The 56146-nt window shown below is 72.8% G+C and carries 50 protein-coding genes and 1 pseudogene; 11 read left to right on the plus strand and 40 right to left on the minus strand.

The annotated features are described in order from the left end of the window. Nucleotides 1–158: 158 nt before the first annotated feature. The 10 genes from mltG (AB0J67_RS12935) to AB0J67_RS12980 all read right to left on the minus strand — a co-directional run bounded on the left by mltG (AB0J67_RS12935) (nucleotide 159) and on the right by AB0J67_RS12980 (nucleotide 12448). Entirely contained in the window at nucleotides 159–1361 is a 1203-nt protein-coding gene (gene mltG, locus AB0J67_RS12935) for an endolytic transglycosylase MltG (protein ID WP_363480644.1), read from the minus strand. A gap of 35 nt (nucleotides 1362–1396) precedes the next feature. Then, nucleotides 1397–2203, minus strand: a complete 807-nt coding sequence (locus AB0J67_RS12940) for a shikimate dehydrogenase (protein ID WP_363480647.1) — start codon at nucleotides 2201–2203, stop codon at nucleotides 1397–1399. Next, nucleotides 2203–3453, minus strand: a complete 1251-nt coding sequence (mltG, locus tag AB0J67_RS12945) for an endolytic transglycosylase MltG (protein WP_363480650.1) — start codon at nucleotides 3451–3453, stop codon at nucleotides 2203–2205. Before mltG (AB0J67_RS12945) ends, AB0J67_RS12940 begins: the two co-directional genes overlap by 1 nt. Nucleotides 3454–3588: 135 nt before the next feature. Continuing rightward, the gene (gene mltG / locus AB0J67_RS12950; protein ID WP_363480653.1) at nucleotides 3589–4809 is read right to left on the minus strand and encodes an endolytic transglycosylase MltG; all 1221 of its coding nucleotides are present in this window, start codon (nucleotides 4807–4809) and stop codon (nucleotides 3589–3591) included. Further along, nucleotides 4806–5264 (minus strand): Holliday junction resolvase RuvX, encoded by a 459-nt coding sequence (ruvX, locus tag AB0J67_RS12955; protein ID WP_363480656.1) that lies wholly within the window; start codon nucleotides 5262–5264, stop codon nucleotides 4806–4808. The genes mltG (AB0J67_RS12950) and ruvX overlap by 4 nt, the downstream gene beginning before the upstream one ends. Before the next feature lie 106 nt (nucleotides 5265–5370). Continuing rightward, nucleotides 5371–8049, minus strand: a complete 2679-nt coding sequence (gene alaS / locus AB0J67_RS12960; protein WP_363480659.1) for an alanine--tRNA ligase — start codon at nucleotides 8047–8049, stop codon at nucleotides 5371–5373. Beyond that, nucleotides 8046–8363, minus strand: a complete 318-nt coding sequence (locus AB0J67_RS12965) for a hypothetical protein (protein WP_363480661.1) — start codon at nucleotides 8361–8363, stop codon at nucleotides 8046–8048. The genes alaS and AB0J67_RS12965 overlap by 4 nt, the downstream gene beginning before the upstream one ends. Before the next feature lie 4 nt (nucleotides 8364–8367). Further along, entirely contained in the window at nucleotides 8368–8820 is a 453-nt protein-coding gene (locus AB0J67_RS12970; RefSeq protein WP_363480664.1) for a DUF948 domain-containing protein, read from the minus strand. Between the two features lie 81 nt (nucleotides 8821–8901). Next, nucleotides 8902–11064, minus strand: a complete 2163-nt coding sequence (locus AB0J67_RS12975; protein ID WP_363480666.1) for a hypothetical protein — start codon at nucleotides 11062–11064, stop codon at nucleotides 8902–8904. Further along, the gene (locus AB0J67_RS12980; RefSeq protein WP_363480669.1) at nucleotides 11051–12448 is read right to left on the minus strand and encodes a replication-associated recombination protein A; all 1398 of its coding nucleotides are present in this window, start codon (nucleotides 12446–12448) and stop codon (nucleotides 11051–11053) included. Before AB0J67_RS12980 ends, AB0J67_RS12975 begins: the two co-directional genes overlap by 14 nt. A 74-nt stretch (nucleotides 12449–12522) precedes the next feature. On the opposite strand from AB0J67_RS12980, the gene AB0J67_RS12985 reads away from it, so the two are divergent. Further along, nucleotides 12523–13254, plus strand: a complete 732-nt coding sequence (locus tag AB0J67_RS12985; protein ID WP_363480672.1) for a GNAT family N-acetyltransferase — start codon at nucleotides 12523–12525, stop codon at nucleotides 13252–13254. A 63-nt stretch (nucleotides 13255–13317) separates the two neighbouring features. Here AB0J67_RS12985 and AB0J67_RS12990 read toward each other — a convergent pair whose 3' ends face one another. The 4 genes from AB0J67_RS12990 to AB0J67_RS13005 all read right to left on the minus strand — a co-directional run bounded on the left by AB0J67_RS12990 (nucleotide 13318) and on the right by AB0J67_RS13005 (nucleotide 17521). Then, on the minus strand, nucleotides 13318–14049 hold the full coding sequence (locus AB0J67_RS12990) for a M50 family metallopeptidase (protein ID WP_363480675.1): 732 nt from the start codon (nucleotides 14047–14049) through the stop codon (nucleotides 13318–13320). Nucleotides 14050–14144: 95 nt separating this feature from the next. Next, a complete protein-coding gene (locus tag AB0J67_RS12995; protein ID WP_363480678.1) occupies nucleotides 14145–14951 on the minus strand; it encodes a sugar nucleotide-binding protein in 807 nt (268 codons plus the stop codon). Further along, complete coding sequence (aspS, locus tag AB0J67_RS13000) at nucleotides 14951–16744, minus strand: aspartate--tRNA ligase (protein ID WP_363480681.1); 1794 nt, start codon at nucleotides 16742–16744, stop codon at nucleotides 14951–14953. The genes AB0J67_RS12995 and aspS overlap by 1 nt, the downstream gene beginning before the upstream one ends. Before the next feature lie 201 nt (nucleotides 16745–16945). Then, the gene (locus tag AB0J67_RS13005) at nucleotides 16946–17521 is read right to left on the minus strand and encodes a DNA mismatch repair protein MutL (RefSeq protein ID WP_363480684.1); all 576 of its coding nucleotides are present in this window, start codon (nucleotides 17519–17521) and stop codon (nucleotides 16946–16948) included. Between the two features lie 59 nt (nucleotides 17522–17580). Here AB0J67_RS13005 and AB0J67_RS13010 point away from each other — a divergent pair, with 59 nt between their 5' ends. Both AB0J67_RS13010 and AB0J67_RS13015 read left to right on the plus strand, forming a co-directional pair. Then, nucleotides 17581–18276, plus strand: coding sequence for a response regulator transcription factor (locus AB0J67_RS13010; RefSeq protein WP_363480687.1), 696 nt, complete (start codon nucleotides 17581–17583; stop codon nucleotides 18274–18276). After that, nucleotides 18273–19604, plus strand: coding sequence for a HAMP domain-containing sensor histidine kinase (locus AB0J67_RS13015; RefSeq protein ID WP_363480690.1), 1332 nt, complete (start codon nucleotides 18273–18275; stop codon nucleotides 19602–19604). The genes AB0J67_RS13010 and AB0J67_RS13015 overlap by 4 nt, the downstream gene beginning before the upstream one ends. Before the next feature lie 237 nt (nucleotides 19605–19841). Here the strand turns inward: AB0J67_RS13015 and AB0J67_RS13020 are convergent, their stop codons facing one another. The 3 genes from AB0J67_RS13020 to AB0J67_RS13030 are packed head-to-tail and all read right to left on the minus strand — an operon-like array spanning nucleotide 19842 to nucleotide 23519. Next, nucleotides 19842–21398 (minus strand): glycoside hydrolase family 3 N-terminal domain-containing protein, encoded by a 1557-nt coding sequence (locus AB0J67_RS13020; protein WP_363480691.1) that lies wholly within the window; start codon nucleotides 21396–21398, stop codon nucleotides 19842–19844. Between the two features lie 54 nt (nucleotides 21399–21452). Next, the gene (gene hisS / locus AB0J67_RS13025; protein ID WP_363480694.1) at nucleotides 21453–22787 is read right to left on the minus strand and encodes a histidine--tRNA ligase; all 1335 of its coding nucleotides are present in this window, start codon (nucleotides 22785–22787) and stop codon (nucleotides 21453–21455) included. Nucleotides 22788–22823: 36 nt separating this feature from the next. Further along, nucleotides 22824–23519, minus strand: a complete 696-nt coding sequence (locus AB0J67_RS13030; RefSeq protein WP_363480696.1) for an MBL fold metallo-hydrolase — start codon at nucleotides 23517–23519, stop codon at nucleotides 22824–22826. A 285-nt stretch (nucleotides 23520–23804) separates the two neighbouring features. Here AB0J67_RS13030 and AB0J67_RS13035 point away from each other — a divergent pair, with 285 nt between their 5' ends. The 3 genes from AB0J67_RS13035 (at nucleotide 23805) to AB0J67_RS13045 (ending at nucleotide 26635) form a co-directional block, all read left to right on the plus strand. After that, nucleotides 23805–24794, plus strand: a complete 990-nt coding sequence (locus AB0J67_RS13035; RefSeq protein WP_363480698.1) for a peptidylprolyl isomerase — start codon at nucleotides 23805–23807, stop codon at nucleotides 24792–24794. A gap of 26 nt (nucleotides 24795–24820) precedes the next feature. Beyond that, nucleotides 24821–25642 carry a peptidylprolyl isomerase gene (locus AB0J67_RS13040; protein ID WP_363480701.1) on the plus strand — a complete coding sequence of 274 codons (822 nt, stop codon included), beginning with the start codon at nucleotides 24821–24823 and terminating at the stop codon, nucleotides 25640–25642. Between the two features lie 165 nt (nucleotides 25643–25807). Then, complete coding sequence (locus AB0J67_RS13045) at nucleotides 25808–26635, plus strand: peptidylprolyl isomerase (RefSeq protein ID WP_363480704.1); 828 nt, start codon at nucleotides 25808–25810, stop codon at nucleotides 26633–26635. Nucleotides 26636–26695: 60 nt separating this feature from the next. On the opposite strand, the gene AB0J67_RS13050 is transcribed toward AB0J67_RS13045, so the two are convergent. The 8 genes from AB0J67_RS13050 to ruvC form a co-directional block, all read right to left on the minus strand. Then, nucleotides 26696–28969, minus strand: a complete 2274-nt coding sequence (locus AB0J67_RS13050) for a bifunctional (p)ppGpp synthetase/guanosine-3',5'-bis(diphosphate) 3'-pyrophosphohydrolase (RefSeq protein ID WP_363480780.1) — start codon at nucleotides 28967–28969, stop codon at nucleotides 26696–26698. A 441-nt stretch (nucleotides 28970–29410) separates the two neighbouring features. After that, nucleotides 29411–29971: an adenine phosphoribosyltransferase gene (locus AB0J67_RS13055; RefSeq protein WP_363480706.1), complete on the minus strand. Its 561-nt coding sequence runs from the start codon at nucleotides 29969–29971 to the stop codon at nucleotides 29411–29413. Between the two features lie 83 nt (nucleotides 29972–30054). Further along, on the minus strand, nucleotides 30055–31167 hold the full coding sequence (gene secF, locus AB0J67_RS13060; RefSeq protein WP_363480709.1) for a protein translocase subunit SecF: 1113 nt from the start codon (nucleotides 31165–31167) through the stop codon (nucleotides 30055–30057). After that, nucleotides 31167–33044: a protein translocase subunit SecD gene (gene secD, locus AB0J67_RS13065; protein WP_363480712.1), complete on the minus strand. Its 1878-nt coding sequence runs from the start codon at nucleotides 33042–33044 to the stop codon at nucleotides 31167–31169. The genes secF and secD overlap by 1 nt, the downstream gene beginning before the upstream one ends. Nucleotides 33045–33136: 92 nt before the next feature. Further along, nucleotides 33137–33463 (minus strand): preprotein translocase subunit YajC, encoded by a 327-nt coding sequence (yajC, locus tag AB0J67_RS13070; RefSeq protein WP_363480715.1) that lies wholly within the window; start codon nucleotides 33461–33463, stop codon nucleotides 33137–33139. A gap of 150 nt (nucleotides 33464–33613) precedes the next feature. Further along, a complete protein-coding gene (ruvB, locus tag AB0J67_RS13075; RefSeq protein ID WP_363480718.1) occupies nucleotides 33614–34678 on the minus strand; it encodes a Holliday junction branch migration DNA helicase RuvB in 1065 nt (354 codons plus the stop codon). After that, entirely contained in the window at nucleotides 34675–35271 is a 597-nt protein-coding gene (gene ruvA / locus AB0J67_RS13080) for a Holliday junction branch migration protein RuvA (protein ID WP_363480721.1), read from the minus strand. Before ruvA ends, ruvB begins: the two co-directional genes overlap by 4 nt. Continuing rightward, nucleotides 35271–35801: a crossover junction endodeoxyribonuclease RuvC gene (gene ruvC / locus AB0J67_RS13085; RefSeq protein ID WP_363480783.1), complete on the minus strand. Its 531-nt coding sequence runs from the start codon at nucleotides 35799–35801 to the stop codon at nucleotides 35271–35273. The genes ruvA and ruvC overlap by 1 nt, the downstream gene beginning before the upstream one ends. A gap of 194 nt (nucleotides 35802–35995) precedes the next feature. Here ruvC and AB0J67_RS13090 point away from each other — a divergent pair, with 194 nt between their 5' ends. The 3 genes from AB0J67_RS13090 to AB0J67_RS13100 all read left to right on the plus strand — a co-directional run bounded on the left by AB0J67_RS13090 (nucleotide 35996) and on the right by AB0J67_RS13100 (nucleotide 39621). Further along, nucleotides 35996–36769 (plus strand): 3-hydroxybutyrate dehydrogenase, encoded by a 774-nt coding sequence (locus tag AB0J67_RS13090; protein ID WP_363480724.1) that lies wholly within the window; start codon nucleotides 35996–35998, stop codon nucleotides 36767–36769. Between the two features lie 14 nt (nucleotides 36770–36783). Then, the gene (locus AB0J67_RS13095) at nucleotides 36784–38787 is read left to right on the plus strand and encodes a helix-turn-helix domain-containing protein (RefSeq protein ID WP_363480727.1); all 2004 of its coding nucleotides are present in this window, start codon (nucleotides 36784–36786) and stop codon (nucleotides 38785–38787) included. 81 nt (nucleotides 38788–38868) lie between these two features. Next, nucleotides 38869–39621: an alpha/beta fold hydrolase gene (locus AB0J67_RS13100; RefSeq protein ID WP_363480730.1), complete on the plus strand. Its 753-nt coding sequence runs from the start codon at nucleotides 38869–38871 to the stop codon at nucleotides 39619–39621. A 257-nt stretch (nucleotides 39622–39878) separates the two neighbouring features. Here the strand turns inward: AB0J67_RS13100 and AB0J67_RS13105 are convergent, their stop codons facing one another. The 7 genes from AB0J67_RS13105 to AB0J67_RS13135 form a co-directional block, all read right to left on the minus strand. Next, nucleotides 39879–40496 carry a TetR/AcrR family transcriptional regulator gene (locus AB0J67_RS13105; protein WP_363480733.1) on the minus strand — a complete coding sequence of 206 codons (618 nt, stop codon included), beginning with the start codon at nucleotides 40494–40496 and terminating at the stop codon, nucleotides 39879–39881. A 12-nt stretch (nucleotides 40497–40508) separates the two neighbouring features. Further along, nucleotides 40509–42164, minus strand: coding sequence for an MFS transporter (locus AB0J67_RS13110; RefSeq protein WP_363480736.1), 1656 nt, complete (start codon nucleotides 42162–42164; stop codon nucleotides 40509–40511). Between the two features lie 278 nt (nucleotides 42165–42442). Further along, nucleotides 42443–43504 (minus strand): branched-chain amino acid ABC transporter permease, encoded by a 1062-nt coding sequence (locus tag AB0J67_RS13115; RefSeq protein WP_363480738.1) that lies wholly within the window; start codon nucleotides 43502–43504, stop codon nucleotides 42443–42445. Nucleotides 43505–43565: 61 nt separating this feature from the next. Beyond that, complete coding sequence (locus AB0J67_RS13120) at nucleotides 43566–44447, minus strand: branched-chain amino acid ABC transporter permease (RefSeq protein WP_363480741.1); 882 nt, start codon at nucleotides 44445–44447, stop codon at nucleotides 43566–43568. Nucleotides 44448–44528: 81 nt separating this feature from the next. Beyond that, entirely contained in the window at nucleotides 44529–45785 is a 1257-nt protein-coding gene (locus tag AB0J67_RS13125) for an ABC transporter substrate-binding protein (protein ID WP_363480744.1), read from the minus strand. Between the two features lie 29 nt (nucleotides 45786–45814). Next, the gene (locus AB0J67_RS13130) at nucleotides 45815–46507 is read right to left on the minus strand and encodes an ABC transporter ATP-binding protein (protein ID WP_363480747.1); all 693 of its coding nucleotides are present in this window, start codon (nucleotides 46505–46507) and stop codon (nucleotides 45815–45817) included. Beyond that, nucleotides 46494–47264, minus strand: a complete 771-nt coding sequence (locus AB0J67_RS13135) for an ABC transporter ATP-binding protein (protein ID WP_363480750.1) — start codon at nucleotides 47262–47264, stop codon at nucleotides 46494–46496. The genes AB0J67_RS13130 and AB0J67_RS13135 overlap by 14 nt, the downstream gene beginning before the upstream one ends. Nucleotides 47265–47479: 215 nt before the next feature. Between AB0J67_RS13135 and AB0J67_RS13140 the strand changes: the two genes are divergently transcribed. Then, nucleotides 47480–48256 (plus strand): VOC family protein, encoded by a 777-nt coding sequence (locus tag AB0J67_RS13140; protein ID WP_363480753.1) that lies wholly within the window; start codon nucleotides 47480–47482, stop codon nucleotides 48254–48256. A 263-nt stretch (nucleotides 48257–48519) separates the two neighbouring features. On the opposite strand, the gene AB0J67_RS13145 is transcribed toward AB0J67_RS13140, so the two are convergent. The 4 genes from AB0J67_RS13145 to AB0J67_RS13160 form a co-directional block, all read right to left on the minus strand. Continuing rightward, on the minus strand, nucleotides 48520–48834 hold the full coding sequence (locus tag AB0J67_RS13145; RefSeq protein WP_363480756.1) for a 4a-hydroxytetrahydrobiopterin dehydratase: 315 nt from the start codon (nucleotides 48832–48834) through the stop codon (nucleotides 48520–48522). Between the two features lie 112 nt (nucleotides 48835–48946). Next, entirely contained in the window at nucleotides 48947–49702 is a 756-nt protein-coding gene (locus AB0J67_RS13150) for a YebC/PmpR family DNA-binding transcriptional regulator (protein ID WP_363480759.1), read from the minus strand. 42 nt (nucleotides 49703–49744) lie between these two features. Continuing rightward, nucleotides 49745–50353 carry a pyridoxal 5'-phosphate synthase glutaminase subunit PdxT gene (pdxT, locus tag AB0J67_RS13155; RefSeq protein ID WP_363480762.1) on the minus strand — a complete coding sequence of 203 codons (609 nt, stop codon included), beginning with the start codon at nucleotides 50351–50353 and terminating at the stop codon, nucleotides 49745–49747. 37 nt (nucleotides 50354–50390) lie between these two features. Beyond that, nucleotides 50391–51788 carry an aminotransferase class I/II-fold pyridoxal phosphate-dependent enzyme gene (locus tag AB0J67_RS13160; protein WP_363480765.1) on the minus strand — a complete coding sequence of 466 codons (1398 nt, stop codon included), beginning with the start codon at nucleotides 51786–51788 and terminating at the stop codon, nucleotides 50391–50393. A 60-nt stretch (nucleotides 51789–51848) separates the two neighbouring features. Here AB0J67_RS13160 and AB0J67_RS13165 point away from each other — a divergent pair, with 60 nt between their 5' ends. Continuing rightward, nucleotides 51849–52319 (plus strand): Lrp/AsnC family transcriptional regulator, encoded by a 471-nt coding sequence (locus AB0J67_RS13165; RefSeq protein WP_363480768.1) that lies wholly within the window; start codon nucleotides 51849–51851, stop codon nucleotides 52317–52319. Nucleotides 52320–52448: 129 nt separating this feature from the next. Here AB0J67_RS13165 and pdxS read toward each other — a convergent pair whose 3' ends face one another. From pdxS to AB0J67_RS13185, 4 genes and pseudogenes are all read right to left on the minus strand, one after another. After that, a complete protein-coding gene (pdxS, locus tag AB0J67_RS13170) occupies nucleotides 52449–53339 on the minus strand; it encodes a pyridoxal 5'-phosphate synthase lyase subunit PdxS (protein WP_363480771.1) in 891 nt (296 codons plus the stop codon). 213 nt (nucleotides 53340–53552) lie between these two features. Beyond that, on the minus strand, nucleotides 53553–54044 hold the full coding sequence (locus AB0J67_RS13175) for a hypothetical protein (RefSeq protein WP_363480774.1): 492 nt from the start codon (nucleotides 54042–54044) through the stop codon (nucleotides 53553–53555). 41 nt (nucleotides 54045–54085) lie between these two features. Next, entirely contained in the window at nucleotides 54086–55240 is a 1155-nt protein-coding gene (locus AB0J67_RS13180; RefSeq protein ID WP_363480777.1) for a glycosyltransferase family 4 protein, read from the minus strand. A 1-nt stretch (nucleotide 55241) separates the two neighbouring features. Beyond that, nucleotides 55242–56066: pseudogene (locus tag AB0J67_RS13185) on the minus strand (phosphatidylinositol mannoside acyltransferase); the annotation flags it as partial. Between the last annotated feature and the right edge of the window lie 80 nt (nucleotides 56067–56146).

Consider the following 56146-nt stretch of genomic DNA (forward strand, 5'->3'; position numbering starts at 1 on the left):
CTCGCCGCCCGCGATGGTCGGGCTGAGCGTGCCCGCGACCTTCTCCACCCGCACGGCGTCGCCGAGGCGGTCGGTGACGGCCTTGAGCCGGGCCACATCCAGATAGGCCAACGTCTATGTGAAGCCCAGGGCTGCGGGCCGCGTGACGCGGCGGTGGGTCAGCAGATGATCTTTCGCTCGCAGGCGATCTCCTTGTTGCGCTCGTGCTCGGCGTTCGTGACGGCGAAGGCCGAGTTGCCCTCCTTGTCGATCGCCACGAAGAAGTGCCACTTGCCCACGGCCGGCTTGGCGGCGGCGGCCAGCGCCGCCCGGCCCGGGTTGTTGATGGGCGTCGGCAGGAACGCGAGCTTGCGGTTGTACTTGTTCTTCGGGTTGTCCAGCTCGGCCTCGGTCATGTCACCGGACTTCTTGGTCGGCTTGCCCTGGGTCTCGAACCAGTAGTTGACCGTCACGTCCATCTCCAGGCAGTGGCAGATGCCCGACGGCGGCTCCTCGATGATCCGGTTGTACGCCACCCGGGCCACCTTGGGCAGGTCCTTGGCCGTGCCCGACTCCGCCTGCGCCAGCGACGCCACGATCAGCGCCTCGTACGGCGCGATGTCCAGCGAGCCGCGCACGTTCTCGCTGAACTTCATCTCCTTGGTGACCGCGAGGAACCGCTGCACCATCATCTTCAGCGCGGACTCCGCCGTGACGTCCTTCGGGAACTCGTAGGTGTCGGGGAACAGGAAGCCCTCGACGGACTTGGTGACCTTGCGGCCGTCACGGTCGAACCAGGTCGCGGGCACGCCCAGCTTCACCGGGTCGGCGCCGGCCGCCTTGAACTCCGCCTCGGGAATGCCGAGCTTCTGCGACAGCAGCTTGTAGATCTTGAAGGTGGACAGGCCCTCGGCGACGGTGATCCCGTTGACGATGCGGTTCTTCGGATCGAGCAGCATCGTGATCGCGTCGGCGGCACTGAGCTTCAGCCGCAGCTTGTAGCGGCCGGGCTGGATGTCGGAGGCGTCCGGGTTGGCCTCCCAGGCGTCGACGAACGCCTGCTCGCTGGCGATGACGTCGGCGGCCTTGAGCACCTTGGCCATCTTCCCGCCGCTGGCGCCCTCGGGGATCACGACCTCGACCTCGGCGCTGTCGGCGGCGCTGGTGTAGTCCTCCGCGCCGAACATGCCCTGCAGCCGGTCGTAGCCCAGGTAGAGACCGACCCCGACCCCGCCCAGCAACAGCATCGTGAGCAGCAGCGCCAGCGCCGTGCGGCCGCGGCGCTTCTTGCGCTTGCGCCGTCGGGGCGGCTGCTGCCCGGCCCGCCGGGGCCGGTACGGCTCGGGCTCGTTGCCGTACGCCAGAAAGAACTCTTCCGTCACCGGTCTGCCTCCCGCGCTCATCTGACCGGGACAGGCTAACCGCGACGGGCCTCCCGCAGTGCCCCGCGCATCGCCTCCACCGGTGCCGCAACCCCGGTGAACTGCTCGAACTGCCCGAGAGCCTGATTCAGCAGAAGATCCAATCCGGACACGATCCGGCAGCCGGCCCGCTGCGCCGAGGCGGCCAGCGGGGTCGGCCACGGGTCGTAGAGCGCGTCGAACAGCACCGTCTTGGGCCGCCACGACACCTGCAACGCGTCGGCGACGCCCTTGGGCACGGTCGAGATCACCACGTCGGCGGCGGCGCACTCCTCGGCCGCCGCCCAGCCCGCGCCGGTCAGCGGCACGCCGACCGCGGCGGCCACCGGGCGCAGCTCGTCGATCGCCTCGGGGCGGCGGGCGTACACGGTCAGCGACTCGGCGCCCAGCTGGGCGGCCGCCGCGACCGCGGCCCGCGCGGTGCCGCCCGCGCCGAGCACGGCGACCCGCGCCACCTCGGCGATGCCCGCCTCGCGCAGCGCCGCCACCATGCCGGGCACGTCGGTGTTGTCCGCCCGCCAGCTCCCGTCGGGCTGGTGGACCAGGGTGTTGGCCGCGCCGACGGCGGCCGCGACCGGGCTGACCGCCGTGGCGACGGTCAGCCCCACCTCTTTGAGTGGCATGGTCAGCGACAGCCCGGCCCACTCCGGGCCGAGGCCGGCCACCAGCGCGGGCAGGCCGTCCTCGGCGCACTCGATCGCGGTGTACGACCAGCCGGTCAGGCCCGCCGCCGCGTATCCGGCGTTGTGCAGGACCGGGGACAGCGAGTGGCTGACCGGCTTGCCGAGGACCGCCGCGCGCATCAGCAGGAGCTCTGCTTCAGCACGCCGTTCTGCACGGCCTTCTGGTTGTCCCGGCAGAACTGGCTGTGGGTGGCAGAGAAGGCCGAGTGGCCCTGCTTGTCGATCGCCACGAAGTACAGCCAGTCACCCTTGGGCGGGTCGGCCGCCGCCTCCAGCGCCTGCTTGCCGGGGTTGTTGATCGGGGTCGGCGGCAGGCCCTTGGCGTTGCGGTTGTACGGGTTCTTCGGGTCGGTCAGCTCGGCCTGGGTAAGCCCGCTGGACGGCTTGGGGTTCTTGCCCGCGATCTCCCGCGAGTAGTTGACGGTCACGTCGAACTGCAGGCAGCGGCACTCGCCGATCTCCTGGACGGCCTTGTCGCTGAACACCCGGTTGTAGGACACCCGCGCGACCTTGCCCAGGTCGTCGGCGTTGCCCGCCTCGGCCTGCGCCAGCGACGCCACGATCAGCGCCTGGTACGGCGAGATGTTCAGCGCGGCGGCCTTGTCGGCGTAGTTGATGCTTCCGGTGACGTCCAGGAAGCGCTCGACCATCATCTTCAGCGCGGACTCGGCGGTGACGTCCGGCGGGAACTCGTAGGTGTCCGGGAAGAGGAAGCCCTCGAGCGAGCGGCTCTCCTTCTTGCCGTCCTCGCGCTTGAACCACCAGTCCGGCACGCCGAGCTTCAGCGGGTCCTTCGCGGCGGCCTTGAACTCGGCCTCGGGGATGTCCAGCTTCTCGGCGAGCAGCTTGTAGATCTTGAAGGTCGACAGGCCCTCGGTGATCGTGATGCCGTTGGTGATCCGGTTGGCGGTGTCCAGCAGCATCCTCATCGCGTCGGCCGCGCTGATCTGCACGCGCAGCTTGTAGAAGCCGGGCTGGATCTTCTGCGCGGCGCTGGGGTTGGCATCCCACGCCTCGACGAACGCCTGCTCGCTCTTGATCACATCCTGGGCCTTGAGGGCCTTGGCCATGTCGAGGCCGGTCGAGCCCTCCTTGATCTCCACGGTGATCTCGGCGGAGCTCGCCGCGGTCTCGTAGTCCGGCGTGTTGAAGAAGCCGGAGATCTTGTCGTAGCCCAGGTAGGCCGCGCCGGCCAGACCGCCCAGCAGGAGCAGGGTGAGGAACAGCGCGAGGAAGGTGCGGCCGCGGCCGCGCTTCTTCTTCTTTTTCTTCTTCTTGCCGTTGCGGCCACGGTTGCCGTCCACCGCGTGCCGACGCCGCTGGCTGCGTTCGGGTTGCTCGTCGAACGGCAGGAAGAGCTCGTCAGTCATCGGTACCCTCTCGTGTACGGGCCGCCCATCGGCGGCTACGTTACACGTGAAGGGTTTTTCGCACCCCTTGGCGGACGGCAGGTTTTCACCCGCCGCGCGGTACGAATTGGGCATATCGCAGCAAGACCGGCGGGTTCAGCAGGAGCTCTGCTTGAGCACCTTGTTCTTCACGGCCGTCTCGTTGTCCTTGCAGAACTCCTCGAACGTCTTCGAGAACGCCGAGTGGCCCTCCTTGTCGATCGCGACGAAGTAGTACCAGTCACCCTTCGGCGGCGACATGGCCCCCTCCAGCGCGGCCTTGCCCGGGTTGTTGATCGGCGTCGGGATCATGCCCTCGGCGTTGCGGTTGTAGGGGTTCTTCGGATCGGTCAGCTCGTCGTGGGTCAGCCCGCTGGACGGCTTCGGGTCCTTGCCGGCCAGCTCCCGCGAGTAGTTGACGGTCACGTCGAACTGGAAGCACGCGCAGGTCAGGTCCGGGATGCGCTTGTAGACCCGGTTGTAGGCCACCCGCGCCACCTTGCCGAAGTCGTCGGCGTTGCCCGCCTCGGCCTGCGCCAGCGACGCCACGATGAGCGCCTCGTAGGGCGCGATGCCGCCCAGCTCCGCCGGCACCGTCTCGGCGAAGCTCATCCCGCCGGTGACCGTGAGGAAGCGGTTGACCATGGTACGCAGCACCGTGTCGGCGGTGGCGTTCGGCGCGAACTCGTAGGTGTCCGGGAACAGGAAGCCCTCGATGTGCGGCGTTACCTTCTTCTCGTCGCTGCGGTGGAACCACCAGTCGGGCACGCCCAGCGCGATCGGGTCCTTCGCCGCGGCCTTGAGGTCGGCCTCGGAGATGCCCGTCTTGGCCGACAGCAGCTTGTACACCCGGAACGAGCTGAGCCCCTCCGGGATGGTGATCCCGTTGACGATGCGGTTGCGCAGGTCGAGCAGCATCAGCACGGCGTCGTCGGCGCTCAGCTTGGTGCGCAGCTTGTAGTACCCCGGCTGGATGCGCAGCGCGTCCGGGTTGCGCTCCCCCGCCTCGACGAACGCCTTCTCGCTGGCGATGACCCCGGCCGCCTTCAGGGTCTTGGCGATGTCGGCCTGCGTGTCACCGCTCTTGATCTCCACCTGGACCGGCACGCCGTCGGCGGAGGTGGCCCAGTCGGGCGTGCCGAGCGCACCGGCCACCTTGGTGTAGGCGAGGTACGCCCCGAAGCCCAGCACTCCCAGCAGCACCAGGGCCAGGCACATCGCCAGCACCGAACGCAGCCAACCGAACCGCCTGCGCCGCCGCGCCGCCTCGCCCGGCGGCTCCCGCCGGGCGTCGCCGTCGCCGTGGTCGTCGAAAGCGCGGTCCAGTTCGTCGATCATCCTGCTCGCCTTCGCTGCCCGTCGAGCCAACCCTGCAGGATCTCCACCGCCGCCGCCTGGTCGACGACGGCGCGCTGGCGCTTGCCCTTGACCCCGCGGTCGGACAGCCGCCGGGTAGCCGCGACGGTGGACATCCTCTCGTCCGCGAGCACCACCGGCACCGGCGCGATCAGCGCGGCCAGCCTGTCGGCGTATGCCCTCGCGTGCTTGGCGGCCGGCCCCTCGACCCCGGCGAGGTTGAGCGGCAGGCCCACCACCACCTCCACCGTGCCATGGTCGGCCACCAGGCGCGCGATCTCCAACATATCAGCTGATATGTCAGATTCATCCGTTTTGGCCTGGCGAGCCACCGTGACCAGCGGCGTCGCCAGGATCCCGTCCGGATCGCATACCGACACTCCGATCCGCACCGTGCCCACGTCCACACCCAGCCGCACCCCACGCGTCCAGCTCATCCGCCGTCCCCTCTCCCGTCGTGTCCCCATGTGAAGGAAGGGCACCTTCTCAACGCCATGCGTCGAGAAGGTGCCCTTCCGTTCGTCGATGCCGTCCGGTGCCGCGCTAGCGCGACTGGACCGCGTGCTGCACCGCGCCGAGCAGCGCCTGCGCCTGGTCGGCGGGCACACCGCCACCCTGTGCCAGGTCGGCGTTGCCGCCGCCCCGCCCGGACAGCGCGCCCTTGACCAGGTCCTGCGCGGACAGACCGCGCGACTTGGCCGCCCCGTTGATCGCCACGATCAGCGACGCCTTGCCGTTGGCCCGCGAGGCCACCGCGACGACCGCCGGGCGGTCCGCCGGGAACCGGCCGCGCACCTCCTGCGCCAGCGTGCGCACGTCGTTGACCGCCGCACCCTCCGGCGCCTCGGTGCCCACGTACGCCACGCCGCCCAGGTCCAGCGCGCCCTCGGCCAGCGCCGCCGCCCCGCCGAGCACGAGCTGGGCGCGCATCTTCTCCAGCTCCCGCTCCGCGTCGCGCAGCTGCGCCACGGTCTGCTCGACCCGGTCGCCGACCTCCTCGCGCGGCACCCGGTACAGCTCCGCCAGGCGCGACACCAGCACGTGCTCCTTGGCCAGGTGCCGGAACGCGTCCATGCCGACCAGCGCGTCGACCCGGCGCACGCCGGAGCCGATGGACGCCTCCGAAAGGATCTTCACCAGGCCCAGCTGCCCCGAGCGGGCCGCGTGGGTGCCGCCGCACAGCTCCCGCGCGTAGTCGCCGACCTCGACGACCCGCACGAACTCGCCGTACTTCTCGCCGAACAGCGCCATCGCGCCCAGCCGCTTGGCCTCGGCCTGCGAGGTGACGAACGCGCGCACCTCCAGGTCGCCCATCAGCACCTCGTTGACCTGGTGCTCGACGTCGGCCAGCACGCTGGCCGGCACCGCGCCGGGGGTGTTGAAGTCGAACCGCAGCCGGCCCGGCGCGTTCAGCGAACCCGCCTGGGTCGCCGACTCGCCGAGGAAGTTGCGCATCGTCTGGTGCACCAGGTGGGTCGCGGTGTGCGCGCGGGAGATGGCCCGGCGGCGCTCCACGTCGATCTGGGCGTAGCCGGCCTCGCCGGAGCGGACCTCGCCCTCCAGCACCCGCGCCTTGTGCACGATCAGGCCCGGCAGCGGCTGCTGCACGTCGAGCACCTCGACCCGGCCGCCGCCGACCGTGATGACGCCCAGGTCGGGCAGCTGGCCGCCGCCCTCGGCGTAGAACGGCGTCGCGTCGAGGACCAGCTCGACCAGCTCGCCCTCGCCCGCCGCCTTGATCAGGCCCTCGCCGCCCACCAGCGCGCGCACCTTCGACTCGCGCGCGACCTCGGCGTAGCCGGTGAACTCCACCGCCCCGCCCGCGTCCAGCGCGCTGCGGTACGCCGACAGGTCGGCGTGCCCGGTCTTGCGCGCCTGCGCGTCGGCCTTCGCCTGCTTGCGCTGCTCGGCCATCAGCCGCTTGAAGCCCTCGGTGTCCACCGACAGGCCCTGCTCGGCGACGATCTCCAGGGTCAGGTCGATCGGGAAGCCGTAGGTGTCGTGCAGCTTGAACGCCTTGTCCCCGGCGAGCTGCGCGCTGCCCGACTGCTTGGTCTCGGCCACCGCCAGGTCGAGGATCGTGGTGCCCGCGCGCAGCGTCGCCCGGAACGCCTCCTCCTCGGCGTACGCGTACTGCGAGATCCGGCCGAAGTCGGTCGCGATCTCCGGGTACGACGGCGACATGCTGTCGCGCGCCACCGGCAGCAGCTCCGGCAGCGCCGGGCCCTCGAAGCCGAGCAGGCGGACCGCGCGGATCGCCCGGCGCATGATCCGGCGCAGCACGTAGCCGCGGCCCTCGTTGGACGGCGTCACGCCGTCGCCGATCAGCATCAGCGAGGTGCGCACGTGGTCGGCGATGACGCGCAGCCGCACGTCGTCGGGGTGCGACTCGCTCGCGGTGTGGGTGTGGCTGACGTTGTAGCGCTTGCCGGTCAGCTCGCACGCCTTGTCGATCAGCGGGCGGACCTCGTCGATCTCGTAGAGGTTGTCGACGCCCTGCATGATCGAGGCCATCCGCTCCAGGCCCATGCCGGTGTCGATGTTCTTCGCCGGCAGCTCGCCCAGGATCGGGTAGTTCTCCTTGTCCGAGCCGGGACCGCGCTCGAACTGCATGAAGACGTTGTTCCAGATCTCCATGTAGCGGTCCTCGTCGACCTCCGGACCGCCCTCGCGGCCGTACGCCGGGCCGCGGTCGACGTAGATCTCCGAGCACGGGCCGCACGGGCCCGGGATGCCCATCGACCAGAAGTTGTCCGCCTTGCCGCGGCGCACGATGCGCTCCGCGGGCAGGCCGACCGCCCGCCAGTACCCGATCGACTCGTCGTCGTCGAGGTACACCGTCGCCCAGATCTTGTCCGGGTCGATCGCGAACCCGCCCGCCTCCAGCGGCTTGGTGATCAGGTCCCAGGACAGGCGGATCGCCTGCTCCTTGAAGTAGTCACCGAACGAGAAGTTGCCGTTCATCTGGAAGAACGTGCCGTGCCGCGAGGTCTTGCCGACCTCGTCGATGTCCGGGGTGCGGATGCACTTCTGCACGCTGACCGCCCGCTGCCACGGCGGGGTCTGCTGGCCCAGGAAGTAGGGCACGAACTGCACCATGCCGGCGTTGACGAACAGCAGGTTCGGATCGTCGATGGCCGGCAGTGGAGCGCTCGGGACCACGGTGTGCCCGTTCGCCTCGAAGTGCGCCAGGAACCGTCGCTTGACTTCCGCGGTCCTCATCGCTGCTGCTCACCTTCCTGCTGCTGCTTGAACTGATAGAACCTGCCGCCCACCCCGTGGGCCCAGGGCAGCGCGACCGGCTCGAACGAGACGCCGTCCTCGAAGGCGGCGTGGAGCTCGTCCTCCCGCTCGGCCGTGAAGTCGCGCACGTCATCGACAAAACTACGCATGTTGCCCGCGGCGTGACCAATGGATTCCTGCGCGGAGCCGGCCAGCCCGGCCGGGGTGAGCTTGCGCGCCTGCTTGGTGATCACCCGGACCACCACCACGCCGACCCCGATGCCGACGCCCAGCCAGAGCAGTCTGCGGATCATGGTCTCAGCCCCGCCGGGTGCGCTTACGCGCCTTGAGCTCATCACGCACCGACTTTGCCTCATCGGCCTCCTTGCGGGCCGCCGTGGCGCGCCGGACGCCGTAGGTGAACGCCGCCGCCTTGACCAGCGGGCTGGCCGCGGTGGCGCTGACGACGCTCACCAGGTTCGACACGTTCGCCGTGGTGTGCGCGAGGTGCTGCGTCATCACGTCGACCTTCGCCAGCTGCACGTTCACCCCGTCCAGCGTCACCTGCGCCTGGCCCAGCGCCGTGTTGACGTTGTCGACGGTGGTGTTCACGTTGTCCAGGATCGGCCCCGTGTGCTGGCTTACCTGGCGCAGCGTGACCGTCGCGGCGTCCACCGTGTGCCGCAGCTTCAGGATCGGCACCGCCAGCACCAGCACCAGCATCGCGAACGCACCCGCCGCGATGAGAGCCGCGATCTCGCCTCCGGACATGCCACACCCTCCGCACGTCGTACTTTGTCCCAACGTGCAGACCCTACCGCCCGCCCCGCCGGCGCCCGCAGCAGCTATGCCTCAGCTCGCCGACGGTGTCGGGGCAGGACTCTCCGTCGTGGTCTCCCCGTCGCCGGTGCCGCCCGGCCCGGCCGGCTCGCCGGTGTGCTGCAACCGCTCGTCGGCGACCGTGTTGAGCACCTTGATCGTCACCGCGGAGCCGGTGCAGTTGCCCTCCGCCTGGCCCTGCTCCGCCGCCGGGGACGCCGACGGGTCCGCGGCCGCCTCGTCGGTCGGGCCGACCGTGGGCCGGTTGCGCAGCAGCGGGTTGCAGTCCGGCGTGGTGATCGGACGGACCCACAGGTCCAGGGTGAACTCGTCGCGCCGCCAGCAGGAGTACTCGCCGTCGCCGCCGCTGGTCAGCTCGCAGCTCGGCACGTCCCAGCGCACCCAGCCCGCGCTGGTCAGCGCGCTCTCGTACGCCTGCGCCGTCTCCTTGGGCTCCCGCTCGGACTCCATGGAGCGCTCGCGGTAGCGGCACTCCATCAGGCACCAGCGGCTGCCGGAGATGTTGTCGACGGTCTTGCCCGACACCACCGCCCACGACGGCACGTCGAGCGCGTCCAGCGTGGTCAGCACCGGGTCGCGGGTCGCCGCGCGCAGCACGAAGTAGAACGGCAGCGCGCCGACCACGAGCACGACCAGCGCGATCAGGGTCCACATGCGCAGCCGCTGCTGCTCGCGCAACTGCTTGCGCACCTCGGAGCGGGCGCCGCGGATGGCGTCCACGCCGGCGGCGATACCGGCCCGGCCGCTGCGGTCCCCCGGCGGCGGCAGGACCGCGTTCGGGTCCGGCGGGCGCACCGCGATCGGGTCGCGGGACGGATCGGGACGGCCCGGCGGGCGCTCGCCGCGGCGGCCGTCCGGGCCCATGCCCGGACCACCCGGTCCACCAAGACCACCCGGTCCACCCGGGCCGGCGGGCTTGTGCCCCGGGCCGGGGTGGGGGCCGGGCCCGAGCGGGCCGCCCATCGGCGCGCCGGGACCACCGGGGCCCTGGTTCGGGCCGGGCGGCACGGGACCGCCGTGCACGGGCGGGCCGGCCGGCGGGACGGGCACGCCGCCCCGGTTCGGCCGCTCCGGCGCGACCGGGGTGGCCGGGAAGGCCGCACGCTGCGGCTCGGGCCGCACGGGCGGGCGCACCGCCGGGGAGCCGGGCATCCCGGCCGGCGGGCGGACCACGGGCGACCCGGGCATCCCGGGCGGCGCGGCCGGACCACGGCCGCGCATGCCGTCCACCAGCGGCGCGTTGCCGCTACGGGGCACGTCGACCGGGCCGCGCGGGTTGTCGAGCTCCCGGCGGCGCACCACCGGCGGCTCGCCGCCGGGCTTGCGCAGCGGCGCGGGCTCCGGGCGCCCCCGGCCGACGGGCGGCTCCACCACCGGCATCGGCGGCGGCTCCGGACGGCCCCGGCGCGGGTCCTCGGGCTCGTCACGGGCGGCCCGGCGACCGGCGGGCGGCTCCTCCGCCCGGCGGCGGCCACCGCTCTCCTCCTCGCCGTGGCGGCGGGACGGCACCTCGTCGGCGCGGCGGCGGCCCGGGGGCTCCTCCGCCCGCCGGTGTCCACCGGTCGTCTCCTCGTCGGCGCGACGGCGCCCGGCCGGCTCCTCGGAAGCGCGGCGCAGGCCACCGGTCGGCTCCTCGGGGGCGCGGCGCAGGCCACCGGTCGGCTCCTCCGGAGCGCGGCGCAGCCCACCGGTCGGCTCCTCGGCGGCACGGCGGTGCCCGCCGGTCGGCTCGTCGTCGGCGCGGCGGCGGCCCGCGGGCTCCTCCGCCCGGCGGCGGCCCGCCGGGTCGTCCATCTCCCGGCGGCGCCCGGCCGGCTCCTCCTCGGCACGCCGACGGCCCGCAGCGGGCTCGTCGTCGGCGCGGCGGCGGCCCGGGGGCTCCTCGGCGCGGCGGCGGGCGGCGGTGTCGTCCTCGCCGCGGCGGCGCGCGGCGGGCTCGGCCTCGCGGCCGGCGCCGGGCCGGGCCGGGGCCGCGTCGTCGCTCAGCGCGCTCAGCTTGTTCCAGCGGCTGCTGCCGCCGTCGGTGAAGTCGCTGTCGTCGAACGGGTCCTTGGCCTGCTTCGCGCTGCGCAGATCGTCGAGCCAGCCGGTCTCCTCCTGGGAGACCTCCTCGGCCTCGCCGCCGCCACGGCCCTTCTTGCGGCCCCGACCGTCGGTGGCATCAGCTCGGCTCATGAGATGATCTCTCCTTGCTCCGGATGACGGTGCGCAGTTTCGGCAGCCGCTCGGCGATGTGCCGCTCGTTGCCGTGTCCCGTGGGACGGTAGTAGTCGACTTCCACGAGATCGTCCGGTGGGTACTGCTGAGCCACCACACCTCGGGAATCGTCGTGCGGGTAGCGGTACCCGGCGCCGTGGCCGAGGCCCCGCGCACCCGCGTAGTGGGCGTCGCGCAGGTGCTTGGGCACCGGCCCCGCCTTGCCGGCCCGGACGTCGGCGATCGCCGCCGACAGGGCCGTGGTGACCGCGTTCGACTTCGGCGCGGTGGCGCAGTGGATGACGGCCTGCGCCAGGTTCAGCTGCGCCTCCGGCAGGCCCACGTGCTGCACGGCGTACGACGCGTTCGTCGCGGCGGTCAGCGCGGTCGGGTCGGCCATGCCGACGTCCTCGCTGGCGAAGATGATCAGGCGGCGGGCGATGAAGCGGGCGTCCTCCCCCGCGGTCAGCATCCGGGCCAGGTAGTGCAGCGCCGCGTCCACGTCCGAGCCGCGCATGCTCTTGATGAACGCGCTGATCACGTCGTAGTGGGCGTCGCCCGCGCGGTCGTAGCGCAGCGCCGCCGTGTCCACCGCGCGCTCGGCGGTGGCCACGTCGATCTCGGGCACGCCGTCGCCGGTGTGGATCGCCAGCGCGGAGCCCGCCGCGGCCTCCAGCGCGGTCAGCGCCTTGCGCACGTCGCCGCCGGCGAGGCGTACCAGGTGGTCCTCGGCCTCGGCGCCCAGGGTGACCGCGCCGCCCAGGCCGCGCCGGTCGGTCAGCGCGCGGCGCACCAGCACCCGGACGGCGTCGTCGTCCAGCGGCTTGAGGGTCAGCAGCACGCAGCGCGACAGCAGCGGCGAGATGACCGAGAAGTACGGGTTCTCCGTGGTGGCCGCCAGCAGCGTCACCGTGCGGTCCTCCACCGCCGCCAGCAGCGAGTCCTGCTGCGTCTTGGTGAAGCGGTGCACCTCGTCGATGAACAGCACGGTCGGCGCGCCGCCCGCGCGACGGCGCCGGCGCGCGGTGTCGATGACCTCGCGCACCTCCTTCACCCCGGCGGTCAGCGCGGACATCGCCACGAAGTGCCGGTCGTCGGCGTCGGCGACGAGGTGGGCGACCGTGGTCTTGCCGCAGCCGGGTGGGCCCCACAGGATCACCGACATCGGGGCGCCGCCCGCGACCAGGCGGCGCAGCGGCGCGCCGGGCGCCAGCAGGTGGTCCTGACCGACCAGTTCGTCCAGGTCGGCGGGGCGCATGCGGACGGCGAGCGGGGCGTCCACCGACGGCGTCTCGAACCCGGGCGAGCTGATCGCGCGATCGGCCGGCGCGGGCTCCAGGGAGAAGAGGCCGTCGGTCTGCATCCCGCAGACGATACCCGGCGCCGCGTACGCACGCCTCAGCCGATCTTCATCCGCCCGGCCGGTAAGGTGACGCCATGCCGATCACCCCTGACCTCACCGGGCGCGAGGACCTGCTGGCGAAGGTGGGGCACCACCCGTACGCGCTCCTCACCGCGGGCGGCCACGTCCGGGCGTACGTCCAGGACGGCACGCTGGCCTGGACCTCGCGGTGGCCGTGGGGCACGGTCGCCGCGTCGCTGGGCGGGGCCGACGCGGCCGCCGCGCTGTTCGCCCGCCTCGCCGCCGAGGAGCAGCTCGACGGTGCGGCCTGGCTGCACCTGCCGCGCACCGGCCGGGACACCACCGCCGCGCTGCTGAACGCCGCCGTCCACGACGACTGGGACTACCTGTGGACCACCGCCGCACCCGCGGCGCGGCCCGGCGAGGACGCGGTGGTCGCGCTGGGTCCCGACGACGGCGACCAGATCGCCGCGGTGCTCGACGACGCGCTGCCGGGCAGCACGAGCCGCCCCGGCGACGTACGCATCCGGCAGTGGTACGGCGTCCGCGAGGCGGGCCGGGTGGTGGCCGTGGCGGGCGACCGCAGCGGCGACGGCGTCGGCTTCCTGGCCGGCATCGCCGTCGCCTCGTCCGCCCAGGGCCGGGGCTTCGGCGCGGCGCTCACCACGGCGGTGACCCGGCGGCTGGTGGCCGAGTTCGGCCTGAGCTCGCTGGGTGTGATGTCCGACAACACCGGCGCGATCCGCCTCTACCAGCGGCTCGGCTACACCGAGGCCATGGCCCGCACCTCGGTCCGCCTCCCCTGAGGCCGTCCCCGCCTCGTCCCGTGGCCGGGGCGCGCGCAAACGGGCGACCGGACGCGACCGCGGTCAGGCCGGGCCGGCCCAGGGCAGGGCGGACGCCGGGATCAGGTCGAGCAGGACGGCGCCCGCCAGCGCGGTGCCGATGGTCCAGAGCAGGAAGACGAAGACCCAGAAGCCGCCGGGCAGCCGGGTGATGCCGGCAAGCTGGTCGGGGTCGGAGCGCATGCCGCTGCCGCGGCGCCGGTGCAGCTGCACCTCGACGACCGGGCGCACCCCGCCGATCAGCAGGAACCACACTCCCGTGTACGCGAACAGCGCCTGCCACGGCGCGGTGGCATACCAGGACACGGCGAACACGGCAGCACCGGTGGCGACGACGAGCAGCAGGCCGTAGAAGTTGCGGATCATGATCAGGATCGGGACGAGCAGCAGCAGGCACAGCCACAGCAGCAGCCGGACGTACCCGCGGTCGAGCAGCGCGGCGCCGCCCAGGCCCAGCAGCGACGGGGTCAGGTAGCCGGCCAGCAGGGTGACGATCATGCCGAGCCCGGTGGGCCTGCCCTTCATGATGGTCAGGCCCGAGGTGTCGGAGTGCAGCCGGATGCCGCGCAGCCGGCGGCCGGTGAGCACCGCTGCGGCGGCGTGCCCGCCCTCGTGCGCGATGGTGATCGCGTTGCGCACCACGCGCCAGATCGTGTTGACCATGACCAGCGCCAGCGCGATCAGCGCCGCACCGGCGACGACGCCGAACGGGGGCTGCTCCGGCGCGCCGAGGATGTCACCGAGGGGGAACGGCATGGCGGCACCTTACCCGCGCCCGGCCGCCGCTCACGTCCCCCACCTGGCCGCCGGGCTGCCGCGGGTCAGGCCAGAACCGCCGCCGGGCAGCCGGGTCAGGCCAGGACCTCGGTGACGCCCCGCAGGCGGGTCTTGAGCACGGTTGCCGCCAGGGTGACGTCCAGGCGCACCTCGGTCGGCGAGATGATCCCGCGCTCGATCGCCGAGCCGCCGGGCACCCGGTCGGCCGGGATGCCGTGCCTGGCCGCGACGCGTACGCCCAGCTCGTGGCGGCTGAGCGCCTCCGGCCCGGCGACGTGGAGCACGCCCCGGAAGTCGCCCTCGGCGAGCTCCAGCAGCGCGGCGGCGAGGTCGTCGACGGCGATCGGCTGCCGGACGTGGTCGGTGAACAGCACCCCGTCCGCGCGTCCGGTGGCCAGGTCCAACGCGAGCTGGTGCTGCTTGGAGCCGTCGTCGCCGATGATCAGCGAGGTGCGCGCGATGGCCGCGTCCGGGTGCGCCGCGACGACCGCCGTCTCCGCGGCCGCCTTCGCGGCGCCGTACGGGTAGACGGGCTCGGGCAGGTCGTCCTCGGTGTAGGGGGCCGGCCGCCCCTTGAAGACGGCGTCGGAGGAGACGTGCACCAGCCGCGCCCCGGTGCGGGCCGCGGCGGCCGCCAGGTAGGCGGCGCCCAGCGCGGTGACCGCCCAGTCGGACTGGACATACGCCGTGTTCACGACCGCGTCCGGCCGCAGTTCGTCGATGAGGCGGTCCACCGCCGCCCGGTCCCGGACGTCGAGCGGCACCAGCCCCTCCGCGTGTGCGGAGTGGCTGGTGCCGGTCACGTCGTGCCCCGCCGCGCGGGCGAGGGCGACCAGGCGGCCACCGGTGTACCCCGATCCCCCGGTGACCAGCAGCCGCATTACTTCGCGGCGGCCTTGGCCTTGGCGGCGTCCTCGCCGGGCGCCTTCGGCTTGGCGTCCACGCCGGCCTCCAGGCGCTGCTGCGCCGTGATCGGCGTCGGCGCGCCGGTCAGCGGGTCGAAGCCGCCGCCCGACTTCGGGAACGCGATGACGTCGCGGATGGAGTCGACCCCGGCCAGCAGCATGCAGACCCGGTCCCAGCCCAGCGCGATGCCACCGTGCGGCGGCGGGCCGTAGGCGAACGCGTCGAGCAGGAAGCCGAACTTGTCCTTGGCCTCCTCGTCGGTGATGCCGAGCAGGGTGAACACCCGCTTCTGCACGTCGCCGCGGTGGATACGGATCGAGCCGCCGCCGATTTCGTTGCCGTTGCAGACGATGTCGTACGCGTACGCCAGCGCCTCGCCCGGCGCGGACTCGAACTTGTCGATCCACTCCTCGTTGGGCGAGGTGAACGGGTGGTGCACCGCGGTCCAGGCGCCCTCGACGATCCCCTCGCCGGGGACGTCGACCGGCTCGAACATCGGCGCGTCCACGACCCAGCAGAACGCCCAGGCGGACTCGTCGATCAGGTTCGCCCGCTTGGCGATCTCGATGCGGGCCGCGCCGAGCAGCTCCTGGGAGTGGCGGCGGGTGCCCGCGGCGAAGAACACCGCGTCGCCGGGCTTGGCGCCGACCGCGTCGGCCAGGCCGGCCAGGTGCGCCTCGGACAGGTTCTTGGCGACGGGGCCGCGGGCCTCGCCGGTCTCCGCGTCGAGCACCACGTAGGCCAGGCCGCGGGCGCCGCGCGCCTTGGCCCAGTCCTGCCAGCCGTCGAGCTCCTTGCGGGTCTGCGCCGCGCCGCCGGGCATGACCACCGCGCCGACGTACTCGGCCTGGAACACCCGGAACTCGGTGCCCTCGAAGTAGCGGGTCAGCTCGGTCAGCTCGACCGCGTAGCGCAGGTCGGGCTTGTCGGAGCCGTAGCGGTTCATCGCGTCGTGGTACGTGATGCGCGGGATCGGGTTCGGGATCTCGTAGTCGGCCAGCTCGCGCCACAGCGCGCCGACGATGGCCTCGCCGAGCTCGATCACGTCGTCCTGGGTCACGAACGACATCTCGATGTCGAGCTGGGTGAACTCGGGCTGCCGGTCGGCCCGGAAGTCCTCGTCGCGGTAGCAGCGCGCGATCTGGTAGTAGCGCTCCATGCCGGCCACCATCAGCAGCTGCTTGAACAGCTGCGGCGACTGCGGCAGCGCGTACCAGGCGCCGGGCTGCAGCCGGACCGGGACCAGGAAGTCGCGGGCGCCCTCGGGGGTGGAGCGGGTCAGCGTGGGCGTCTCGATCTCCAGGAAGTCGCGCGCGCCCAGCACCTCGCGGGCGATCGCGTTGGCCCGCGAGCGCAGCCGGATCGCCCGGGCCTGGTTGGCCCGGCGCAGGTCCAGGTAGCGGTGGCGCAGGCGCGCCTCCTCGCCGACGGTGACGTGCTCGTCGATCGGGAACGGCAGCGGCGCGGCCTCGCTGAGCACGGTCAGCTCGGTGACGGTGACCTCGATCGCGCCGGTCGGCAGCTCGGGGTTCTCGTTGCCCTCGGGACGCAGCCCGACGGTGCCGGTGACCTTGACGCAGTACTCGTTGCGCAGCGCGTGCGCCTGGGCCTCGTCGCGGAACACGATCTGCACGACGCCCGAGGCGTCGCGCAGGTCGATGAAGGTCACGCCGCCGTGATCACGTCGCCGGGCCACCCAGCCGGCGAGGGTGACGCTCTGGCCGGCGTGCTCGGCACGCAGACTGCCAGCGGTGTGGGTACGGATCACGATGACTCTCCTCGGACTGCGGATGCGCGCCGCCATGCAGACGGGTACGGCGCCAGAGGTCATTCTCGCACGTGCCCCGGTCGCGCCCGCCGCGAGCGCGGCCTACCTCAAATCCGCCTGAAGAGGTGCCGAAGAAGCCCTCAACGGCCGCGCCGCGGCGGCGGCACGTTGCGAGGCTCGTTCACATGGACCCCGCGGGCGCTAATCGACGACCGTCACCTGGGCGTACGGCCGCCCCTCCCACCAGATCGCGTCGACGATGATCTGGCGGGCGCTGTTGTGGAACTGGACCACCACCCGGTCCGGGCCCGGCTGGGAGGTGGCGACGCGGTAGTCGCCGCGCGGCGTCGCCGACACCAGGTGCACCTGCTCGTGGGCGATGCGCACCACCGCGGTGCCGCCCTCGGTCGGGAAGCTGCGCAGGTACGAGCGCGACCCGTCGGACTCGGTGAACACCTGCCAGCCGTCGACGGTCTCCGGCGCGGGCGCCTGCGACGGCTTCGGGGCGGGCTTGCCGGCCGACGGCGAGACCCGCACCGTGGCGGGCGACGACGGCGGCCGGACGGAAGCGGACGGCGACGGTGTGACCGAGGCGGCGGTGGGCACCGGGCGCGACGGGGCGGGGAGCGGGCTCGGCTGCCCGGCCAGCGCCTCCACCCGCAGCGGCACCGGCTCCGGCACGGCCGCGGCCAGCACCGGGCGCAGGCCCACCCAGACCACCGACGCCGACAGCGCGGTCACCGCGGCCCAGCCGCAGACGTACGCCGCCGACCTCATCGCAACCGGCCACCCCGAACCCATCCCGCTATCCAACACCTTCCGATACGGTGCCAGCCATGCCCCTCGTACTCGTCGTGGAGGATGACCCCGCCATTCGCGACGCACTCGGCAACGCCCTGACCGTCGCCGGCTACGCCGTGCAGACCGTCGGCACCGCGCTGCAGGGACTGCGCTCGCTGACCAGCGAACGCAGCGAACGGCCCGACCTGGTCATCCTCGACCTCGGTCTGCCCGATCTGGACGGTGCCGACGCGCTGCGGATGATGCGCGCCGTCAGCGACGTGCCGGTCATCGTGGCCACCGCCCGCCGCGGCGAGCACGACGCGATCCGGCTGCTCAACTCCGGCGCCGACGACTACATGACCAAACCGTTCTCCGCCGCGCACGTCACCGCCCGGGTGGCCGCGGTGCTGCGGCGCAGCCGGCCGCACAACGAGGCCCCCGACACCGTCGTCGAGATCGGGCCGCTGCGCCTGGACGAGAGCACGCGGCTGGTCACCCTGCACGGCACCCCGCTGACCCTGACCCGCAAGGAGTACGACGTGCTGGCCTACCTCGCCGCCCGCGTGGGGCGCGTGGTGACCCGCCGGGAGCTGTTCACCGAGGTCTGGCAGCAGCCGTTCGTCGGCGCCGACCAGACCCTCGACGTCCACCTGTCCTGGCTGCGCCGCAAGCTCGGCGAGACCGCGGCGCAGCCGCGCATGCTGCGTACCATCCGCGGGGTCGGCGTCATGCTGGTGCCACCGTCGTGAGGGCGACCCTGGCCCGCGGCGCGCTGGCCGTCACCTCCATGGTGGCGCTGGCCTTCCTCGTGCCGCTGGCGCTGGTCACCCGGCAGATCGCCGAGGACCGGGCGCTGCTCGACGCCCGGCAGCAGGCCGCCGCCGTGGTCACCGCGCTCGCCGTGTCCACCGATCCGACGGTGCTCAGCCGGGCCATGGCCGCCACCGCCGACGGCCCCCGGCAGCGGCTCGCGGTGCACCTGCCCGGCGGCGTCACCCTGGGCACGCGCCGGGCCACCGCCAGCGACGTGGCGCTGACCGCCAGCCGGGGCGGCTCGCTCACCGCCCCGGTCGACGACGGGCTGGTCTACCTGCAGCCCGCCGCCCTCGACGGCGGCCGCAGCGCGGTCGTCGAGGTGTACGTCCCCGAGGCCGACCTGTCCCGCGGCGTCGCCACCGCCTGGTGGTCCATGGGCGCGCTGGCCGCGCTGCTGGTGGCGATCTCGGTCGGGCTGGCCGACCGGCTCGGCTGGCGGGTCGTCGGCGCGACGCGCCAGCTGGCCCGGGCCTCGAAGGCGGTCGGCTCCGGCGACCTCACCGTGCGGGTCATCCCGGCCGGCCCGCCCGACCTGGTCGAGGTCGGCGAAGCGTTCAACAGCATGGCCGGCCGGCTCAGCTCCGTCATCGACGCCGAGCGCGAGCGCGCCGCCGACCTGTCCCACCGCCTGCGTACGCCGCTGACCGCACTGCGGCTGGACTGCGACGCGCTGCCGCCCGGCCCCGCCGCCGACCGCATGCGCCAGGCGGTGGAGGCGCTCGACGCCGAGATCGACGCGATCATCGCCGGCGCCCGCCGCACCGCCGCCGAGCGCGCCGCCGAGGAGACCGACCTGGTGGACGTGGTCGCCGACCGGCTGGCGTTCTGGGCCGTGCTGGCCGAGGACCACGGGCGGCCGTGGCAGGTCGTCGCCGGCGACAGCCCGGTGTGGCTGCCGGTGCCGCGCACCGACGCGATCGGCGCGGTGGACGCGCTGATCGGCAACATCTTCCGGCACACCCCGCACGGCACCGGGTTCCGCGTCACGGTCACGTCGCAGGCGATGGTGGTCGAGGACGCCGGACCGGGCATCCCCGACCCCGATGCGGCGCTGCGGCGCGGGGTCAGCGGCGGCGGATCCACCGGCCTCGGCCTGGACATCGTGTGCCAGCTGGCCCGCCAGGCGGGCGGCGACGTGGCCGTGGACCGCGGCGACCTGGGCGGCGCCCGGATCACCGTCACCCTCAGCCCGCTGCCCGACTCCCCCGCCGAGCCGGCCCCCATCCCAGCCCTCCGCTTCCGCCGCGGCCGCCCCACCTGACCCGCCCCACCCACAGCACCCCGCACACCGCCGCACCCGGGCACGCGCTGCGCACGACGGTCAGCGCGGTCAGCGCGGTCAGCGCGGTCAGCGCGGTCAGCGCGGTCAGCGCGGTCAGCGCGGTCAGCGCGGTCAGCGCGCTTCGAATAGACGTTGGCCTATCTGGATGACGAATTGATGATCCAACTCATCCAGATAGGCCAACGTCTATGGCAAAACGGGGTGGGGGGTGGCGGGTCAGGCGCCGGCGAGGGCTTCGGCGGCGGCGCGGCCGCAGACCGTGGCGGCGCCGTACGTGGCGAGGTGGACCGCGCCCACCGGGGCGCCGTGGCGTACGCCCATCTCGACCACCACGGTCTCGGGGCGGGCGGCGACGACGGCGTCGATGAGCTGGGCGAGCCACGGGTGGCGGTGCGGGTCGCGGCAGACCAGCACGGGCACGCGCCCGTCCGCCCCGGCGAGCACGTCGGCGACGGTCGCCTCCTCGCCGAGCCGGACCACCGTGGTGTCGGGGCGCAGCGCGCGCAGCGGGGCGCCGACGCCCCACGGCGTACGCGCCTCGATGGCGAGGTTGGTGACGGTGCTGAACTCGACCACGTGCGCGGGGGCGGCCAGCGGGAGCCGGTCGGCGCCGGTGACGGCCAGCGCCCGGCGGGCCGCCTCCAGCCCCACCTCGGGCCGGCCGGACTCGTGCCAGCGGGCCGTCGCGGTGGCGCGTGCCCCGCGCAGGGCGGCGCTCTCGGCGGCGAACGCGGCGACCCGGGAGGCCGCCTCGGCCAGCCGCTCCTCGGGCAGCTCGCCGCTGATCACGGCGTCGACGATGCTGGTGCGCAGCAGCTCGACGGCGCTCTCGTCGGCGGTCTCGCCGCCCACGCAGATCGCGTCGGCGCCGCCCGCGATGGCCAGCGCGGCCGCGCCGCCGAGGCCGTAGCGCTGGGAGACCGAGGCCATCTCGATGCCGTCGGTGACCACGAGGCCCTTGAAGCCGAGCTGCTCGCGCAGCAGGTCGATGAGGACCGAGCGGCTCATCGTGGCGGGGCGCTCCGGGTCGAGCGCGGGCACAAGCAGGTGTGCGGTCATCACGGCGCGCACCCCGGCGTCGATGGCGGCGGTGAACGGCGGCAGCTCGATGCCGGCCAGCCGGGCCGCGTCGACCTCGATGATCGGCAGGCCGTGGTGGGAGTCGATGCCGGTGTCGCCGTGGCCGGGGAAGTGCTTGGCGCAGGCGGCCACGCCGGCCGACTGCAGGCCGCGCACCCAGGCGGCGGTGTGCCGGGCGACCAGGGCCGGGTCGGCGCCGAAGGAGCGTACGCCGATGACGGGGTTGGCCGGGTTGTTGTTGACGTCGGCGGCGGGCGCGTAGTCGAGGGTGACCCCGGCGGCGGCTAGCTGCGCGCCGATGTCGGCGGCGACGGCCTCGGTGAGCGCGGGGTCGTCGACCGCGCCGAGCGCGTGGTTGCCGGGGCGGCGGCTGCCCTGCTCGAAGTCGAGCCGGGTCACATCGCCGGACTCCTCGTCCACCGCGATGATGACGTCGGGGTTCTCCGCGGCCAGGGCCGCGGTGAGCGCGGCGACCTGCTCGGGGTCGACGATGTTGCGGGCGAACAGCACCACTCCGCCGAGTCCGCCGGCCAGCCGGCGGCGCAGCCAGTCGGGCGGCGTGGTGCCGACGAAACCGGGCTGGAGCACCGCGTCGGCCAGCCGGAGCAGACCACGATCGTGCAGGTGGGGCCGCTGCCCCGGCGCCGTGGTGGTGGCCAGCGCCGGGGACGTGCGGTGGTCTGTCGTGGTCATGCGGGTACGGCCCCCGTTTCAGAGTCGAGAGCCACACACTATTACTTAAGTTTCCTAATTAAAAGTCCCCTCCACCACCGGGATGAGGTCAACCTCCGGCGGGGTCCAGTTCGCCGCCGACGCCTCGACCTGTTCGCCCGAACGGATGTCCTTGACGGTGTCGGCCGCGCCCTCGGCGCCGGGGAACCAGACGTACGGGATGCCCCGCCGGTCGGCGAACTTGATCTGCTTGCCGAACTTGGCCGCGCTCGGCGACACCTCGGTCGCGATGCCCCGGGCGCGCAGCTGGGCGGCGATGCGGTCGCTGCCCCGGCGCTCCTCCTCGGTGCCCACCGCGACCAGGACCGCGGTCGGCACCGAGCGGCTCGCGGTGAGCGCGTTCTCGCCGAACAGCACGCCGAGCAGGCGGCTGACGCCGATGGACAGGCCGACACCGGGGAACCGGTCGCTGCCGGAGGTGGCGAGGTTGTCATAGCGGCCGCCGGAGCAGAACGAGCCGAAGCGCTCCAGCCCGGCCAGCTGCGTCTCGTACACGGTGCCGGTGTAGTAGTCCAGCCCGCGCGCGATCTTCAGCTCGGCGCGGCACAGCCCCGGCGAGTGCGCGGCGGCGGTCTCGACCACCGCGGCCAGCTCGGCCAGGCCCTCGTCCAGCAGCGGGTCGGTGACGCCCAGCTTGCGCACCTCGTCGACGAACGAGGCGTCCGCGGCGGAGATCTCCGACAGCGCGAGCACCAGCTTCGCCTGCGACTCGGTGACGCCCAGCGGCGCCAGCTCGGCGGCGACCCCGGCCGGGCCGATCCGGTCCAGCTTGTCCACCACGCGCATCACCGCCTCCGGGTCCACCAGGTCGAGACCCTGGTAGAAGCCCTGCAGCACCTTGCGGTTGTTGACCTGGATGGTCGGCTTGGGCAGCGGCAGGCCGGCCAGCACGTCGCCGATCACCAGCGGCAGCTCGGCCTCGTAGTGCGCGGGCAGCGTGTCGCGGTCCACGATGTCGATGTCGGCCTGGGTGAACTCGCGGTAGCGGCCCACCTGCGGCCGCTCACCCCGCCACACCTTCTGGATCTGGTAGCGGCGGAACGGGAAGTGCAGCTTGCCAGCGTTCTCCAGCACGAAGCGGGCGAACGGCACGGTCAGGTCGAAGTGCAGGCCGAGGCTCGCGTCGGAGGCGTCGCTGCTGTCGGCCTGCAGCCGGCGCAGCACGTACACCTCCTTGGAGGTCTCGCCCTTGCGCAGCAGCTGGTCCAGGGGCTCGACGGCGCGGGTCTCCAGCGAGGCGAAGCCGTAGAGCTCGAAGGTGCGGCGGATGTGGTCGAGGAAGCGCTGCTCGATGATGCGCTGCGCGGGCAGCCACTCCGGGAAGCCGGACAGCGGCGTGGGCTTGCTCATGGGGAAGTCACTCCTGGAAGGAAGAAAGTCTGCGGGCTACAGGCCGCGGCGCGGGGCGTCGCCCACCGTCTGCAGGTTCTGCAGGAACGGGTTGCGCGCGCGCTCGCGGCCGATCGTGGTCGAGGGCCCGTGGCCGGGCAGCACGACGGTCTCGTCGGCCAGGGTCAGCACCTTGTCGCGCAGGCTCTCGGTCATGCGCGCCATGCTGCCGCCCGGCAGGTCGGTGCGCCCGATGCTGTCGCGGAAGAGCACGTCGCCGGTGAAGCACAGCGGCTCGCCCTCCGCGCCCGGCATGCGGAACATCACCGACCCGCCGGTATGGCCCGGGGCATGGTCGACCGTGATCTCGAGCCCGGCCAGCTTCATCACGGCGCCGTCGGTCAGCTCGGCGACGTCGTCGGGCTCGGTGTACGGCAGCCGGCCGCCGAACATCGCGCTCAGGTCGACCGAGAGCGCCTTGGCCGGGTCGGCCAGCAGCTCGCGGTCGGCCGGGTGGATCCAGGCGGTGATGCCGCGCGCGCCGCAGACGGGTGCGACGGAGAAGGTGTGGTCCAGGTGCCCGTGGCTGAGCATGACCGCGGCCGGGTGCAGCCGGTGCTCGGCGAGGACCGACTCCAGCTGGTCCAGCACGCCGATGCCCGGGTCGATCACCACGCACTGCTCGCCGGGCGCGCTCGCGACCACATAGCAGTTGGTCCCGAACGCCTGCGCCGGAAAGCCCACCACAAGCACGACAAAACCCCTCTCCGCAGACCTCAGCGACCAGCCTAGTGCGCGCGCGTACGGCCGCCGTCCACGGCACGGCGCGCGCCTGTGGCGATCATCCGTCACAGAACGCGGACGGGCATACGTGTTTCTCAGCGTTTACCCGTACACTCGCTCGGACGTGTGGCGCGGCCCACGCGCGTGCCTGAAGATAGGCCGGGCGGCGCGTGATGCGACACACACCCCTTAACGTGATAAAGGTGACACAGCGGACACGGTTCGCTGCGGTCAATGGTGACAGGAGGAGCTCGGGTGGCTTCCAGCAATACCCGACAGCGCAAGCTGGCCCGCGCCAAGGTCGACCGGCAGCTGGCTCGCCGGGCTGACCAGGAGCGCCGTTCGCGCCAGCTCAAGGCAGTCTTCGGCGGGCTGCTCGCGCTCGCTCTCGTCGGCGTGCTCGGCGCCTGGACCCTCGGCGCGTTCGACGAGAAGCCCGCGGAGACGGTGGCCGAGACGTGCCCCTGGAACCCGCTGGACGTGTCGGCCAACGCGAACCTGAAGGACGTGGGCAAGCCCGCGGCGACCGGCATGCCGGAGTCCGGCACCTCCGCGATGACCGTCGCCTTCGGCAGCGGCAACGTGGTCGCCGAGCTCGACCGCACCAACGCCCCGTGCGGCGCGGCGAGCCTGAAGTACCTGGCCGACAGCGGCTTTTACAACGACACCAAGTGCCACGAGCTGACCCACGGCGACGGCGCCTTCGCGCTGGCCTGCGGCGACCCGTCGGGCACCGGCACCGGCGGCGCGGCGTACTCCTGGTGGAACGAGAACGCGCCGGCCGACGCGCCCGCGGCCGACCCGTCCGCGGCGGCCGCGGCCACCAGCGGCGCGAGCCCGAGCACCGGGACCACCCCGGCGGCCAGCCCGAGCGCCGCCACGGCGGTCCGCTACCCGGCCGGCACGGTCGCGATGCTGCCCAACATCAGCGGCAGCCAGTTCCTGATCTTCTACCAGGACTCCACGACGGCCACGAACTACTCCATCGTCGGCAAGCTGACCTCCGGCCTCGACGTGGTCAAGAAGATCGCCCAGGCCGGCACCACCGCCAACGAGGCGGGCGCGGACACCAAGCCGAAGCAGGACGTCGTCATCAAGACCCTGACCGTGGTCGACACCACCGCCCCGGCCACCACCCCGTCGGCCCCGGCCACCCCGGCGCCGTCCGGTTCGGCCCCCGCGCCCAAGCCGTCCGCGTCCGCCCCGGCCGCAAAGCCTTCCGCGTCGGCCTCGGCCGCGAGTTGATCAGCAGTTAGCAGGAGGACATTCCCGTGAGTTCCACGATTCAGCGCCAGCGCCAGGCAGCCCGCGCGCGGCTCGAGCGTCAGATGGGCGAGCGGCTGGAAGAGGCCCGCAAGCGTAAGCAGCGCAACGCCGTGATCGGTGCCGCGCTCGCTCTGCTGCTCGTCGTCGGTGGCACCATCTGGCTGGTCACCGCCTTCTCCGGCGACGACACGCAGACCCCGGCGGCGGGCGCGCCGGCCCCCGACGGCGCCGCGTGCGTCTGGACGCCGGACGACGCCAAGGCGAACCCGAACCTCAAGGACGTCGGCACGCCGCCGACCGAGGCGATCGCCAAGGGCACCCAGACCATGGCGATCACCACGAACCTCGGCGTCGTCGAGGTCGAGATGAACACCGCCAAGGCGCCCTGCACCGCGGCGAGCATGACCTACCTGGCGGGCAAGAACTTCTTCGACAACAGCAAGTGCCACCGCCTCACCACCGAGGGCATCAAGGTGCTGCAGTGCGGCGACCCGTCCGCCACCGGCATGGGCGGCCCGGCCTACAAGCTCGCCGAGGAGAACCTGCCCAACGTCACCGACCCGAGCACCGCCTACCCGGTGGGCACGGTCGCCATGGCCAAGGCCGAGGCGCCCGGCAGCACCGGCAGCCAGTTCTTCCTGGTGTGGGGCGACACCCCGCTGCCGTCGCAGTACACCGTGCTGGGCAAGATCACCAAGGGCCTGGACATCGTGCAGAAGGTGGGCGCCGCGGGCGCGGTCGACAAGGACGGCAAGGCCGTTCCGGACGGCTCGCCGAAGACCCCGGTCACCATCACGTCGGTGAAGGTGACGCCGGCCGCGAGCTGACCCGCGGATGAGCGCAGGACGAGGGCGGGGCCTGGTGGCCCCGCCCTCGTCGTATGTGCGCGGCGTCCACTTCGGGCGCACGTCACGGTGCGGCGCCCGAAGGCGCTACGCTGCGGGTCCCCGCCGTGACAGGAGCAGCGGGTCCCCGCTGTGACAGGAGACGTCGTGGCCACCCCGCCCTGGACCCCCGAGAACCTTCCGCAATCCACTCCCACCGCGCAGGCCAAGGGCACCAGCGGCGCGCTCGTCGCCGTGGTGGTCGCCGCCATCGTGGCCGTGCTGCTCTGCGTCGTGCTCGCCGCCGTCGTGCTGATCGTGCGGCTGAACTCCGGGTCCGGGCCCGGCGCCGACGGCGCCCCGGCCGCGGCACCGGGCGCCGGGCGGCCGTCACCGGGCGCCGGCCGCTGCGACTGGCTGCCCGCCGACACCGCGGGCAACCCGCACCTGAAGGACGCCGGGCTGCCGGCGTCGGATCCGCCGTCGCCGGCCTCGGCGGGCACGGCCACGATGCGCACCGGCCAGGGCGTCATCACGTTCGAGCTGGACGCCGCCAAGGCGCCCTGCGCCGTGGCCAGCCTGACCCACCTGGCCGGGCGGGGCTACTTCGACGGCACCCGGTGCCACCGGCTGACCACCGCGGGCATCCACGTGCTGCAGTGCGGCGACCCGAGCGGCACCGGCATGGGCGGGCCGACCTACCGCTTCGCCGAGGAGAACCTGCCCAACGTCACCGACCCGAACGCGGCCTACCCGGTGGGCACCGTCGCGATGGCCAAGACGTCGGCGCCGAGCAGCACGGGCAGCCAGTTCTTCATCGTCTGGGGCGACACCGTCATCCCCTCGGAGTACACGGTGCTCGGCCGGGTCACCTCGGGCCTGGAGGTGGTCCAGGCGATCGGCGCGGCAGGCGCCGTCGACCCCGCCGGGAACGCCTCGCCCGACGGCGCCCCGAAGAACCCGGTCGTCATCAGCGCCCTGACCGTCGCACCCTGACGACAGACCGAGGCCCCGTCCGTGCCGTCCGGCACAGGCGGGGCCCCGTCGTGGTACGCGTCAGGCGCCGGAGGTGACGCGGTAGGCGTCCATCACGCCCTCCACGCCGCGGACGGCGTTGAGCAGGTGGCCCAGGTGCTTCGGGTCGGCCATCTCGAAGCTGAACCGGCTCACCGCGATCCGGTCGCGGGTCGTGGTGACCGTCGCGGACAGGATGTTCACCCGCTCCTCGCTCAGCGCGCGGGTGATGTCGGCCAGCAGCTTGTGCCGGTCCAGCGCCTCGACCTGGATGGCGACCAGGAACATCGAGCCCGCGGTGGGCTTCCAGGTCACCTCGACCATCCGCTCCGGCTGCGCCTTGAGGTCCGGCGTGTTCACGCAGTCCTCGCGGTGCACGCTGATCCCGCCGGAGCGGGTCATGAAGCCGTACACCTGGTCGCCGGGCACCGGCGTGCAGCAGCGGGCCAGCTTGATCCAGACGTTGGACACGCCCTTGACCGCGACACCCGGATCATGACCGGGCGCCCGGGTCCGGCTGGGCCGGGTCGGGATGGTGGACTCGGCAATGTCCTCGACCGCGCCCTCCTCGCCGCCGTACCCGGCGACCAGGCGCTGCACCACCGACTGGGCCGACACCTGGCCCTCGCCGACCGCCGCGTAGAGCGAGGTGATGTCGCTCAGGTGCAGCTCGCGCGCGATGGCCAGCAGCCCGCCCGCGGTCAGCAGGCGCTGCAGCGGCAGGCCCTGCCGGCGCATGGCGCGGGCCAGCGAGTCCTTGCCCGCGTCGATGGCCTCGTCGCGGCGCTCCTTGTTGAAGTACTGCCGGATCTTCGTGCGCGCCCGCGAGGACTTGACGAAGCCCAGCCAGTCCTGCGTGGGGCCGGCGCTCTCCGACTTGGACGTGAAGATCTCCACCACGTCGCCGTTGGACAGCACCGACTCCAGCGGCACCAGCTTGCTGTTGACCCGCGCGCCGATGCAGCGGTGGCCCACCTCGGTGTGCACCGCGTAGGCGAAGTCCACCGGCGTCGAGCCGTTGGGCAGCGCGATGACCTCGCCCTTCGGCGTGAAGACGAAGACCTCCTGGCTGGACAGGTCGTGGCGCAGGGCGTCGAGGAACTCGCCCGGGTCGGACGTCTCCCGCTGCCAGTCCAGCAGCTGCCGCAGCCAGGTCATGCCGTCGATGTGGCTGGACGGGCCGACCACGGTCGAGCTGCTGCTCTTGGCGCCCTCCTTGTACTTCCAGTGCGCCGCGATGCCGTACTCCGCGGTGCCGTGCATCGCGTGGGTGCGGATCTGCATCTCCACCGGCTTGCCGTTGGGCCCGATCACGGTCGTGTGCAGCGACTGGTAGAAGTTCATCTTCGGCATGGCGATGTAGTCCTTGAACCGGCCGGGGACCGGTTGCCAGGCCGCGTGGATCACGCCGAGCGCCGCGTAGCAGTCGCGCACGGTGTCCACCAGGATGCGCACGCCGACGAGGTCGTAGATCTCGTTGAAGTCCCGCCCCCGCACGATCATCTTCTGGTAGATCGAGTACAGGTGCTTGGGCCGGCCGGTCACCTTCGCGTTGATCTTCGAGCCGCGCAGGTCGGACTGCACCCGCTCGGTGACCTGGCGCAGCAGGTTGTCCCGCTGCGGGGTGTGGTCGGAGACCAGCCGCTGGATCTCCTTGAACCGCTTCGGGAACAGCGTCGCGAAGGACAGGTCCTCCAGCTCCCACTTCACGGTGTTCATACCGAGGCGGTGCGCCAGCGGGGCCAGGATCTCCAGCGTCTCGCGCGCCTTCTGCTCCCGCTTGGCCTGCGGCAGGAAGGTGAGCGTACGCATGTTGTGCAGCCGGTCGGCGAGCTTGACCACCAGCACCCGGGGGTCCTTGGCGGTGGACACGACCATCTTGCGGATCGTCTCGGCCTTGGCCGAGTCGCCCAGCTTCACCTTGTCCAGCTTGGTGACGCCGTCCACCAGCAGCGCGACCTCGTCGCCGAAGTCGGCCTTGGCCTGCTCCAGCGTGTAGGGCGTGTCCTCGATGGTGTCGTGCAGCAGCGCGGCGACCAGCGTGGTGGTGTCCATGCCCAGGTCGGCCAGGATGCTGGCGACCGCGAGCGGGTGCGTGATGTACGGGTCGCCCGACTTGCGGAACTGGCCCTCGTGCCACTGCCGGGCCGTCTCGTAGGCCTTCTGCAGGACCCGGATCTCGGCCTTGGGGTGCGCCGCGCGGTGCGCCGCGATCAGCGGCTCCAGCTCCTCGCTGACGCTGGCGGACTGCCAGGGCGCGTTGAAGCGCGACAGGCGCGCGCGGACCCGGCGGCCCGAGGGCACGCTGCTGAACATGCCGAGCTGGTTGGTGCCGGGCGCGGCCCGCACCTCCGGCGCGGTGTTGCGGTCCTCAGCGCCCCGGTCGGGCTCGGCGGCGGTGTCGTCGCGGCCCGGGAAGGGCAGCACGGCCGCTTCGCGCTTGGCGTCCTTGGCGGTGCCCTTCGCCGCGGTGGACCCGGTCCCGGCCTGCGACGACTCCGCCACGGCCACGTTCGGGACGGATTCGGAAGACAACGGCCGCTCCTTCGGTGAGGTTCGGATAGCCCATGCTACCTGGGATCGGGCTTGCCGGCCGATTTGCCGGAGGAGCGTACCGCCCCGGTCGCAGCCGGGGTGGTCGCGCGTGGTGGCCGTCACCCGCCCGGGTGCCCGGCCACGCCTGCGCCGTAGTGCCCCGCCCGGGCCGCGGCGAAACGCGGGACGCCCACGGAGTACGCGGACCCCGCGGGTCGGCGGTTACAGGCGCAGCAGCGCGTGCACCGGGCGCTCGCCGAGGCGCTCGCGGCCGCCCAGGAAGCCCAGCTCGATCAGCACGACGAAGCCGGCCAGCTCGCCGCCCGCGCGCTGGACCAGGTCCAGGGTCGCGTCGGCGGTGCCGCCCGTGGCGAGCACGTCATCGACGACCAGCACGCGCTGGCCGGGCCGGAACGCGTCCTCGCTGATCTCCAGGGTGGCGGTGCCGTACTCCAGGGCGTATGAGGCCGCGTGTGCCACTCTGGGCAGTTTCCCGGCCTTGCGCACCGGCACCACGCCCACGCCCGCGGCGTACGCCACGGCGGCGGCCAGCACGAACCCGCGCGCCTCCACGCCCACGACCACGTCGAAGGTGCCGTCGTAGCGCGTCACGATCGCGTCGATCACGCCGCGGAACGCCTTCGGGTCGGCGAACAGCGGGGTGAGGTCCTTGAAGAGGACGCCCGTCTTGGGGAAGTCCGCCACGTCGACGACCATGTCGGCGACGAGCGCCGCGGTGGCGGGCCCGCTGTCACCCTGGATGAGCTCGTTGGTCACGGGCACACCCTAGTACGAACAGGGCCCGGAAAGGGCCGAGGCCCGGCGTCCCTCGCGGGACACCGGGCCTCGGTCTGCGTTGTCGCAGGTCAGCGACGCTTGCCGGCGGGACGCCCGGCGGGGCGGCCGCTCTTGGCGCCGGCGGGCTTGGCGCCCGCCTTCGGCGCCGCGGTGCCCGCGCCCACGGCCACCGGCTGCGCCGGCAGGTCGCTCGCCGCGGCCTTGGCCGGAGCGTTGCGCCGCGCCAGCACCCGCTGAGTGTGGTTGGCGATCTTCGGGTCCATCTCCTTCAGCCACACCAGCACCGGGGTGGCGAAGAACAGCGACGAGTAGATCGCGGTGCCCATACCGATGAACAGCACCAGGCCGAGGTCCTTCAGCGTGCCCGCGCCCAGCAGGCCGGCGCCGATGAACAGCAGGCCGCCGACCGGCAGCAGCGCCACCAGACCGGTGTTGATGGACCGCATCAGGGTCTGGTTCACGGCGAGGTTCGCGGCCTCGCCGTACGTCGTGGTGCTGCTGCCCGTGATGCCGCGGGTGTTCTCCTGCACCTTGTCGAACACGACCACGACGTCGTAGAGCGCGTAGCCGAGGATCGTCAGGAAGCCGATCACCGTCGACGGGGTGACCTCGAAGCCGACCAGCGCGTACACCGCGGCGGTGAACGCCAGGTCGAACACCAGCGAGGCGACCGCGGCCGCGGCCATCCGCCACTCGAACCGGAAGATCAGGTAGACGCTGACCACCGCGATGAAGATGACCAGGCCGATGAGGGCCTGCTCGGTGACCTGCTCACCCCACGCCGGGCTGACCCGGTTGTCGCTGACGGTGCCGGCGTCGATCTTCAGCGCCGCCGCGACCTTCTCCTTGACCTCCAGCGTCTGGGCCTGCTCCAGCACGGCGCTGCGCACCGCGTAGATGCCCTGGCCGATCTGGGTGGCGGGCTGCACCTCGGTGCCCGGGGCGACCGCCTCGATCGCCTCGTTGACCGCGGTCTCGACCTGGACGAGCGTGCCGGCCGAGGTCGGCACGGTGAACTCGTTGCCGCCCTCGAACTCGATGCCCGGCTTGAAGCCGATCAGCGACAGGGCCAGGATCGCGATCAGCAGCACGCCGCCGGCCACGCCGAACCACAGCTTGCGCCGCCCGACGATCTGGAGCCCGGCGTCACCCCGGTAGAGGCGGGTTGCGAGACCACTCATCACTTAGCCTCCTTGGCTTCGTGCAGCACGCGGCCCAGGCCGCTGACGCGCGGGGAAAGGAACGCGTCGGTACGCGCGAACATCGTCATGATCGGGTGGCGGAAGAGGAACACCACGATCAGGTCGATCAGGGTCGCCAGACCCAGCGCGAAGGCGAAGCCCGCCACGACGCCGGAGGAGACCAGGTAGAGCACCAGTGCGGCCATCAGCGAGATCGCGTTGGCGGTCAGGATCGTCTTGCGGGCGCGGACCCAGGCCCGCGGCACCGCGCTGCGCGGGCTGCGGCCCTCGCGGATCTCGTCCTTGAGGCGCTCGAAGTAGATGACGAACGAGTCCGCCGCGACGCCGAGCGAGACGATGAAACCGGCGATACCGGCCAGCGTCAGGGTGAAGCCCATCTCCCGGCCCAGGAACACCAGCGCCAGGAAGGTCAGCACGGCCGACAGCACCAGCGACAGGAAGATGACCGTGCCCAGCAGGCGGTAGTAGAAGAACGAGTAGATGACGACCAGCAGCATGCCGATGCCGGCCGCGAGCAGACCGCCCTTGAGGTGCTCGCCGCCCAGGGTCGGGGTGATGGTCTGCGCCTCCTGCGGCACGAACGTCATCGACAGCGAGCCGTAGTTCAGGTTGTTCGCCAGGTCGCCGGCGGTCGCGGCGGTGAAGTCACCTTGGATGACGGAGTCGTCACCGAGCACGCCCTGGATGACCGGCGAGGAGATGATCTTGTTGTCGAGGACCACCGCGACGCGGCACTTGTTCTCCTCGACGACCTCCGCGCTGCACTTGGTGTCGCCCTCGTTCTTGAACGCCTCACGGGTCAGCGCGGTCCACTTGTCCAGGCCCTCGCTGGAGAAGTCCAGCGAGACCACGCGGCGGTTGGTGTTCTGCTCGATCTGCGGCGAGGCCTTGTCGACGTCGGTGCCGGCGACCTTCGCGACGTCGAGCAGGAACTTGGCGCCGGTCTCACAGGCCACGGCCTGCTTGTCCGCCTGGTTGATCGAGCCCGGGGGGCGCTTGTCGAGCTGGTCGCAGGTGATCTGCGGGACGTTGAACTGCACGTTCGGCGGCAGCACGGCCACCTCGGTCGGGCTCAGCGCCTCGAACGGCTTGAACTGCGCGATCACGGCCGGGTCGGTGGCCGGCTCGGTCAGCTTCGCGGCGGCGTCGTACGCGGCCTGGCCGACCTTCGCCTGCACCTGCTGCAGGGTGACGGTGTCACCGGCGGCGGGAGCGGCGGACGGCTTCGGCGCGGCGGCCGGGCTGGCCGAGGCGGCCGGGGCCTTGCTGGCGGCCGGGGTCGGCGTGGGGGTGGCCATCGCGGCGCCGCCACCGGTGCCACCGGCGGCCGGCGACGCGCTCGCCGACGGCTTGGCCGACGTGGCGGGCTTCGGCGAGGAGCTGGCGGCGGCGCTCGGCTTCGGGCTGGCAGGCGCGCTCGGGCTGGCCGACGGGGCGGGCGCGGCGGCCGTGCCGGTGCCGTCGGTCATCTTCAGCACCTTGCGGAAGAAGAGCTGGGAGGCGGCCCCGACATCCTTGATCGCGTCGTCGCCCTTCTTGGCCACCGAGATCACGATGTTCTGGCCGCCCTCGACGACGACCTGCGCCTCGCTCACACCCCGCGCGTCGACGCGCTCGGCGATGATGCGGCGGGCCTGCTCGAGCTCCTGCGCGGTCGGGGGCTGGCCGTCGACGCCGGACTGCGCCCGGAGGGTGACCCGCGAACCGCCGACGAGGTCAAGGCCGAGGTTGGGGGTCAGGCGCTCCTGCCAGCCGCCCTTACCGCCGAACCAGACCGCGCTGGCGAGGATGACGAAGATGGCGCCGAGGAGGGCGAGTTGCCTCCCGGGGCGCATCTGTCCCTGAGGTGGTGCCACGGCTGTCGAGTCTCCCTGGGATGAATGTCGGATGGGGATACGCCACGGCCGCCGCGGAAGCGACCGCCGGCCGTGGCGTGGGGGTCAGCTGCTTACTTCTCTTCCTTGACGGGGTTGTCCACCACGTGCTCGGTCGGCGCCGTGACCTGCTCGGTCACCCGGCCGACGGCCTGGCGCGCGTAGCGGGCGGTCACCCCGGGCGAGATCTCGAGCGTGACGCTCTCATCGTCGGTGGAGACGACCGTGCCGTAGAGCCCACCGATGGTGATGACCTTGTCGCCCGCGCCGAGCGACTTCTGCATCGACTCGGCCTCCTTGCGACGCTTGGCCTGCGGCCGGATGAACATGAAGTACATCAGGCCGAAAAGCAGCGCGAACATGATGATCGTCGGCAACGCGCTGCCGGAATTACCACCCACGATGTGACCTTTCCACAAGGCCCCGCAGCGCGACCCTGCGCGCCTGCGGTGGCGTCTGTCGTCCGTTCGGACCGCGCGAAGTCTAGTCGGTACGCGAGCGATCGCACACTTGCGGTGTAGGTCACGTTAAGATCACGAACGGCAGGTCCGCTACGTGTCCGGCTGGCTGTCGACGGTGAACAGGTCGGGTACCCCCGCGGTACCGGCACCAAAAGTACCATTTGGCGGTTTTTTACCGAGGTGCCGCCACGCGGCAGCGGTCGCGACCCGTCCCCGGGGCGTGCGCGCCAGCAGGCCGGCCCGCACCAGGAACGGCTCGACGACCTCCTCGACCGTGTCCGGCTGCTCCCCCACCGCCACGGCCAGCGTGGACAGCCCGACCGGCCCGCCGCCGAACAGCTCGACCAGCGACACCAGCACCGCCTTGTCGAGCCGGTCCAGGCCCATGTCGTCGACGTCGTACACCTTCAGCGCGGCGCGCGCCGAGGACACGTTGACCACCCCGTCCGAGCGCAGCTCGGCGTAGTCGCGTACACGGCGCAGCAGGCGGTTGGCGATCCGCGGGGTGCCGCGCGAGCGCCCGGCGATCTCCGCGATGCCCTCCTGGGTCGCCGCCACCCCGAGGATGCGGGCCGAGCGGGCCAGCAGCGCGGCCAGCTCCGGCGCGCTGTAGAACTCGAGATGCCCGACGAAGCCGAACCGGTCGCGCATCGGCCCGGTCAGCAGGCCCGCCCGAGTGGTCGCGCCGACCAGCGTGAACGGCTCCACGTCCAGCGGGATCGCGGTGGCGCCGGGACCCTTGCCGACCATGACGTCGACCCGGAAGTCCTCCATCGCGCTGTAGAGCAGCTCCTCGGCGGGTTTGGCGATGCGGTGGATCTCGTCGATGAACAGCACGTCGCCGGCCTGCAGGCTGGTCAGCACGGCGGCCAGGTCGCCCGAGCGCTCGATCGCCGGGCCCGAGGTCATGCGCAGCGCGCCGCCCAGCTCGGCGGCGACGATCATCGCCAGGGTGGTCTTGCCCAGCCCCGGCGAGCCGGAGAACAGGATGTGGTCGGGCGGCGAGCCGCGCCGCAGCGCGCTGTGCAGCAGCACCTCCAGCTGCTCGCGCACCCGCTCCTGGGCCACGAACTCCGCCAGCCGCTTCGGGCGCACCGACGCCTCGGCGTCGCGCTCCTCCGGCGACGCCAGCGGGCTGACCAGCGAGTCGGTCATCGCGTCTTACCCAGCAGCCGGATCGCCTGCTTCAGCAGCACCGGCACGGCCGGGGTCGGGCCGTCGATCGTCTCGGCCACCGCGGTCACCGCCTGGTCGGCCTGGGCCTGGCTCCAGCCCAGCCCGATCAGGCCCTGGCGGACCTGCTCGGTCCACGCCTGCGGGCGGCCGCCCTGGGCCGGCACCGCCGACACCGGGCCGACCTTGTCGCGCAGCTCCAGCACCATGCGCTCGGCGCCCTTCTTGCCGATGCCCGGCACCTGGGTCAGCGTCGAGGTGTCGCCGTGCGAGAGCGCCGCGCGCAGCACGTCGGGGGTGTGCACGGACAGCGCGGCCTGGGCCAGCTTCGGGCCCACCCCGCTGGCCGTCAGCAGCAGCTCGAACAGCTGCTTCTCGTCGTCGTCGGCGAAGCCGAACAGGGTCAGCGAGTCCTCGCGCACGATCAGCGAGGCCGACAGCCGGGCCTGCTGGCCCACCCGCAGCGCGGCCAGCGTGCCCGGCGCGCAGAGCAGGCGCAGGCCCACCCCGCCGACCTCGACCACGGCCGCGTCCGCGCCGACCGAGGCGACGGTCCCCGCCACACTCGCGATCATCACTGCCTGCCCTTCGCCGTACGGATGGCCTCGCTGAGCCGGTCGCGCGTGCCCCCGCGCCAGATGTGGCAGATGGCCAGCGCGAGCGCGTCGGCCGCGTCCGCCGGGCGGGGCGGCGCGTCCAGCCGCAGCAACCGGGTGACCATCGTGGTGACCTGCTTCTTGTCCGCCTGGCCGGAGCCGGTCACCGCCGCCTTCACCTCGCTGGGAGTGTAGGTGCGCACCGGCAGCCCGGCCCGCGCGGCCGCCAGCACCGCCACCGCGGCGGCCTGCGCGGTGCCCATCACCGTGCGCACGTTGTGCTGGCTGAACACCCGCTCCACGGCCACGCTCTCCGGCTGGTGCCGGGCGATCAGCTCGGTCAGGTGGTTGTCGAGGTTGAGCAGCCGGTCGGCGAGGTCGTCGTCGGGATCGGAGGTGACCACGGTGTAGTCCACCATCACGCAGGGCCGGCCGGGCACGCCCTCCACCACGCCGACCCCGCACCGGGTCAGCCCCGGGTCGACGCCGAGCACCCGCCGCTGCCGCACCTGCACCACGCCGCTCCGTCCGCCTCGCCGTACGTGTGTACGACACCCTAGCGGACCCCACCGTCAGCGCCGCCGATCGCCACGGCGCTCCCGGCCGCCCGCCGCGGGCCCGGCGCGCGCCACATGCCTTCCCGCCACACTGTGTGGGCCGCAGCCATGTGCCCGCTCCCACGGTCCTCGTAGTTTCCTGCACCATGACGACCGCGACGCCGCCACTGGTACGACTCGACCTCTCCGGCCGCACCGCACTGGTGACCGGCGCCGGCAGCGGCATCGGCCACGCGTGCGCGGCCCGGCTGGCCCAGGCCGGCGCGAAGGTGCTGGTCGTCGACCGGGACGCGGCGTCCGCCCGGCGGGTCGCCGACGAGATCGGCGGCACCGCCGTGGTGGCCGACCTGGCCGAGCAGGACGCGCTCGACGGCATCGACCCGGCTATCGACGTGGTCGTCAACAACGCCGGGCTGCAGCACGTCGCACCGCTGCAGGACTTCTCCCCCGACCGCTTCACCTACCTGCACCAGGTCATGCTGGTGGCCCCGTTCCGGCTGGTCCGCCGGGCGCTGCCGCACATGTACGCGCAGGGCTGGGGCCGCATCGTCAACATCTCCTCGGTGCACGGGCTGCGCGCGTCGGCGTTCAAGTCGGCGTACGTCTCGGCCAAGCACGGGCTGGAGGGCCTGTCCAAGGTCATCGCCGTGGAGGCGGCGCCCTACGGCGTCACGGCCAACTGCATCAACCCCGCGTACGTGCGCACCCCGCTGGTCGAGGGGCAGATCGCCGACCAGGCACGCACCCACGGCATCGCCGAGTCCGAGGTGATCGAGCGGATCATGCTGGCCAAAGCGGCGATCAAGCGCCTGATCGAGCCCGCCGAGGTCGCCGAGCTGGCCGCGTACCTGTGCACCGACGCCGCCTCGTTCATCACCGGCACGTCGATCGCCATGGACGGCGGCTGGACAGCCCAGTGATCGGCGGGGTAGGAATGCGAGCCATGCCCTCCTCGACCCTGCGGTTCCTGGAACTGCTCGAACGCGAGGCGGCCCCGGTCGAGTTCGAGGGGCCGCTGGTGCAGGCGCGCTCGCGCGGCGCCGGCCCGGACGAGATCGCCGAGCTGGAGGAGGCCAAACTCGCCGCGCTGCGGGTGCGGGCGCTGCTGGAACGCCGCCGCCGCCGTGAGGCGGAGCTGTCCGGCCTCTACGACACCGCGGGCGACCTGGCCGGGCTGCGCGACCTGGACGCGGTGCTGCACGCGATCGTGCACCGGGCCCGCAACCTGCTCGGCACCGACATCGCCTACCTGACCATGAGCGACGACGCCGCGGGCGACGTCTACATGCGGGTCACCGACGGCTCGGTCTCGGCCCGCTTCCAGCGGCTGCGGCTGCCACTCGGCGCCGGGCTGGGCGGGCTGGTCGCACAGACGGGCACGCCGTACGCCACCGCGAACTACCCGGCCGACACCCGCTTCCGGCACACCGGCGAGATCGACGCGGGCGTGGGCGAGGAGGGGCTGGTCGCCATCCTCGGCGTGCCGCTGCGGCTGGGCTCGCGCGTCATCGGCGTGCTGTACGCCGCCAACCGCTCCGAGCGCCCGTTCGCCCGCGAGGAGGTGTCGCTGCTGGTCTCGCTGGCGGCGCACGCCGCGGTCGCGATCGACACGGCGCGCCTGCTCGGCGAGACGCAGGCGGCGCTGACCGAGCTGTCGTCGGCGCATACCAAGATCTCCGCGCACAGCGCCTCCGTCGAGCGCGCCGCGGCGGCGCACGACCGGATGACCGCGCTGGTGCTGCGCGGCGGCGGGGTCGAGGAGGTCGCCGCCGCCGTCACCGACGTGCTCGGCGGGCGCCTGGTCGTGCTGGACGCCGACGGCCGCACCCTCGCCGCGGTCGGCGCGAGCGCGTCCCGCCCCGTCCCCCGCGCCGAGCACGTCGCCGGACCGGCGGCCGGGCACATCGGCGACACCGGCCTCGCCCTTCCCGACCCCGCCGTCGTCGCCGAGGCGCTGGCGGCCTCGCGCACCGACGGCCGGGCGGTGCGCCGCGGCGAGCTCTGGTACGCCGCCGTGGTCGCGGGCGCGGAGAACCTGGGCGCCCTGGTGTGGGCGCCCGAGCACGACACCGGGCAGGACGGCCGGCAGATCCTGGAGCGTGCCGCGCTGGTCACCGCGCTGCTGCTGCTGTTCCGGCGGACCGTCGCCGAGGCCGAGGGCCGGGTGCGCGGCGAGCTGCTCGACGACCTGATCGCCCGGCCGGTGTGCGACCCGGAGTCGCTGCGGACGCGGGCCCGGCGGCTGCAGGTGGACCTGTCCCGCCCGCACGTGCTGGTCGTGGTCGACGACGCCGCGGCCACCTCCGGCCCGGCCCGGCAGCGGGCGGTGTCCTGGGCGCACACCTACGCCGGCACGCACGCCGGGCTGGCCGCCACCCGCGACGGCCGGGTGGTGCTGATGCTGCCCGGCACCGAGGCGGGCGTGCTGGCCCGCGCCGTGGCCCGGGAGCTGGGCCGGGTGCTGGGCCGCCCGGTCACCGCGGGCGCGGCCGGGCCCGCCGCCGACCCGGCGGGGCTCGCGGCGGCGTTCAAGGAGGCCGACCACTGCGCCACCGCGCTGGCCGCGCTGGGCCGCACCGGCGACGGCGCGTCAACCGCCGAGCTGGGCTTCGTCGGGCTGCTGCTGGGCGCGGTCCGCGAGGGCGGCGACCCGGACGTGACCCGGTTCCTGCGCGACACCATCGGCTCGGTCGTCGACTACGACCTGCGGCGCGGCACCGCGCTGGTGAAGACGCTGGAGTGCTACTTCGGCACCGGCGGCAGCCTGGCCCGCGCGGCCGAGCAGCTGCACGTGCACGTCAACACGGTCACCCAGCGGCTGGACCGGGTGGCGCAGCTGCTCGGCGCGGACTGGCAGCGGCCCGAGCGGGCGCTGGAGGTGCAGCTGGCGCTGCGCCTGCACCGGCTGGGCGCCGGTGCGGAACCGACCGCCGGCTGACCCCACCCGCGCCGGCACCTCGGCGGTACTGACAGACGACGGCCTGCGCGCCGTGTGCCGTCCGTCCGCTGAGGAGACCCGATGAGAAGAACCGCCCTGGCCGCCGCCGTACTCCTGCTGGGCCTGTCCGCCTGCGGCGGCGGGGAGCCGGCGCCCGCGCCCAGCCCGACCGGCCTCGGCGCGGGCAGCACCTGCGAGCCGCCGCCGGGCACCCGGCAGGCCCGCTTCGGCACCGACGGCGCCGACCTCGGCGGCCTCCTGCTCGGCACCGGCCGGACCGGCATCGTGCTGGCCCACCAGAACGGCGGCGACGTGTGCCAGTGGCTGCCGTACGCGCAGGAGCTGGCCGGGCAGGGCTACCGGGTGCTGGCGTTCGACTTCGGCGGGTTCGGCGTGTCCACGGCGGGCACGTCGAGCAACACCCAGCAGGTCGTGATGGCCGCGCAGGTGCTGCGCGACGACGGCGCGACGTCGATCGTGCTGATCGGCGCCTCGATGGGCGGCACGGCGGTGCTCGCCGCGGCGCCCACCGTCACCCCGGCGCCGGCCGCGGTGGTGTCCCTGTCGGCGCCCTCGGTGTTCGGCGCCAACGCGCTCGACGCCGCGCCGAAGCTGACCATGCCGGTGCTCTACGCCGCTGGCGAGTTCGAGTCCAGCTTCGCCGACAGCGCCCGCGAGCTGCACGGCCTGACGCCGCAGGCGACCGGCAGCGAGCTGCTCGTGGTGCCGACCGACTCGCACGGGGTGTTCCTGCTGACGCCCGGCCTGGGCGGCGCGTCCGACACGGTCCGCGCCAAGGTGACCGCGTTCCTGGCGGCACACGCCCCGGCCTGACCCGTTGACCCCCGCCCGCCTTGGGGCAGGCGGCGCGGGACCGCATCACCGCCTGGCGGGACGTGGTGAGTCGTACGGCGCGCGCGACCGCGCCGCCGCGGCGAGCCGGGTTCCGGCGGCACCCGGAGCGTCCCTTGGCGCGTCGTGGGGCGACGACGCACCGGCACGATCCGGCACCGAGCGCGCACCGGGCGGGCGCGCCCAGGCGGTGATGCCCCACCCCGGCGGAGACGGCGCCGCTCAGACGACGGCGGGGCTCAGGCGGCGATGCCGCGCAGCACCACGTCGACGACCTGCTCGGCCAGGTCCTCGTAGCCGTCGAGGGCCGGGTTCCAGCGCACCATGCGGTGCAGCAGCATCGGGCTGATCAGCATCGACACCGCGATCTCGACGTCGATGCCGGCGCGCAGCTCGCCGGCGGCGATGCCGCGCCGCAGCACCTGGCGCATCACCTCGCGGCGGGGCTCGGCCATCGCCTCCTGCCAGATGCGGTACGCCTCGGAGCTGCGGTGCACCTCCGGGAACAGGCACGGCATCACCCGGACGGCACGCTCGTCCTTCGGCCCGACCACGGTGAGCAGGCGGATCATGTCCGCGCGCACCGAGTCGCCCTCGGGCTGCGGCGGCGGCCCCTTGAGCTTGACCAGCGCCTCCAGCAGCAGGTCGTCCTTGCCCGCCCAGCGCCGGTAGATGGTGGCCTTGCCGACCCCGGCCCGCGCCGCGATCGCCTCCATGCTCAGCGTCTCGACGGACACGCCCTCGGCCAGCAGGTCCAGCACGGCTTCGAGGATCGCCTCGTGGGCACGGGAACTGCGCGGACGCCCCTGCGTCCGCGCAGCTCCCGGCTGTACCGGGGTGTCGGCAAGCTCAGTCATGACGAGCGAACCTTACCCGACCCTGGACAGCCGCGACGGACGCTGTACGCCGCCCTCGGCGCCCGCCCCGCCGCCCGCGGGAGCGGCGTTGATGGGCACCGCGGCGCCGTCGCGCGCCGGACCGGCCGGGGCACCGGCACCACCGGGACCGGCGGACATGTCCGCGCGCTTGGGCATCCAGCGCACCACCACGACGGCGGCGATCAGGCCGACCAGCGTCGAGCCGAGCGCGGCCCAGTGCATGGCGTGCACGAACGCGTCGTTGGCCGCGGTGACCAGCGGCTGCCCGGCCTCGCCGAGCCGCGCCGCGACGCCGTACGCCCCGGCGATGGACTCGTTGGCGGCCTCCCGCACCGGCTCGGGGAGCCCGGCCGTCGCGGTCTCCACCTGGCCGCGGTAGACGCCGGCGACGACCGAGCCGAGCACGGCCACGCCCATCGCCACCGCGACCTGCCGCACCGTGTTCGACACCGCCGAGCCGACGCCCGCCTTCTCCCGCGGCAGCACCGACATGATGGTGTTGGTCGCGGGCGGCATCACGTTGGCCATGCCGGCGCCCATGAAGAAGAAGTTGACCACCACGACCCAGATCGGGGTGTCCACCTGGAGCGTGGCCAGCACCGCGAAGGTGGCCGAGGCCAGCAGGATGCCGCCCGCCGACACGGCGCGCATGCCGAACTTCTTCACCAGGTTCGTGCTCAGCGGCGCGAACACCATCTGCCCCACGGCGAACGGCACCAGCAGCGCCCCGCTCTCCATGGGCGAGTAGTCCCGCACCAGCTGCAGGTAGAAGCCGACGAAGAAGAACGAGCCCATCGAGGCGAAGAACAGCAGGCCGATGCTGGCCACCGAGGCGGAGAAGCGCGCGTCGCGGAACAGCGTCACGTCCAGCGACGGGTGCGTGGTGCGCGCCTCCCACCAGATGAACGCCGCCAGCACCGCCGCGCCGAGGCCGATCGAGGCCCAGACCTCCGGGCGGCCGAAGCCGTGCTCGCCGCCGTCGACGATGCCGTACACCAGAGCCACCAGGCCGACCACGGACAGCACCACGCCGACCAGGTCGATGCGGCCCGGCTTGGGGTCGCGCGACTCGGGCACCAGCAGCGCCACCGCGACCAGGCCGAACAGGATGATCGGGATATTGATCATGAAGACGGAGCCCCACCAGAAGTGCTCCAGCAGGAAGCCGCCGAGCAGCGGGCCGATCGCCACGGCCAGGCCCACCGAGCCCGCCCAGATGCCGATCGCCTTGCCCCGCTCGCGCGGGTCGAACACGTTCGAGATGATCGAGAGCGTCACCGGCATGATCGCCGCGCCGCCGACGCCCATGAAGGCGCGGGCCGCGATGAGCTGGCCCGGGTCCTGCGCGTACGCCGACAGCAGCGACGCGATGCCGAACAGCACCAGGCCGATGAGCAGGAAACGCTTGCGGCCCCACCGGTCGCCGAGCACGCCGAAGCTGAACAGCAGGCCCGCGAAGACCAGGGTGTACGAGTTGATGGCCCACTCCAGCTGGCTCTGGGTCGCCCCCAGGCCGTGGACGGGGTCGGCGAGCGTCCGCATCGCCACGTTGAGCACGGTGTTGTCGAGCACGACCACGAGCAGGCTGATCACCAGCACGCCGAGAATCGCCCAGCGTCTCGGATGCCCGGTGTTCGCAGAGTCCACGTTCTTCCATCCCCCAGGATTCCGATACGGCACAGTTCCGTATCGCAGGCGACGTTACGCCGCACCCACTCGATACGGAACCGTCCCGTATCGAAAGTGACCCACCCCACTCCCCCTTCCAACAGCAGGCGCCCCGGCAACATGCCAGGGCGCCCACGATGATCATCCGACCTGCCTGGCAGATGGGCGTATCTTGGCCGCGCATCCGCCCAGTTGCCTGGCAAGTCGGACGATCATGAGACCGGCGCCCGGCCGGGTGGCGGTCACGGGGCGGGTGGTCAGGTGCGGCGGCGGAGCCAGTGGCGGACGGTGCCGTAGAGGCCGCGGCGGAAGACGAGGACGGCGACCACGAAGACGCCGCCGGTGACCAGGCCGATCTGCTCGAAGCCCGCGAAGGACAGCCAGTCCTCCAGCCGGATCACGCCGGCCGCGCCGAGCACCGGGCCCCACAGCGTGCCGATGCCGCCGAGCACCACCACGATCACGGCCTTGCCCGAGGTGGTCCAGTGCAGCACGTCCAGCGACACGAACCGGTGCCCGACCGCGAACAGCCCCCCGCCCAGCCCGGCGGTGAACGCCGACAGCAGGAACGCGGCCAGCTTGTACCGGTGCACCGGGTAGCCGAGCGCGCGGGCGCGGGCCGGGTTGTCCCGGATCGCGACCAGCACCCGGCCGAACGGCGAGTGCACCGTCCGCCAGACCAGGAACAGCCCGCCCGCCACCATCGGCAGCGCCGCGTAGTAGTAGAAGAACTCGTCGGACAGGTCGAGGCCGAACAGCTCGCGCGGCACCTGCTGCAGGCCGTTCTCGCCGCCGGTGACCGAGCGCCACTGGTTGGCGATGTAGTACACCATCTGCGCGAAGGCGAGAGTGACCATCGCGAAGTAGATGCCGACCCGCTTGACGGCGAGATAGCCGACGGGGATCGCCAGCACGGTCGCGGCCAGCGCCCCGAGCAGCACCGCGACCGGGAACGGCAGGCCCCAGGCGACCGCGGCCAGGCCGGTCGCGTACGCCGAGGTGCCCCAGAAGGCGGCGTGCCCGAACGACATCAGGCCGGTGTACCCGAGCAGCAGGTCCACCGCGACCGCGAACAGCGCCCAGCAGGCGATGTCCACGGCCACCGTCGGGTAGAGCCCGAACGGCAGCAGCAGGGCGACCAGCACCGCCGCACCGGCCAGTGTCCAGCGCAGCCAGCGGGGCAGGATCGTGCCGGAGCGGTCCGGCTCGGTCGCGCCGTCGCGCACGGCGGTGTCCACCGGGGCCGTGGCCGGCGCGGACGCCGGGGCGCCGGGCTGCGCGCGTACCCCCGTGGTCTGGTCTTCGACGACCTCGCTCATGACTGCTCCTCGGTGCGCTGGGCGGCGGCGTGGGCCGCGCTGACCTGACGGGTGGGCCCGCTCATGCCGGGGCCTCCTCTCGGCCGAACAGGCCCGCCGGGCGCCACAGCAGCACCCCGGCCATGACCAGGAAGACCAGCACCTGCGACAGCAGCGCCCAGTCCTCGCCGAGCGCCTGCACCCAGGCCTGCACCAGGCCGATCGCGAACCCGGCGGCGACCGAGCCGAAGATGGAGCCCAGGCCGCCGATGACCACCACCGCGAACACCACGATGATCAGGTCGGCGCCCATCAGCGGGTTCACCGCGCGGATCGGGGCGGCCAGCACGCCGGCCAGCCCGGCCAGGCCGATGCCGAAGCCGAACACCGGGGTCACCCACCGACCCACGTCGATGCCGAGCGCGGTGCTCAGCTCGGGGCGCTCGGTCGCGGCGCGCACCACCATGCCGACCCGGGTGCGGGTGAGCAGCCACCACACCGCGGCGCACACCGCCAGTGCCATGACCAGCACGAAGACGCGGTACGCCGGGAAGTCGAAGGCGCCCAGGTCGACCGTGCCCGACAGCAGCGCGGGCGCGTCGTACGGGCTGGACTGCACGCCGTAGCGGGACTTCACGGCGTCCTGCAGGATCAGCGTCAGGCCGAAGGTGAGCAGGAAGTTGTAGAGCGGGTCGAGCCGGGCCAGGCGGGCCACCAGCAGCCGCTCCACCGCCATCCCGAACAGGGCGAGCAGCAGCGGCATCAGCAGCAGCGCCCACCAGAACGACAGGCCGACCTCGGTGAGCAGGACGTACGCCCCGAACGCGCCGAGCATGTAGATCGCCCCGTGGGCGAAGTTGACGACGCGGAGCATGCCGAAGATGACCGCGAGGCCGAGGGCGAGCAGCGCCAGGAACGCGCCCCCCACCAGCCCGTTGAAGGTGTGCTGCAGAAAATTGACCATGAGCGGTGCGGAGCCTTCCAGGTTTGGAAGGGCACCTTCTACAACGCATGGCGTTAAGAAGGTGCCCTTCCTTTCAGGGCGTCAGGAGAGCTTGCAGTCCGGGCTGGGGGCGCGGAAGGCCTTGTCGGCCGGGATGGTCAGCAGGATCTTGACGTAGTCCCACTCCTCGGTGACCTCGCTGGGCTGCTTGACCTGGGCGAGGTACGCGTCGTGGACGACGCGGTGGTCCTCGGCGCGGATCCTGCCGTTGCGCAGGAAGACGTCGGAGACGGTCTTGCCCTCCAGCTGGCCGACCACGGCGTCGGCGCCGTCGGTGCCGGCGGCCTGCACGGCCTCCAGGTACTGCAGGGCCGCGGAGTAGTTCGCGGCGTGCGCGAACGTCGGGCGGGCGCCGGTGACCTTCTTGAAGCGGTCCGCGAACTCGCGGTTGACCAGGTCGTAGTTCCAGTACCAGGCGTCGGTGTAGGTGGTGCCGGCCAGCGCGGCCGGGGTCAGCGAGTGGATGTCGGTGAGGAACATCAGGCCGACCGCGAGGCCCACGCCCTTCTCCCGCAGCTTGAACTCGTTGTACTGCTTGACCAGCGCGACCAGCTCCGCGCCGGCCTGCATGGTGCCCAGCACGTCCGGCTTCGGGCTCAGCGTCGGCGCCTTGAGCAGGTACGTCGAGAAGTCGCCGCTGGTGTTGGGGAACGGCGCGGCGTCGCGGCTGACGATGGTGCCGCCCGCGCCGGTGACCGCGGCCGAGAAGCTCTTCTCCATGTCCTGGCCGAACGCGTAGTCCGGGTACACGATGTACCAGTTCTTCGCGCCCTGCTCGGTGGTGTTGCGCCCGGTGCCGTTGGCCAGCATGTACGTGTCGTACGCGTAGTGGAACGTGTACTTGTTGCAGGACTTGCCGGTCAGGTCGGTGGTCGCGGCGGAGATGTTGAAGTAGAGCTTCTTCTTCTCCTTGGCCACGTCGGCGACCTTCAGCGCGGCCGACGAGGTCGGCACGTCGAGGATCACGTCGACGGCCTTGCGGTCGTAGAGCTCGGCGGCCTTGGCGTTGGCCACGTCCGGCTTGTTCTGGTGGTCGACGCTCTCCACCCCGAACTCCTTGACCACGGCCTTGTCGCCGTACTTCGTCTGGTAGTCCTCGATGGCCAGCTGGACCGCGTTGACCGAGTTCTTGCCCGACAGCTGCGAGTACGCGCCCGACTGGTCGTTGAGCACGCCGAATACGACCTTGCCGTCGGACAGCCCGCCCGAGCCGCCCGCGGACTGGGGGCCGCCCCCGCCGCAGGCCGAGGCGAGCAGCGCGGTGGCGCAGAGCACGGCCGCCGATGCTTTGGTACGCATGAAACTCTCCCTAGGGGTGGGTGTGCGTTTCAGATGCCGAGGTAGGCCAGCAGGTCCTGCTCGCGGGCGGCGACCTCGGAGTTCTCCAGCGACTCCACGACGCGCCCCTCCGCCAGCAGGTGATGGCGGTCGGCCACGGTCGTGGCGAAGCGCAGGTTCTGCTCGACCAGCAGCACGGCGACCCCGTGCTGCTTGGCCTGGCGCAGGATGTCGCCGACCTGCGCGACCAGCAGCGGGCTCAGCCCTTCGGTGGGCTCGTCGCACAGCAGCAGCCGGGCGCCCATCCGCAGCACCCGGGCCAGCGCGAGCATCTGCTGCTCGCCGCCGGACAGGGTGGTCGACGGGGCGTACCAGCGGGCGCGCAGGTGCGGGAACGCCTCGTACACCCGCTCCAGCGGCCACGGGTCCGGCCCGACCACGGGCGGCAGGGTCAGCGTCTCGTTGACGGTGAGCGTGGCGTAGCAGCCGCGGTCGTCGGGCACCCAGCCCAGCCCGGCGCGGGCGCGGCGGTGCGCCGGCTGCCCGGTCAGCGGCCGGCCGTCCAGCTCCACCAGGCCCTGCTGGCCCGCGTGCAGGCCCATCACGCAGCGCAGCAGCGTGGTCTTGCCGGCGCCGTTGCGCCCGCACAGGGTCACCACCTCGCCCGCCGCGATGTCGAGGCTGACGCCGCGCAGCACGCGCGCCTCGCCGTACCAGGCCGAAAGATCATCAATGCGCAGCACGGCCGGCTCCCTCACCCAGGTAGGCGCTGATCACGCGCTCGTCCGCGCGTACCTCGTCGTAGGCGCCCTCGACCAGCACCCGGCCCGCCTGCAGCACGGTGACCCGGTCGGCCAGCGCGCCGACGACCGACATGTTGTGCTCCACCATCACCACGGTCCGGCCCTTGCCGACCGTGCCGATCAGGTCCACCGTGCGGTCCACGTCCTCCAGGCCCATGCCGGCCGTGGGCTCGTCCAGCAGCAGCACCGACGGCTCCAGGGCCAGGGCCAGGGCCAGCTCCAGGGCGCGCTTGCGGCCGTACGCCAGCGCGTCGGCGGTCGTCTCGGCCAGGTCGGCCAGGCCGACCATGTCCAGCAGCGCCATGGCCCGCGGGGTGTGCCGCCGCATCAGCTTCGCCGACCGCCAGAACTGCCAGGCCAGCGACGATCCGCTCTGCAGCGCCAGCTCGACGTGCTCGCGGGCGGTCAGCTGTCCGAACAGGCTGGTGATCTGGAAGGAGCGGGCCACGCCGCGCCGGGCGAACCCCTCCGGGGCCAGCCCGGTGACGTCGGCGCCGGCCACCTCGATCCGGCCCGCGGTCACCGGCAGGAAACCGGTGAGCAGGTTGAACAGCGTCGTCTTGCCGGCGCCGTTCGGGCCGACCAGGGCGTGCACGCTGCCCGCCGCCACGGTGAGGTCGACCCCGTCGACCGCCCGGAACCCGCGGAAGTCCTTGGTCAGGCCGCGGGCGCGCAAAGCCGGGGGATCTGCGCTCATCTGCTGCTCCTTGAGGTGGTTCGGGCCACGTGATCCGGCTCACTTCGAATGCCGGGAAACGTATGGCGCACCGGGGAGCAACAGCCATGTAACGCGGCCACACAAATGACACGTCGACGATGTGCGATTCGCCGGGTTCCGGGCGCGCTCCGTGCCACCATCGATGGGAAGCGGACAAACCGGTCCGGATCACATAAATGCGGAGGGGTATCGGCATGGCCAACGCACCCGGCGTTCCGACCTGGGTCGACCTGAGCACCACCGACCTGAAGAGCGCGACCGAGTTCTACACGGAACTGTTCGGCTGGGACCCCGAGGTGAGCCCCGAGCCCGAGGCAGGCGGCTACACGACCTTCCGCATCGACGGCAGGCAGGTCGCCGGGGCAGGGCCGATCCAGGGCGAGAGCCAGCCACCGATGTGGACGACCTACGTGGAGACCACCGACGCGGCGGCGACCGCCGCCAAGGTGACCGCGGCCGGGGGCAACGTCCTGCTGGAGCCGTTCGACGTGCTCGGCTACGGCCGGATGGCGGTCTTCCTGGACCAGGCCGGCGCGATGTTCGCGGTCTGGCAGCCCGGCACCCACGGCGGCGGCGAGATCTTCCGCCGGCCCGGCACGCTGGCCTGGAACGAGCTGACCACCCGCGACCCCGAGGGTTCGAAGATCTTCTACGGCTCGGTGTTCGGCTGGAAGCCGCAGGACATGGCGTTCGGCCCCGCCACCTACACCGAGTTCCAGCTCGACGGGGCCCGCGTCGCCGGCATGATGCCGATGGAGGGCGACATGTGGCCGGAGGACCTGCCGCCGCACTGGATGGTGTACTTCCACGTCGCCGACTGCGACGAGTCCGCCCGCCTGGCCCAGGAGCTCGGCGGCACCGTCTCCGTCCCGCCCACCGACATCCCGCCCGGCCGCTTCGCCGTCCTGTCCGACCCCCAGGGCGCCTTCTTCAGCATCATCACGGTCACCCCCGACCGCCTCGCCGACTGACCCACGAAAGGAAGGGCACCTTCTTAACGCCATGCGTTGTAGAAGGTGCCCTTCTTAACGCTCGCGACCGGCACCGCACCGCGCCACACCCTGCCGCACCGCGCCCTGCCGCGCTACACCGCGCCGGGCCGGGCCGGGCCGGGCCGGGCCGGGCCAGGCCAGGCCGCGATAGACGTTGGCCTATCTGGATGACAAAACTAAGATCAAAGTCATCCAGATAGGCCAACGTCTATGCAAAAGGCGGGCTCGCGCAAGACCAAGGGTCAGTGGGTGGCGTTCTGCTCGGCGGTGGCCTGGGTGACGATGTCGTCGATCAGGCGGGCCAGGCGCAGGTCCAGCTCGGTGAGGCCGCCCGCGGCGTGGGTGCAGCAGGTGAAGGTGAGGTGGCGATAGCGGATGTCGATGTCCGGATGGTGGTCCATGCTCTCCGCCGCCTCCCCCACCTGGGCCACCACGGCCAGCGCGGCGGGGAAGCTGGGCAGCTTCACGGTGCGGGAGATGCCGTGCACGTCTCCGGTCCAGCCGGCCAGGGCGGTCAGACCGCGCTCCAGCTCACCGGGGTTGAGGACTTCGACCATAGGGACATGATGCCCAAGGCGGCCGGTCGTATCCCCCGAATTTCCCATAAACACGAAAGATCGCCGCCCGCGGCGCGGAACGGCGATCTTCGTCGGTACGGCGAGCCCCCGGTCAGGAGGCCTCGATCTTCTCGATGATCTCGTCGGAGATGTCGAAGTTGGCGAACACGTCCTGCACGTCGTCGCAGTCGTCGAGCACGTCGATCAGCTTCAGCACCTTGCGCGCGGCCTCCTCGTCCAGCGGCACCTGCACGCTGGGCACGAAGGTCGACTCGGCCGACTCGTAGTCGATCCCGGCGGCCTGCAGCGCGGAGCGCACCCCGATCAGGTCCGACGCCTCGCTGATCACCTCGAACGACTCGCCCAGGTCGTTGCACTCCTCGGCGCCGGCGTCGAGCACCGCGCCGAGCACGTCGTCCTCCGACAGGCCGTTCTTAGGCACGATGACCTGGCCCTTGCGGGAGAACATGTACGACACCGAGCCGGCGTCGGCCAGCGAGCCGCCGTTGCGGGTCAGCGCGGTGCGCACCTCGGTCGCGGCCCGGTTGCGGTTGTCGGTGAGGCACTCGATCAGGATCGCCACCCCGTTGGGGCCGTAGCCCTCGTACATGATGGTCTGCCAGTCGGCGCCGCCGGCCTCCAGGCCGGAGCCCCGCTTGACCGCGCGGTCGATGTTGTCGTTGGGGACCGAGCTCTTCTTGGCCTTCTGGATCGCGTCGAAGAGGGTCGGGTTGCCCATCGGGTCCCCGCCGCCGGTGCGCGCCGCCACCTCGATGTTCTTGATGAGGCGGGCGAACAGCTTGCCCCGCTTGGCGTCGATCGCCGCCTTCTTGTGCTTGGTCGTCGCCCACTTTGAGTGGCCGGACATCGATTCCTCCGTCAGCGCGCTGGTGATGGGTCCCGGCCCGGGTCAGGCGGCCTGGTCACGCACCATGTCGACGAAGAGACGGTGCACCCGCAGGTCCCCGGTGAGCTCCGGGTGGAACGAGGTGGCCAGCAGGTTGCCCTGCCGGACCGCGACCATCCTACCGGTGGCCGGGCCTGCGGTGACCCGGCCCAGCACCTCGACGTCACCGGTGACCGACTCGACCCAGGGCGCGCGGATGAAGATCGCGTGCACCGGCTCGCCCTCGACGCCAGCGATGTCGACCGGGGCCTCGAACGAGTCGACCTGGCGGCCGAAGGCGTTGCGGCGCACCGTCATCGCGATGCCGCCGAACGTCTTCTGGTCGGGCCGCCCGTCGAGCACCTCGTCGGCGAGCATGATCATGCCGGCGCACGAGCCGTACGCCGGCATGCCCTCGGCCAGCCGCTTGCGTACGGGCTCGTACACCTCGAACACGAGCGCCAGCTTGCTCATGGTGGTGGACTCGCCGCCCGGGATGACCAGGGCGTCGATGTCGGCGACCTCCTCGGGACGGCGCACCGGGCGCCCGATCACGTCGCACTCGGCCAGCGCGGCCAGGTGCTCGCGTACGTCGCCCTGCAGCGCCAGCACGCCGATGACGAGGTCAGGCACGGGTCCTCCCAAGAAGATCATCCACTGTAGGTCGAGTCTATGCCGGTACGGGCGCGCCCCCGAGCACGGCCTGCGCCGATGTGGCGGACAACGCGCTCGCGCCCGGGTGCGCCGGCTCGGCGACCGCGAAGGCCGGCGAGGTGGGCGGCGCGGCGAAGGCCGGAGGCTCGGCCGCCGCCGGCTCGGTGGCCGTGACCGCGCGCTCTGCCGGGCCGGCGTCGGTGGCCGCGGCCGCGGGCGTCGGCACGGGCGCCGCGACCGTGACCCGGGCGGCCTCGGTCAGCGCCCGGTCCAGGTCGGCCCACAGGTCCTCGGGGTCCTCCAGGCCGACCGACATGCGCAGCAGGTTCGGGGTGATGCCGCCGGTCTCCTTGCCGTCGGCGTCGACGAGGCGGTGGGTGAGCAGCGCCGGGTGCTCGATCAGCGTGTCCACCGAGCCCAGGCTGACCGCCGGGGTGATCAGGCGCAGCGCGGCGACCACCGCGGCGGCGTCGCCGGTCGTCTCGAACGCGATCATCGCGCCGGGTCCGCGCATCTGGCGGCCGACGAGGTTGCGCGGGTCGTTGCCGGGCAGGCCCGGGTAGTGCACCTTGCCGACCCCGCGGTGCACGGCCAGGCGCACGGCCAGCGTCGCGGCGGTGGCCTGCGCGGCGCGTACCCGCAGCGGCAGCGTGGCCAGGCCGCGGTGCAGCAGGTAGCCGCCCAGCGGGTGGAGCACCGCGCCGGTCAGGATGCGCACCTGGCGCAGCGCGCCGGCCCGCTGCTCGGCGCAGGCGACGACGCCGCCGAGCACGTCGCCGTGCCCGCCGAGGTACTTGGTGCCGGAGTGCACCACGTAGGACGCGCCGAGCCGGGCGGGGTTCTGCAGCACCGGCGTGGCGAAGGTGTTGTCGACCAGCAGCGGCACGTCGCCGGCCTGGATGGCGACGGTGGCGATGTCGACCAGGCTGAGCGTCGGGTTGCCCGGCGTCTCGACCACGACCAGGCCGGTGTCGGGGCGGATCGCGCCCGCGACCTCGTCCTGGTCGACCCAGGTCACGGACAGGCCGAGCAGGCCGATGGAGAGCAGGTGGTCGGTGCCGCCGTAGAGCGGGCGTACCGCCACCACGTGCTTCTTCCCGGTGAGCACGCACGCGGCCTGCAGCACGGCGGTGATCGCGGCCATGCCGGAGGCGAACGAGACGGCGGCCTCGGTGCCCTCCAGCTCGGCGAGGGCCTGCTCGAAGCGGGCCGTGGTCGGGTTGTAGAGCCGCTGGTACACCGGGGTCGCGGCGGTGGCCGCCCCGTCGGCGAACGCGCCCAGGGCCGCGCCCGCGGCGACCTGGTCGTGCATGGGGTACGTGGTGGAGAAGTCCAGCGGCAGCGCGTGGACGCCGAGCTCGGCGAGGTCTTCGCGGCCCGCGTGCACGGCACGGGTGTCGACGGCGTAGGTCATGCAGCGGATCTTCGGGCCTTCTTCGGCCCTGGTAAACCGCATCCGCATAGTCTTCGGCACATGGCGGAAAACACCGTGCTTGATGCGGTCGACGCGGCGATCCTGCGCGAGCTGCAGAACGATGCGCGGATCTCGAACAAGGATCTCGCCGCGCGGGTCAACGTGGCGGCCTCGACCTGCCTGGAGCGGGTGCGCGCGCTGCAGCGGCGCGGGGTGCTGGCCGGGTTCCACGCGGAGGCGGATCCGGCGGCGCTCGGGCGGCCGTTGCAGGCGTACATCGCGGTGCGGGTGCGCCCGCACAACCGCGACGTGGTGGAGCCGTTCATCCGCTTCGTGCTGGACCTGCCCGAGACGGTGGCGCTGAGCCACATCGCGGGACCGGACGACTTCCTGGTGCACGTCGCCGTCCGCGACGCCGGGCACCTGCAGCGCCTGCTGCTGGACGGCTTCACCTCACGCCGCGAGGTGGCCCACCTGGAGACCCAGCTGATCTTCTCCCACATCCGCAAGTGGGACATCGGCCCCGCGTGATCCGGCGCCGGGCGCTGTCGACGCGGCACCCGCCCCGGACGCGGGATCGCCGCCCGCGGTCGGGCGACGGGGTGCCACCCCGGTCCCGACCGCGGACGGCGATCGACGCTCAACGACGGACTGCCGTCGTCACCAGCCGCGCTCGGCCAGGCGGTGCGGCTGCGGGATCTCGTCGACGTTGATGCCGACCATGGCCTCGCCCAGGCCGCGGGAGACCTTGGCGAGCACGTCCGGGTCGTCGTAGAAGGTGGTGGCCTTCACGATCGCCTCGGCGCGCTGCGCCGGGTTGCCCGACTTGAAGATGCCGGAGCCGACGAACACGCCCTCGGCGCCGAGCTGCATCATCATCGCGGCGTCGGCCGGGGTGGCGATGCCGCCCGCGGTGAACAACACGACCGGCAGCTTGCCGGTCTCCGCGACCTCCTTGACCAGCTCGTACGGCGCCTGCAGCTCCTTGGCGGCGACGTAGAGCTCGTCAGCGGGCAGGTTCTGGAGACTCCGGATCTGCTGTCGGATCTGCCGCATGTGGGTGGTGGCGTTGGAGACGTCACCGGTGCCGGCCTCGCCCTTGGAGCGGATCATGGCCGCGCCCTCGGTGATGCGGCGCAGCGCCTCGCCCAGGTTGGTCGCGCCGCAGACGAACGGCACGGTGAACTGCCATTTGTCGATGTGGTTGGCGTAGTCGGCCGGGGTGAGCACCTCGGACTCGTCGACGTAGTCCACACCGAGGGCCTGCAGCACCTGGGCCTCGACGAAGTGGCCGATGCGGGCCTTGGCCATGACCGGGATGGAGACCGCGTTGATGATGCCGTCGATCATGTCGGGGTCGCTCATCCGGGAGACGCCGCCCTGGGCGCGGATGTCGGCGGGCACGCGCTCGAGGGCCATGACGGCGACGGCGCCCGCGTCCTCGGCGATCTTCGCCTGCTCCGCGTTGACGACGTCCATGATCACGCCGCCCTTGAGCATCTCGGCCATGCCGCGCTTCACGCGGGCGGTGCCGGTCACCGGTACGTTCACAGACTCGGTTGCAGACATGATGTCGCGCTTCTCCTGACCAACGGGATCTCGAAAGCAGCGGGCCGAACGCGCCCGACCAGGGCCGGCGCGGGCTCCGCTGCCTCGATTCTACGTGGCGGCACGCGGGCGGCCCGACGGCCAATCGACACCCGGTGGCCCGGCCTGTGACCTGTGTCACAGGCGTGACCTGGGACGACTCCTGGGAGTGACGAACTATACGGCGCTGACCGTCGGGTCGTCGATGTCGAAGTACGCCGGGCGCGGGTGCTTGCGGTTGAGACGCAGCAGGCGCACCAGCGGCCGCTCACGCGAGGCCAGCGCGGCGCGGACCAGGTCGGTGTGCACCTGCCGGGCGATCGCCACCCGGCGGCTGGCCGCCACGACCGCGGCGCCGTTCGGCTCCTCCGGGTCCAGCGGCTGCTTGCGCAGCACCCGGGTCAGGTCGTTCTCGGAGGCCTCGCGGTCGTCCTCGCGGGCGTCGAGCGCGGCACGGGCCGCGGCGTAGAGGTCGGCCCCGGCCGGGTCGCCCGCCAGGTCGCTCTCGGCCAGCACGGCCGCGGCCGCGGCACGCCGCACCAGCTGGGAGTCCAGCGCCCGGCCCGCCGACGCGGCGCGCAGGTGCAGCCGGTCCACCCGGCCGGCGGTCCAGGTGACATACGACGCGATCACGACCACCAAGGCCACCACGCCGATCACCCAACCCATGCCGGGCATCGTAGTGGTGCCGGGTTTCCCCTACGTTCCGGCTACCACTCGGCCGGCGGCTCGGCGCCGCTGACCGTCTCCCCGCACGCCTCGATCGCGCTGTTGTAGACCTCCAGCACCAGCGAGGCGACCACTGGCCAGTCGTACGCCGCGACCACCTTGCCCGCGTGCGCGGCCATCGCCTCGCGCCGCTCGGTGTCGTCCAGCAGCTCGACGATGGTCTGCCCGAGCAGGTCCGCGTCGCCGTTGGGGAACAGCGCCCCCGCCCGGCCGCCGTCGAGCACCCGCCGGAACGCGTCGAGGTCGGTGGCGACCACCGGCGCCCCGGCCGCCATCGCCTCGGTGAGGATCATGCCGAACGACTCGCCGCCGGTGTTAGGCGCGATGTAGAGGTCGACGCTGCGCAGCATGCGCGCCTTGTCCTGCTCGGAGACCCGACCCAGGAAGGTGGTGCGCTCGGCGACCACCGGCGGCAGCTCCATCTCGTCCAGGTCGCCCGGCCCGGCCAGCAGCAGCCGCATGCCGGGGCGGCCCGGCATCACCTCGGCCAGCGCCCGCGCCAGGATGTCGAAGCCCTTGCGCGGCTCGGTGAACCGGCCCAGGAAGCCGACCGTGCCGCCGTGGCCCGGCCCGCACGCGCCGGGCCAGCCCGGCAGCGGCTCGGCGTCGGCGAACTGCGCCACGGACACCCCGTTGGGGATCTCCACTGCGCCGCCGTCCAGGTGCTCCACCTGCACCCGCCGGGCCAGCTCGCTGACCGCGATGCGGCCGGTGATGCGCTCCAGCACCACCCGGGCCACCGGCGCCCCCGCCGCCAGCGCCCGCGAGCGGGTCATCGCGGTGTGGAACGTCGCCACCACCGGGCCGCGCGCCGACATCACCGCCAGCAGCGACAGGCTCGGGGTCAGCGGCTCGTGCACGTGCAGCACGTCGAAGTCGCCGTGGTGCAGCCAGCGGCGCACCCGCGCGGCGGAGATGGGGCCGAAGTTGAGCCGCGCCACCGAGCCGTTGTACGGCACCGGCACCGCCCGCCCGGCGGCCACCACGTACGGCGGCAGGGGCTGGTCGTCGTCGGCGGGCGCGAGCACGCTCACCTCGTGCCCCATCGCGATCAGGGTCTCGGCGAGGTCGCGCACGTGGAACTGCACCCCGCCCGGCACGTCCAGCGAGTACGGGCAGACGATCCCGATCCGCACGTCACTCCTCGGGGTCGGTGGCGCCGGCGGAGGCCACCGCGCGGCGGGCCGCCCCGGCGTCGCGCATCGGCGGCTCGGTCAGCCAGAGCTTCTGGAGCATGTGCCAGTCTGCCGGATGCGCCGCGATCCCGCGCGCGAGGCCGTCGGCCACCGTCTGCGTGAGCAGCCGCACCCGGACGTCCAGGGAGCCCGCCGAGGCGTCGGGCACCGGCAGCGGGCCGACCACGCGGCCGCAGCCGGCGTCCGGCTCGTACCACATGTCCACGACGAACAGCGGCGCGCCGGTGCGTAGCGCCAGCATCGCCGGGCCGGCCGGCATCCGGGTGCGCCCGCCGAAGAAGTCGACCTCGACGCCGCGCGCGGACAGGTCCCGGTCGGCCAGCAGCGGCACGATGTGCGCCTGCCCCAGCCGCTGCGCCAGCACGTCGATCGGCGAACCCTGCCCGCCGACGGTCGGGATGATGCTCATGCCGAGGCTCTCGCGGTACTCCAGGAACCGGCGGTAGAGGCCCTCGGGCTTGAGCCGCTCGGCGACCGTGGTCAGCGGCAGGCCGTGCGCGGTCACCATCGCCCCGGCCGCGTCCCAGTTGCCCGCGTGCGGCAGCGCCACGATCGCGCCGGTGCCCGCCTCGTGCGCCTTGGCGAGCTTGTCGTAGTCCGCCAGCCGGAAGCCGTCGCGCAGCTGCGCCTTCGACCTGCCCGGCAGCCGGAACGCCTCCCGCCAGTAGCGGGCGTACGAGCGCATCGCGTCGCGTACCAGCGAGTCGGGTGCGGGCTCGCCCAGCACGCAGCTCAGGTTGCGGGCCAGGCGCTGCACGCCGGGACCGCGCGGCGGTCGTCGTCGTGCCGGGCGGCGGGGACGGGCTGCTCGCTCATGCGCTTACCTCCAGGCGGCGGACGGGCACG

It is taken from the genome of Catellatospora sp. NPDC049609 (genome assembly GCF_040675365.1).
GTDB lineage: Bacteria > Actinomycetota > Actinomycetes > Mycobacteriales > Micromonosporaceae > Catellatospora.

Bases quoted from the DNA above. Each gene is read 5' to 3' on its own strand.
- AB0J67_RS12940 (WP_363480647.1), bottom strand. From the start codon at position 2,203: ATGCGCGCGGCGGTCCTCGGCAAGCCGGTCAGCCACTCGCTGTCCCCG.
- mltG (WP_363480650.1), bottom strand. From the start codon at position 3,453: ATGACTGACGAGCTCTTCCTGCCGTTCGACGAGCAACCCGAACGCAGC.
- mltG (WP_363480653.1), bottom strand. From the start codon at position 4,809: ATGATCGACGAACTGGACCGCGCTTTCGACGACCACGGCGACGGCGAC.
- ruvX (WP_363480656.1), bottom strand. From the start codon at position 5,264: ATGAGCTGGACGCGTGGGGTGCGGCTGGGTGTGGACGTGGGCACGGTG.
- alaS (WP_363480659.1), bottom strand. From the start codon at position 8,049: ATGAGGACCGCGGAAGTCAAGCGACGGTTCCTGGCGCACTTCGAGGCG.
- AB0J67_RS12965 (WP_363480661.1), bottom strand. From the start codon at position 8,363: ATGATCCGCAGACTGCTCTGGCTGGGCGTCGGCATCGGGGTCGGCGTG.
- AB0J67_RS12970 (WP_363480664.1), bottom strand. From the start codon at position 8,820: ATGTCCGGAGGCGAGATCGCGGCTCTCATCGCGGCGGGTGCGTTCGCG.
- AB0J67_RS12975 (WP_363480666.1), bottom strand. From the start codon at position 11,064: ATGAGCCGAGCTGATGCCACCGACGGTCGGGGCCGCAAGAAGGGCCGT.
- AB0J67_RS12980 (WP_363480669.1), bottom strand. From the start codon at position 12,448: ATGCAGACCGACGGCCTCTTCTCCCTGGAGCCCGCGCCGGCCGATCGC.
- AB0J67_RS12985 (WP_363480672.1), top strand. From the start codon at position 12,523: ATGCCGATCACCCCTGACCTCACCGGGCGCGAGGACCTGCTGGCGAAG.
- AB0J67_RS12990 (WP_363480675.1), bottom strand. From the start codon at position 14,049: ATGCCGTTCCCCCTCGGTGACATCCTCGGCGCGCCGGAGCAGCCCCCG.
- AB0J67_RS12995 (WP_363480678.1), bottom strand. From the start codon at position 14,951: ATGCGGCTGCTGGTCACCGGGGGATCGGGGTACACCGGTGGCCGCCTG.
- AB0J67_RS13005 (WP_363480684.1), bottom strand. From the start codon at position 17,521: ATGAGGTCGGCGGCGTACGTCTGCGGCTGGGCCGCGGTGACCGCGCTG.
- AB0J67_RS13010 (WP_363480687.1), top strand. From the start codon at position 17,581: ATGCCCCTCGTACTCGTCGTGGAGGATGACCCCGCCATTCGCGACGCA.
- AB0J67_RS13020 (WP_363480691.1), bottom strand. From the start codon at position 21,398: ATGACCACGACAGACCACCGCACGTCCCCGGCGCTGGCCACCACCACG.
- hisS (WP_363480694.1), bottom strand. From the start codon at position 22,787: ATGAGCAAGCCCACGCCGCTGTCCGGCTTCCCGGAGTGGCTGCCCGCG.
- AB0J67_RS13050 (WP_363480780.1), bottom strand. From the start codon at position 28,969: ATGTTCAGCAGCGTGCCCTCGGGCCGCCGGGTCCGCGCGCGCCTGTCG.
- secF (WP_363480709.1), bottom strand. From the start codon at position 31,167: ATGAGTGGTCTCGCAACCCGCCTCTACCGGGGTGACGCCGGGCTCCAG.
- ruvB (WP_363480718.1), bottom strand. From the start codon at position 34,678: ATGACCGACTCGCTGGTCAGCCCGCTGGCGTCGCCGGAGGAGCGCGAC.
- ruvA (WP_363480721.1), bottom strand. From the start codon at position 35,271: ATGATCGCGAGTGTGGCGGGGACCGTCGCCTCGGTCGGCGCGGACGCG.
- AB0J67_RS13090 (WP_363480724.1), top strand. From the start codon at position 35,996: ATGACGACCGCGACGCCGCCACTGGTACGACTCGACCTCTCCGGCCGC.
- AB0J67_RS13095 (WP_363480727.1), top strand. From the start codon at position 36,784: ATGCGAGCCATGCCCTCCTCGACCCTGCGGTTCCTGGAACTGCTCGAA.
- AB0J67_RS13100 (WP_363480730.1), top strand. From the start codon at position 38,869: ATGAGAAGAACCGCCCTGGCCGCCGCCGTACTCCTGCTGGGCCTGTCC.
- AB0J67_RS13105 (WP_363480733.1), bottom strand. From the start codon at position 40,496: ATGACTGAGCTTGCCGACACCCCGGTACAGCCGGGAGCTGCGCGGACG.
- AB0J67_RS13115 (WP_363480738.1), bottom strand. From the start codon at position 43,504: ATGAGCGAGGTCGTCGAAGACCAGACCACGGGGGTACGCGCGCAGCCC.
- AB0J67_RS13120 (WP_363480741.1), bottom strand. From the start codon at position 44,447: ATGGTCAATTTTCTGCAGCACACCTTCAACGGGCTGGTGGGGGGCGCG.
- AB0J67_RS13125 (WP_363480744.1), bottom strand. From the start codon at position 45,785: ATGCGTACCAAAGCATCGGCGGCCGTGCTCTGCGCCACCGCGCTGCTC.
- AB0J67_RS13135 (WP_363480750.1), bottom strand. From the start codon at position 47,264: ATGAGCGCAGATCCCCCGGCTTTGCGCGCCCGCGGCCTGACCAAGGAC.
- AB0J67_RS13140 (WP_363480753.1), top strand. From the start codon at position 47,480: ATGGCCAACGCACCCGGCGTTCCGACCTGGGTCGACCTGAGCACCACC.
- AB0J67_RS13145 (WP_363480756.1), bottom strand. From the start codon at position 48,834: ATGGTCGAAGTCCTCAACCCCGGTGAGCTGGAGCGCGGTCTGACCGCC.
- AB0J67_RS13150 (WP_363480759.1), bottom strand. From the start codon at position 49,702: ATGTCCGGCCACTCAAAGTGGGCGACGACCAAGCACAAGAAGGCGGCG.
- AB0J67_RS13160 (WP_363480765.1), bottom strand. From the start codon at position 51,788: ATGACCTACGCCGTCGACACCCGTGCCGTGCACGCGGGCCGCGAAGAC.
- AB0J67_RS13165 (WP_363480768.1), top strand. From the start codon at position 51,849: ATGGCGGAAAACACCGTGCTTGATGCGGTCGACGCGGCGATCCTGCGC.
- AB0J67_RS13175 (WP_363480774.1), bottom strand. From the start codon at position 54,044: ATGGGTTGGGTGATCGGCGTGGTGGCCTTGGTGGTCGTGATCGCGTCG.